The 50461-nt window shown below is 42.0% G+C and carries 37 protein-coding genes (1 of these 37 running past the window's edge); 36 read left to right on the forward strand and 1 reads right to left on the reverse strand.

The genetic code is table 11. The annotated features are described in order from the left end of the window. The 19 genes from RDN79_RS08490 to RDN79_RS08580 all read left to right on the forward strand — a co-directional run. On the forward strand, positions 1–65 hold the 3' end of the coding sequence (locus RDN79_RS08490) for an RNA polymerase sigma-70 factor (protein WP_298548179.1). Its footprint begins 523 nt before the window's first position; the window shows 65 of its 588 coding nt (coding positions 524–588); its start codon lies off the left edge, out of view; its stop codon occupies positions 63–65. Positions 66–138: 73 nt separating this feature from the next. Continuing rightward, positions 139–1116 (forward strand): FecR family protein, encoded by a 978-nt coding sequence (locus RDN79_RS08495; RefSeq protein ID WP_298548181.1) that lies wholly within the window; start codon positions 139–141, stop codon positions 1114–1116. A 285-nt stretch (positions 1117–1401) separates the two neighbouring features. Further along, on the forward strand, positions 1402–4818 hold the full coding sequence (locus RDN79_RS08500; protein ID WP_298548184.1) for a TonB-dependent receptor: 3417 nt from the start codon (positions 1402–1404) through the stop codon (positions 4816–4818). Between the two features lie 31 nt (positions 4819–4849). Beyond that, complete coding sequence (locus RDN79_RS08505; protein ID WP_298548187.1) at positions 4850–6742, forward strand: RagB/SusD family nutrient uptake outer membrane protein; 1893 nt, start codon at positions 4850–4852, stop codon at positions 6740–6742. Positions 6743–6847: 105 nt separating this feature from the next. Beyond that, complete coding sequence (locus RDN79_RS08510) at positions 6848–7981, forward strand: metallophosphoesterase (RefSeq protein ID WP_298548190.1); 1134 nt, start codon at positions 6848–6850, stop codon at positions 7979–7981. Between the two features lie 89 nt (positions 7982–8070). Next, complete coding sequence (locus tag RDN79_RS08515) at positions 8071–9093, forward strand: MBL fold metallo-hydrolase (RefSeq protein WP_298548193.1); 1023 nt, start codon at positions 8071–8073, stop codon at positions 9091–9093. A 346-nt stretch (positions 9094–9439) separates the two neighbouring features. After that, complete coding sequence (locus tag RDN79_RS08520) at positions 9440–9583, forward strand: hypothetical protein (RefSeq protein ID WP_298548195.1); 144 nt, start codon at positions 9440–9442, stop codon at positions 9581–9583. Between the two features lie 268 nt (positions 9584–9851). Next, positions 9852–10403, forward strand: a complete 552-nt coding sequence (locus RDN79_RS08525) for an RNA polymerase sigma-70 factor (RefSeq protein WP_298548198.1) — start codon at positions 9852–9854, stop codon at positions 10401–10403. A 56-nt stretch (positions 10404–10459) separates the two neighbouring features. Further along, entirely contained in the window at positions 10460–11509 is a 1050-nt protein-coding gene (locus tag RDN79_RS08530) for a FecR family protein (RefSeq protein ID WP_298548200.1), read from the forward strand. Positions 11510–11692: 183 nt separating this feature from the next. Beyond that, positions 11693–14944: a TonB-dependent receptor gene (locus RDN79_RS08535; RefSeq protein WP_298548203.1), complete on the forward strand. Its 3252-nt coding sequence runs from the start codon at positions 11693–11695 to the stop codon at positions 14942–14944. Positions 14945–14962: 18 nt separating this feature from the next. Continuing rightward, positions 14963–16651 carry a RagB/SusD family nutrient uptake outer membrane protein gene (locus tag RDN79_RS08540; protein WP_298548205.1) on the forward strand — a complete coding sequence of 563 codons (1689 nt, stop codon included), beginning with the start codon at positions 14963–14965 and terminating at the stop codon, positions 16649–16651. 70 nt (positions 16652–16721) lie between these two features. Next, the gene (locus tag RDN79_RS08545; RefSeq protein ID WP_298548207.1) at positions 16722–18545 is read left to right on the forward strand and encodes an FAD-dependent oxidoreductase; all 1824 of its coding nucleotides are present in this window, start codon (positions 16722–16724) and stop codon (positions 18543–18545) included. A 203-nt stretch (positions 18546–18748) separates the two neighbouring features. Next, on the forward strand, positions 18749–19561 hold the full coding sequence (locus tag RDN79_RS08550) for an alpha/beta hydrolase (RefSeq protein ID WP_298548210.1): 813 nt from the start codon (positions 18749–18751) through the stop codon (positions 19559–19561). A 12-nt stretch (positions 19562–19573) separates the two neighbouring features. Next, positions 19574–21349: a hypothetical protein gene (locus RDN79_RS08555; protein WP_298548213.1), complete on the forward strand. Its 1776-nt coding sequence runs from the start codon at positions 19574–19576 to the stop codon at positions 21347–21349. Between the two features lie 34 nt (positions 21350–21383). Then, entirely contained in the window at positions 21384–22268 is an 885-nt protein-coding gene (locus RDN79_RS08560; RefSeq protein ID WP_298548215.1) for a hydroxypyruvate isomerase family protein, read from the forward strand. 10 nt (positions 22269–22278) lie between these two features. After that, positions 22279–23415, forward strand: coding sequence for a glycoside hydrolase family 43 protein (locus tag RDN79_RS08565; protein WP_298548217.1), 1137 nt, complete (start codon positions 22279–22281; stop codon positions 23413–23415). A 56-nt stretch (positions 23416–23471) separates the two neighbouring features. Then, positions 23472–24371, forward strand: a complete 900-nt coding sequence (locus tag RDN79_RS08570) for a YitT family protein (protein ID WP_298548219.1) — start codon at positions 23472–23474, stop codon at positions 24369–24371. 595 nt (positions 24372–24966) lie between these two features. Then, positions 24967–25446, forward strand: coding sequence for an META domain-containing protein (locus RDN79_RS08575; RefSeq protein WP_298548221.1), 480 nt, complete (start codon positions 24967–24969; stop codon positions 25444–25446). After that, positions 25443–27446: a hypothetical protein gene (locus RDN79_RS08580; RefSeq protein ID WP_298548223.1), complete on the forward strand. Its 2004-nt coding sequence runs from the start codon at positions 25443–25445 to the stop codon at positions 27444–27446. The genes RDN79_RS08575 and RDN79_RS08580 overlap by 4 nt, the downstream gene beginning before the upstream one ends. Positions 27447–27597: 151 nt before the next feature. Here RDN79_RS08580 and RDN79_RS08585 read toward each other — a convergent pair whose 3' ends face one another. Continuing rightward, complete coding sequence (locus tag RDN79_RS08585) at positions 27598–30414, reverse strand: pitrilysin family protein (RefSeq protein ID WP_298548225.1); 2817 nt, start codon at positions 30412–30414, stop codon at positions 27598–27600. A gap of 186 nt (positions 30415–30600) precedes the next feature. Between RDN79_RS08585 and RDN79_RS08590 the strand changes: the two genes are divergently transcribed. The 17 genes from RDN79_RS08590 (at position 30601) to RDN79_RS08670 (ending at position 50230) form a co-directional block, all read left to right on the forward strand. Next, positions 30601–32037 carry a Gfo/Idh/MocA family oxidoreductase gene (locus tag RDN79_RS08590; protein ID WP_298548228.1) on the forward strand — a complete coding sequence of 479 codons (1437 nt, stop codon included), beginning with the start codon at positions 30601–30603 and terminating at the stop codon, positions 32035–32037. Positions 32038–32149: 112 nt separating this feature from the next. After that, complete coding sequence (locus RDN79_RS08595; protein WP_298548231.1) at positions 32150–32878, forward strand: DUF4271 domain-containing protein; 729 nt, start codon at positions 32150–32152, stop codon at positions 32876–32878. Beyond that, a complete protein-coding gene (locus RDN79_RS08600) occupies positions 32875–33642 on the forward strand; it encodes a uroporphyrinogen-III synthase (RefSeq protein ID WP_298548267.1) in 768 nt (255 codons plus the stop codon). The genes RDN79_RS08595 and RDN79_RS08600 overlap by 4 nt, the downstream gene beginning before the upstream one ends. Next, the gene (gene rnpA, locus RDN79_RS08605) at positions 33632–34018 is read left to right on the forward strand and encodes a ribonuclease P protein component (protein ID WP_298548234.1); all 387 of its coding nucleotides are present in this window, start codon (positions 33632–33634) and stop codon (positions 34016–34018) included. Before RDN79_RS08600 ends, rnpA begins: the two co-directional genes overlap by 11 nt. Continuing rightward, positions 34018–34239, forward strand: a complete 222-nt coding sequence (gene yidD / locus RDN79_RS08610; protein WP_036723952.1) for a membrane protein insertion efficiency factor YidD — start codon at positions 34018–34020, stop codon at positions 34237–34239. The genes rnpA and yidD overlap by 1 nt, the downstream gene beginning before the upstream one ends. After that, entirely contained in the window at positions 34240–34872 is a 633-nt protein-coding gene (locus RDN79_RS08615; RefSeq protein ID WP_298548236.1) for a TatD family hydrolase, read from the forward strand. Between the two features lie 97 nt (positions 34873–34969). Continuing rightward, on the forward strand, positions 34970–36262 hold the full coding sequence (gene tyrS / locus RDN79_RS08620) for a tyrosine--tRNA ligase (protein WP_298548238.1): 1293 nt from the start codon (positions 34970–34972) through the stop codon (positions 36260–36262). A 377-nt stretch (positions 36263–36639) separates the two neighbouring features. Then, on the forward strand, positions 36640–39039 hold the full coding sequence (locus RDN79_RS08625; RefSeq protein ID WP_298548241.1) for a family 78 glycoside hydrolase catalytic domain: 2400 nt from the start codon (positions 36640–36642) through the stop codon (positions 39037–39039). Between the two features lie 975 nt (positions 39040–40014). Then, positions 40015–42204, forward strand: coding sequence for a tetratricopeptide repeat protein (locus tag RDN79_RS08630; RefSeq protein ID WP_298548243.1), 2190 nt, complete (start codon positions 40015–40017; stop codon positions 42202–42204). A 179-nt stretch (positions 42205–42383) separates the two neighbouring features. Further along, positions 42384–42755: a DUF3244 domain-containing protein gene (locus RDN79_RS08635; protein ID WP_298548246.1), complete on the forward strand. Its 372-nt coding sequence runs from the start codon at positions 42384–42386 to the stop codon at positions 42753–42755. A 45-nt stretch (positions 42756–42800) separates the two neighbouring features. Beyond that, entirely contained in the window at positions 42801–43439 is a 639-nt protein-coding gene (locus tag RDN79_RS08640) for a hypothetical protein (RefSeq protein ID WP_298548248.1), read from the forward strand. A 2-nt stretch (positions 43440–43441) separates the two neighbouring features. Further along, complete coding sequence (locus tag RDN79_RS08645; protein ID WP_298548251.1) at positions 43442–44662, forward strand: glycosyltransferase; 1221 nt, start codon at positions 43442–43444, stop codon at positions 44660–44662. 171 nt (positions 44663–44833) lie between these two features. Next, on the forward strand, positions 44834–46123 hold the full coding sequence (locus RDN79_RS08650) for a 6-bladed beta-propeller (protein ID WP_298548253.1): 1290 nt from the start codon (positions 44834–44836) through the stop codon (positions 46121–46123). Between the two features lie 7 nt (positions 46124–46130). Next, positions 46131–47678 carry a vitamin K epoxide reductase family protein gene (locus tag RDN79_RS08655; protein ID WP_298548256.1) on the forward strand — a complete coding sequence of 516 codons (1548 nt, stop codon included), beginning with the start codon at positions 46131–46133 and terminating at the stop codon, positions 47676–47678. Positions 47679–47690: 12 nt separating this feature from the next. Beyond that, on the forward strand, positions 47691–49004 hold the full coding sequence (locus tag RDN79_RS08660; RefSeq protein WP_298548259.1) for a leucine-rich repeat domain-containing protein: 1314 nt from the start codon (positions 47691–47693) through the stop codon (positions 49002–49004). Between the two features lie 68 nt (positions 49005–49072). Continuing rightward, entirely contained in the window at positions 49073–49981 is a 909-nt protein-coding gene (locus RDN79_RS08665) for a glycosyltransferase family 2 protein (RefSeq protein WP_298548261.1), read from the forward strand. Positions 49982–50023: 42 nt separating this feature from the next. Further along, on the forward strand, positions 50024–50230 hold the full coding sequence (locus tag RDN79_RS08670) for a hypothetical protein (protein ID WP_298548263.1): 207 nt from the start codon (positions 50024–50026) through the stop codon (positions 50228–50230). Positions 50231–50461 lie beyond the last annotated feature (231 nt).

The raw sequence follows: 50461 nt of genomic DNA on the forward strand, positions 1-50461 counted from the left end.
CCTTCCTGCGGGAAGACTTGAAAGGCCTTTTCCTGCTTATTTTTCTGCTCTGCAACATAAATTGAATTTTTCTTTGTTTTTGACCACGTAGTACCTCCTGCCTCGATTGTCTTCTTTATATAAGCACAATAGAAGAAGATGGACGAACAATTACTCATACGATTCCTTACGCATACCTGTACTCCGGAAGACCTCCGCTCGGTCGACCAATGGATCGCATCCGGCAAGCCCAATGCAGACTGGCTGTTCGAAATGGAACGCATATGGAGTTTGAAGGATGAACTGCGATTCTCGGATAGGAGAGAGATAGAGGAGGCGTATAATCGTTTTACTCTTTCCCAGGGAAAGAGTAAAAATGCGAAACCGCATTTTTACATATATCCGATATTGAAATATGTGGCAGCTGTCCTCATCATCGGATTATTAGGATTAAATCTCTATGAAATGGTTCAACCGTCCACTGTAGGCGAGAATACGGTTGAAGTACCGAAAGGACAAAGGGCATCTTTAATGCTTTCCGATGGAACAAAGATCTGGTTGAATTCCCAAAGTAAACTTATTTACCCGACTCAATTCTCTGATAAGGAAAGGAATGTCCGGCTTGAAGGGGAGGCTTTTTTCGATGTGGCCCATAAGGAACATCTTCCTTTTGTCGTGCATTCACCTTTGCTGGCAATAAAGGTGTTGGGTACGAAATTTAATGTAAAAGCTTACTTCGACGAAAAATCCGTTGTCACATTGGCTGAGGGAAAGGTTGAAGTGGAAACAAACGACCGTAAAAACAGATTGACTCTTAGACCAAACGAACAGGTTTCCTATTCGGATAGTTCCGGTTTGGCATTGGAGAAAAATATCAATACGAATACGGTTAAATTATGGATGAAGGGAGAAGGCGCTTTCATCCAATGCCGGCTTGATCATATTGTCCGTGATTTGGAACGGAAATTTGATGTGAAAATAGTTATAACGGATCATTCTTTAAGTTCTGAAGTTTTTACTTGCCGCTTTAAGGATACAGCTACAATTGAACAGGTTTTACATTTACTGAAAGAAACCAGGAGATTGGATTATTCATTTGAAGGGGAACAAATACGGATTTTCAAACCATTAAAATAAAAAGCCTATGGGAAAGGATTGATAAAAACGAAGGCTGAAGATAGGCCAATATCTTCAGCCGGGATTAAGCGAGTAACGCTTTAGCGAACCTAAATTTATTACTAACTAATCATTTACAAATGTATGCATTATATTATGAAAAATACGCCATGCGGTGTATATAAATCGTCATGGCTGCGAAAAAGTCTAAATATTATGAGATGTGTTATATTATTCATACTATTGGGAACCTTACAGTCTTTTGCTAATTTAAGCTATTCACAGTCGGTGAAATTGTCATTGAATATGGAAAATACGACCGTACAGGAGGTTCTCGCTACTATTGAACAAAAAAGCGGTTTCTATTTCACGTATAATTTGGAACAGGTAAAAGTAACTCGTAAGGTTACTGTCAACTTTAAGGATAAGACAGTTCCCGAAGTATTGGATGAACTATTTGCCAAAGAGAATATCCATTATGTGATAAACGACAAGCATATTGCCTTATATAAAGGAAACGAAAGGCAAGTTGCTTTACAAGCAAAGAAAGATATAAAAGGTGTGGTAACGGATAAAAACGGAGAACCGATCCCCGGCGCCAATATCATTGAGAAAGGAAATCCTACCAATGGAACTATTACCGACGTCGATGGAAATTACACTTTGTCCGTATCCGGAAATTCCGTGTTGGTAGCTTCTTACATAGGATATAATAGAATTGAAATTCAGGTTAAGGACCGTTCTGTGGTCGATATTACATTATCGGAGGATACGCAAGCATTGGAAGAGGTTGTTGTCGTGGGTTATAGTACCCAGAAGAAAGTAAACCTGACCGGCTCGGTCTCCACTGTTAATTTCGAATCGATGTCATCGAGACCCGTTACCGATGCCTCTCAAGCTCTTAGCGGTGCTTCACCCGGCCTTCAGATCATGCAAAGTTCCGGGCAACCTAATGCAGAGAGTTTTTCCTATAACATTCGCGGTGTCGGGACATTGAATTCTTCCAGTCCTCTTATTCTTGTTGATGGAATGGAACAAAGCATCAGTATGGTCAATCCTTCTGATATAGCCAATGTCTCCATCCTTAAAGATGCCGCTTCTTGCGCCATATATGGAAATCGTGGTGCTAACGGTGTTATCCTTATCACGACCAAAAACGGTACGGAAGGTAAAATTAGTGTGACGTATGATGGTACAGTCTCCTATAATGAACCTTTCAAAATTGTTCATACAATTTCGGATTATGTACAGTATATGAAACTGATGAATGAATCATCTAATAACTTGGGAAACTCCGATATGTTTTCTCAGAGTTCTATTGATCTTTGGGAAGCCGCTAAGGCTGATCCTAACGGGATTTCCGCTTCGGGTTATCCGAACTATGTCGCTTATCCCAATACAGACTGGTGGGATGAGATTTATACGAAGCAATGGATGCAGAAACATACGATTTCACTCAATGGCAAGGAGAAGAAAACAGGTTATTCAATGAGTTTTTCCTATATAGATAATCCGGGTATCATGAAGAATACGGGATATAACCGCTATATGGGGCGTGTGAACTTGTACTCTGACATTACCGACTGGTTGCGGGTGGGAACTCGTACATCGGGCAATGTTACCGATCGGGAGATGAGTCTTACCAGCTATAGTGGGAACGGTTATATCAATTCGATGAATACGGAGAAAATGGTTCCTTGTGTATATCCGTATTATGAAGGGAAATATGGTGCGCCGGAAGGTCCGGAGGAAGATCCGCAGTCTCATAATATACTTTGGGACAACGTGCTGAATGGGTTTGACAAATATTCGCAACTTTATACGGAGTGGTATGCCCAAGTCAAGTTTCTGAAGTATTTTACATATAACTTTGATTTTTACTATCAGGATCTTCGCCGGGAGCGAAAAGTATCGGACGCTTCCGTCGGGAAGTTCAGTTTTTCTAAAGGTGCTTATTCAACAGGAGCCGATGACCCGTCGACTCTTTATACTCGTATGTATTATACGAGGACGAATCGCACGAAGTTGAATCATTTACTTAATTATAACCAGTCTTTTGGCGTTCACGATGTGTCGGCTATGATTGGCTATGAGGAAGAAACGTATGATTATAGGGAGACGAACGTGAGTAAATTAGGACTTACGGATGCCGCTGTAAATGACCTTGATGCCGCAACAACACCTTACTCGACGGCTGGTTACGGGACTGAATATGCTGCCCGCTCGGTGTTCGGACGTGCCAATTATGCTTATAAGAGCCGGTATTTGCTTGAGTTTAACTTGCGCTATGATGGTTCGTCGAGATTTGCTCCCGATTATCGTTGGGGCGCTTTCCCTTCTTTCTCGGCCGGTTGGCGTATGAATGAAGAGTCGTGGCTTAAACCGGTACAGTGGCTGACAAACTTAAAGCTTCGTGCTTCTTGGGGTAAACTGGGCAACAATGCAATCGGCAACTATGATTGGCAGTCTGTCTATTCGGCGGCAAATTATTCTACCGGTCAAGCTTTGACAAGTGGTATCGCCATCACTTCTATAGCCAATGCCGCTCTTACTTGGGAAGAGACAGCCGTTACCAATGCCGGTCTTGATTTTGGTTTCTTTGATAATAAATTGAACGGTAATATTGATGTTTATAATAAGTTGACGACCGGAATTCTGTACACTCCTGATATGTATATGGTAATGGGAAATGCGACTGCTCCGAAAGAAAATATTGCGGAAGTTACGAACAGAGGGGTTGAACTGGAGCTTGGATGGAGAGATAATATCGGCAAGGATTTCAGCTATAGCATTAAAGGCCAGTTCTCTTTTAATAAAAACTTTGTCAGCAAATATAAAGGTAAATTGGAAAGGGGATGGAATAAGGAACATACGGAATATTCCACCAATATAGGAGATGTTTCTACCGGTAGTACTACGAGAGTCATCGAAGGACGTCAGATTAATGAGTTTTATCTTCCTAATGTGTATAGCGGAAACGGCTCGTATTTCAATGCCGACGGTACGGTCAATATAAATGGCGGACCTAAAGATGGCATGATCCGTACGGAAAACGATATGCAATGGCTTCAGGCCATGCAAGCGGCAGGTTATACTTTCCAACCTTATAATAATATTGCTAAAAATGCACTTTGGTATGGCGAGTATATTTATGCGGATGCGAATGGGGATGGGATTTATGGCAATTCATATGATTCGGAATTTCAAGGAACTTCGACCACTCCTAAATATAATTTCGGTCTCCAGGCCAGTGCAAACTGGAAAGATTTCGATCTCTCTATGACCTGGGGCGGATCTGCCGGATTTAGCATTTACTACTATGGCAAGGCAAGGAATTCGAGTGAAACGACTTATGGCTACGCGATTCCGGATGCGGTAGCGGATGACCATTATTTCTATGATCCTGAAAATCCTTCGGATCCGAGAACCAATCTGTCTTCAAAACAACCTCGTTTGGTCAATGTGTCGGGGGCTCAGAGTTCGGCAAGTTCTTCGCTTCATCTGGAGAAAGGGAATTTCATTAAACTTAGAAATTTGACTTTAGGATATACAATGCCTAAAAGTATTTCTAAAAAGTTCTATGTTGAAAGGCTTCGCGTATATGCTTCGGGGGAGAATCTGTTTGCGATTACCGGCTTCTCCGGTATGGACCCGGAAATGCGTGTTAGCATGGGATATTCTACCATGCGTCAGTATGCCTTCGGTATTAATCTAACATTTTAATTATTTTGGAAACAGCTAATATATTGAGAATATGAAAAAATTATTTAGAAAAATAGCTATCATCGGAACTTTATCGGGTATGTTATTCGGTTTGGAAGGGTGTGCCGGCGATCTTCTTGATACATCTCCAAGTTATAGTTTCTCGAGTTCGAATGTATGGACCAGCCCTATCTTGGCCCGTGCGGCTGTGATGGGGGTTTATAATGAACTGTATGACAAATTCTCTAAAAATTACGATAGTCCTTCTATCGGTATTCCGTTTGATGCCTGGTCGTCCGTAATGGATATCGATATGAACTGGAAAAATAATTGTTTCGTGATTTCCGGTTCTTGTACGCCTTCGAATGGAAATGTCGGCAATCATTATAAATATTATTATACGATTGTGTATAGGGCTAATGATGTTATCAACAACATTGATAATGTCCCGGAAATGGATGACAGCGAGAAAGCGCGATTGAAAGCCGAATGTAAATTTCTGCGGGCTTGGGCATATTATCATTTGAATGTCTTGTGGAGAGGTGTTCCTATCTATACGGAAAATGTGGAGAGTTCGGAAGCAACCAAAGCACGTTCATCGGAAGCTGAGGTATGGGATCAGGTTCTTTCAGACCTTACGGATTGCATCGATGAACCTAATCTTCCTGGTAAATATGCTCAAGGTAATAGCAGTTATGGGCGTATCACTAAAGGTGCTGCTTATGCTTTCAGAGGTTACGCTTATCAGTTTATGGGAGATTATGCGAAGGCTCTTGCAGACTTTGAAGCGATAGAAGGGCTTGGATATGCACTTTACAGTCCGAGTAATGGCGTAAAAGGAAACAGAGATTTCTTTCAGCTCTTTAAACCGGCTAACGAGCAATGCGATGAGATGATTTTTTCAATACAATGTGTGGAAACAAGTGGTATGGGAAATCCGAGGGGTATCAATTATGGCAATCGTTGTACGGGCGGTTCTGCTTGGAACAATTATCTCCCGAATCCGGCTTTTGTGGAAATGTACGAGTGTGCGGACGGCTCCGAATTTGATTGGGAAAAATATTGCCCCGGATGGTATTCGATGACTCCCCAGGCAAGAGTCGCTTTCTTCCTGCGCGACGGACTTCAATCCGGTAAGGGAGTGTGGGGAACGACTGAAGCTACTTCTAATTATCAGGCTCTTTATAATAATATGGTTTCTTATGGTGCCGATATGAGCAAATATTTGGATCAAGGGAACGAGGCGAGAATACGCCAGGCATATGAAGATCGTGATCCGCGCCTGATGCAGTCGATTATAACTCCTTACTCGACTTACGACGGGAATCAGGCAGGTGTGGGAAATCATACTTGGACCCTTCGTTGGCCGTACATTCTGGATGCTGGAGAGCCTTATGACATCCGTACTGATACAAATTCTAAATTTTATTATCTTTGGAGGAAATATGTAACAGAGAATGATGAATGTACGACTCGTTGGGTCTATTCCGAAGATATTATACTCTGCCGTTATGCTGAAATTCTTCTTAGGCGGGCTGAATGCTTGAATGAGCTGGGCAGGACAAGCGAGGCTGTTGCTTTTGTAAATAGGGTAAGACAGCGTGTCGGGCATGTTCTTCTTAATGATCAGGCTTATCCTGCGACTATTGTGAGCGGGCAGGAGGATATGCGGCAACGCATTCGGAAAGAGTTTTATGTTGAACTTGGCGGTGAGGATTCTATGTTCTTTAACGAGCTTCGCTGGGGTACATGGTATGACAGGAAGTTTAAAGATCATTCTTCCGGACAGGTAGGAGAACTGAATACGAATGGTTTGATGCAGATTTGGGGTGAGACTACTTACAAGCATCTTAGCGTTGGTGAACAGATAAAGATTTGGCCGATCCCTGCAAAGGAAAGGGAGATGAACTCAAATCTTACGCAGAATCCGGGCTGGCAGGATTAGTCCGTAAAAAGTGAATAACGAAAATAAGGGGTATAAAATGAAAGGTTTTATACCTCTTATCTTAAATCAAGATTATATTTTTACATCATATAAAAGAACCATATCATGAAACGAAGAGCATTTCTAACAATCAGTGCAACATCGCTTGCAGGTTTGGCATTCGGAAACCGATTGTCTTTTTTATCTGAATCGAACCTGGAGAAAAAATATTCAATCGTATTGTTAGGCGATACACACTTTGATACGGAACCGGCCAGTGTGTATCATGCAGACTATAATGAACCGGTAGAATGGTTGAACCGGGTACAACGTGCTGAATTTGCCCGTAATGGGGAGATGTGGCGGGAGCGTTGCCCTTTGTTACTTAAACGGGCTGCCCAACTGATTGGCACTGACACCAAAATGGTATTTCAATTGGGCGACTTGATTCAAGGGGATTGCGGTAATCCGGAGGTCCACAAGAAAATGTTAGATGACGTGATGAACCGTTTCAAATCAGAACTTCATGGTTTGCCTTTTGTGACTGTGACGGGTAATCATGATATCCGCGGAACGAACGCAAAAGAGGCTTATCATGCCTATATGCCGGAACGGATGTCTGAGGAATTGGGAAAGTCCATTACGCATACGAACTTTTTTTTCACGATCGGCGATGATGCATATATTGTACTGGATTTCAATGATCCGGATGATACACTCATTGATCAGATGCTAAAAGAGTGTGAAGGAGCCCGACATACATTCGTATTGACCCACGGTCCGGTTCTGCCCTATGACGGAGGAAGTTGCCGATGGTTCTTCCACGGGGGAAAGTCGGCTGAAGAGACTGCTGCGCGTAGACATTTTCGTAAAGTATTTGCCCAGCGGAACGCCTTGTGTATCTGTGGACACATTCATACGACTGAATTGGCTGATTGGCATGGAGATGGTGGCCGCATTACACAAATGACGGTCAATAGCGTCTGGTCTAAACCGGAATTAGGAACCTATTCCTGTACGTCGGATCAGCCGCGGGATTACGGTAATATTCACGAAATGGCTAAATCCAAGAAAAAAGAGGATGGATCCAAATATGAGGATGACAGTGGGTTGTTGAATGAATATAAGCCAGGTTTGAAAACCTATATCCGTTCGACTTCGGCTGGCTCTTATAAAATGAATGTTTCTGACCGGCATGTGACTATCGATTTCTACGCTGGTAATTCACAGAAGATTAGTAAACATTTCGTGTTGAGGTGATAAACGCGTACTCATCCGGATACGGCTTTATTGAATGTGACGCGAAAGTGGGGTGAAATTTCACGAGCGAAAATTAAATAATTATTTAAATGAGAAAGAGTGTATTTTTATTGTCATTGTTTGTTTTGCCATTGTATATGTTGTTACAAGCGCAGGAAAAAACGACGCCTTTTTGGGGTAAGCAGGAAGTGTATCTGATGAATCAAACTGAAAAAACGTTTCATTTAGTAGATGCTCTCTTAAAAGAGAACCCTCCTTCCTCCGGTAATCCGGCATTGGCTCGTAAAGCAGCATTGCAATTATTGGACGGTATATTCCATGATACGCGTTTGGATGGTAGTGAAACGCTTTCGCGGTTTATGGAATCTCGTTTGAGCGGACTTTTGGAAGACATGCAGAAACCTTTGGAAGAGGGTATGAAAGTGTATAAACTCTATAATGACGGATTTATCGTAAAGACAAAAAGTGCCACTGTCGCTTTTGACTTGTACCGTGGGGGAGCGATGAAGGAATCTCCTTCTTTGATTTCGGATAAAACGATGCAGGCTATTGTTGCCCGGTGCGACATTATGTTCCTTTCTCATAATCATCCGGACCATATAGATCCGGTTGTCGTAAAGATGTTTACGGATATGGGAAAACAAGTGATTGCCCCGAACAATAGTTTGATAGGGAATGAATTGGTGACCCACATCCGTTCGGAGCAGATTATCGATAAGGAATTTAAAACAAAGGGGGGCAAGCTGGATGTAAAAATATTACCGGGGCATCAAAGTGAACTGATTAACAATATCCATGTAGTGACGACTCCTGAAGGCTTTACTTTCGCACAGACAGGTGACCAATATAATGAAGAGGACTTGACGTGGTTATTGGATGTGAAAACAAAAATTCCTGCATTGGATGTTTTGCTGATCAACTGTTGGGCGAACTGTTTGTCCGATACGATTGAAGGGTTCGATCCAAAACTCGTGATTACGGGGCATGAAAATGAATTAGGACATACGATTGATCATCGTGAGTCCTATTGGACTTCATTTATTAAATTGGAAGACGTTAAAAAACCCGGTTGCTTAATGACGTGGGGAGAGGTCTATTGGTATAAACGATAGCCCGATCTTCTATTAAATATCATCCGGATTTCTGAATACGCAGGAATCCGGATAAGGTGCAACTTGCTATATGACAAATTACAATAACCCCTTTTTGTCTCCTTTTTCTATTTTACTTGAAATTTCTGTTTGTTTTCATCTTACTTTTTGCTCTGATTCCGATACTCAGGGTTGACGGCAAAGGGTATGAAGTTGGCATATTGTCCGAATATAGACTCAGTATTGTTAGTCAAAACAGATAAAAAGTAACAATGTGATAAACCTCAACTCCCGGAGAATCGAATATTTGCGGGCAAGATCGAGGTATGGAGCATTTGTGGGAAAAGTTTTTTCCCTTCTTCTCGCTATGAGGTGCGCAGAAATTTACCGCGACGACCGTCTTTGTTGCCGTGAGCTGCCTGGTTCATGGGTAACGACGACCGTCTTCGTGGCGATGAAGTCCCTTGTTATGGCGATGACGACCGTCTTTGTGGTGATAAACGGCAAATAGAAAGGGAAAACCTCGTCTTGTCCAAGAAGAAGCGATATCTGAATTTATTCTATCCTTAAATTATCCTAATGTTAAATAAACCTTTAATGACAATAAGGGGGGAAGAAAAGATGTCAATTGGGAGAGATTTCTTTATTCAACATAAGGTAAACCTTCTTCTCTCAATCGTTAAAAAGCTTCCTCTAAATGAAAATATAATCTTTCCGTAAGTAAATTTTCCGGGTAAATCGTCTATACTTGTAGAAACGTTTCTTTGTTAGCATGTGTTATGGATAGACCGAAGGAGGATGATCGAGAGTTGATTCAGTTCAAGGAGTTATATAAATCAATTGCTCCAATGCTGATTTTCTACGCTGGAAAGTATGTAAATGCTGTTACTGCAGAAGATTTGGTGCAGGATGTGTTTCTTAAAGTCTGGCAAAAGAGGACTTTTTTGTTTTTGAAAGAAGGGATTAAAACTTATTTGTATCGCTCCGTCCAGCATGCCTGTCTGGATTACCTGAAGCATCAGGAGGTAAAAGGTGATTATATTGATGCCGTTACTACCAAATTAAAAATAGAAGAGATCTATTACAATGACGATCCGCAATCCCTGTTTGCGGAAGACGAACGTCTGGAACTTATCTATAAAGAGATGGATAAGTTGCCGGAGAAGTGTCGTGAAATCTTTACAATGTCCTATCTGGAAGAGCGAAAAACTTCGGAAATAGCTGTACTGCTCAATATTTCTACCCGTACGGTAGAGGCACAACTTTATAAGGCATTGAAGATTTTACGGGGTCTTTTGCTTAGCTGTTTGATTTTTCTTTCAAATTATTGAGAATTGCGTAAGTAGATCTGAAGAGATAATCGTGTATAATATAAACGAACATCGGAATGTCTGAAAAATATAACATAGAAGAATTAATAATCCGTTTCCTGCAACAGGATATAAATGAAGAAGAACTTCGTTACCTGGAGTCCTGGCTGGAAGAAGATGCGGAACATAAATCTTATTTCTTTGGGCTGAAGGGTATCTCGGATTCCAGTCGACGTTCTTTTTTCTCGAAGGAAGAGGTGAATGAGGCCAGTTGGCAAAAAATGCTTGCTCGCATAGATAAAAACCAAGAGAAAAATCCTTCTCTTGGTAAATCACGAACACGTGATTTATGGATTTCATATGTAAAATATGCAGCTATTATAATTTTTGCAATTGGCGCCGGTTGGGGAATTCATGAGTTCCAGGGAAAGATACAGCAGGCTGATTTAGCGGCAAAGGACGTAGTGTATAATGAAATACATGTTCAAAAGGGCGGACGCGCCAATACTGTGCTTCTCTCGGATGGAAGTAAGGTTATTTTGAATGCAGCTACCACATTTCGCTATCCTACCAGTTTTAATGGAAAGAACCGTCAGGTTTATTTGGATGGAGAAGCCTATTTTGAAGTATCCAAGAACTCGGAAAAACCCTTTGTCGTTAAATTGAAAAAGCAAGAAATAACAGTATTGGGGACAACTTTTAATATTCAAGCTTATGGTCATGAATCTTATAGCGAAGTGACACTTTTGACAGGCCGGATTTTGTTGGAAGCTTTCAACGAAAGAGGAGAATCTATGAGCCGTATGTATTTAAAACCTGACCAGAAAGCGTTGTCTGATAATTCGACGGGATCGGTCTCTTTGCAAGAAGTCAATGCATCGTTGTCAAATGCCTGGATTAACGGAGAATATAAGTTCAAAGATGAACCATTGGCTTCTATCGTAAAACGTTTGGAAAATTACTACAACGTAAAGATACATCTGGATGATAAACGTTTGGAGAAAATCAGATATACGGGTACATTCTCATTGGATCAGGATATTTTGGATGTGTTCCGGATTATTGATTATGAAAAACAGTTCACTTTCAAACGAGTGAAAAAGGATATATTCATAACAAGTAAATAATTTGTCAAATCATTAAATCTGATAGCCTATGTACAAAGTTTCAGTTGTTTAAAAAAAGAATCGGAAAATGGTTGCGACATTTCCCGATTCAAAAATCATTTTTAATTAGTTAACCGTTCTCTTTCGCTCTTGTCTGGAAAACGCTGCGAACGAGACAATTTAATAATAAAAACATCCAAATGTATGAAAAAAGAACGAGATGACAGTCGATTGCTGTCACTAAAAATTACACGTATTATGAAAATCACGGCAATATTTATTTTGGCGGGTATTATTCAGGTGTCTGCAGTAACGTACGCACAGGAGCGTCGTATTTCTGTTGCAGTGGAAAACGGGACGTTTTATGATGTTGTTTCACAAATAGAAAAGCAATCTGAATTTATGTTTTTCTATAAAAGCGAGGAAATTGATAATAATCAACGAATCAATTTGAAGGTTAAGGATAAGTTAGTTTCAGAGATACTTAGTGAAATTACAAAAAATAATAATCTGACTTACAAGATTACAGGTAAACACATTATTATAACGAAGGCTACAGCAAGTTCCCAGGCACCTCGCAAGATTACAGGAGTAATTACGGATGAAAACGGGGAACCGATTATCGGGGCAAATATTGTGGAAAAAGGAACCACTAATGGAACCATTACAGATATTGGCGGACGTTTCTCTTTGGATGTTGCGGATAAAGCTGTATTGGTTGTATCTTATATCGGCTATGATACACAAACCATTTCTGTAACTTCAAAAGACTCATACAATATCAAGCTGGCAGAGGATACAAAAGCATTGGAAGAAGTTGTCGTGATCGGCTACGGTTCTGCGCGTAAAAAGGATGTAACAGGAGCTTTAACTCGTGTAAATGTTACGGAAAAAGAGACTATTCCTAATGTTAACCCTGTACAGGCTTTGAGAGGAAGTGTAGCAGGTTTAAGAGTTATTGATACAGGTCTGGCTGGTGCTGATGGAAATATTCAGATTAGAGGTACTGCCTCTATTACAGCAAGTAACGAACCTTTGATTGTTTTAGATGGTGTTCCTTTCTCTGGAGGAAAACTTTCAGATATAAATACCAATGATATTGAATCTATGGATGTGTTGAAAGATGCAAGTTCTACAGCAATTTATGGTTCTCGGGGTGCGAATGGAGTTATTATGATTACGACTAAAAAAGGGACAACTTCCAAACCAAGATTAAATTATAATGGTTATGTTGGTTTTTCTGATTTTGCCCATATGCCTAAAATGATGGCGCCTGATCGTTATTTGCAATTGAGAAAAGATGCAGAGGCTTATATGGATCAACCTTGGCCATTCCCAACTCTTGAAGAAGAAAATATTAAAGCTGGACGTACAATCGATACGTGGGATGTTATTAAGCAGAGTGCTCCGATGACAGAACACGAACTTAGTGTTTCAGGTAAAGGAGAGCAAATGACTTATTATTTGTCCGGAGCTTATACAAATCAGAAGTCTGCTTTGGCTGGTGATAAATTTGAACGTTTGTCTGTCCGGGCGAATTTTGATATCGATATTACAAAATGGCTAAAGATTGGAACAAACTCAAGTTTTGCCATGAAGGACTATTCAGGAAATAAAGCAGACTGGGGTATTGCTGGTTGGCTGAGTCCTTTTTCTTCTTTACGGTATGACGATGGTAGTTTGCGTAAATTACCGTCAGGAGATGGTATGATTACTAATCCATTATGGAAAGTGGAAATGGAGGATAATAAAGAAGTTAGTTATAGTTTGACTAATAATAATTATATAACTGTTCAATTGCCTCTTAAAGGACTAAGTTATCAGATGAATATTGCTAATAATCTGCGTTTTAAAGAACTTGATAATTATGTTCCGTCATATGATCGTGACGGATTTTCGTGGCTTGGAAGTGGTAATAAAGAACATTCTTTTAGGCATGATTTGATTTTTGAAAATATATTAAAGTATAATAATACGTTTGCGGAAGCCCATAATGTGGATGTAACGCTTATGTATGGGTATGAACAAAGTAAATGGAGTTCATCTACTTTGGGGAGTAGTAATATTTTTAATGATGCACTTGGCTATAATAGTTTGGGGATTGGTGAAAACCAAACTGCAAAATCTGGAGCTGGCAAATCTGCAGCTGTATCCAGTATGGCTCGTATCGGTTATCGTTTTTCAGATAGATATATGATTAACTTAACTGTCCGTAATGATGGTTTTTCTGCTTTTGGTGCAGATAAAAAATACGGAACTTTTCCTTCTGTGGGATTAGGATGGGCTGTTTCACAGGAAAAGTTTATGAAAGATATTTCATGGATTAATTATCTGAAATTACGTTTATCATGGGGTAAGAATGGTAATCGCGGTATTGATAGCTATACATCTCTTAGTAATATGGATTTAACGCAGTTTGTATATGGTGACGGAGGAAGTTCTTCTATTGGTCTATATCCAACCTCGATGGCAAATCCGGATTTAGGGTGGGAAACGTCTTCATCATATAATCTGGGAGTTGATTTCAGTGTATTAAGTGGTCGAATCAGTGGTGCTTTAGATGTTTATACTACAAAGACTACGGATTTATTATTAAAGGTTCGTATCCCGAATATGTCTGGTTATGAGACTTTTCTTTCAAATATCGGAGAAACATCGAATAAGGGTATTGAAGTAACTATCAATACGGAAAACATTAAGACAAAGGACTTTTCATGGAATTCTACTCTGGTTTTCTCTTCTAATTTTAATAAAATACTTCATCTTACCGGTGAAGATTTGAATGGAGATGGAAAGGAAGATGATGACTTAGCTTCTAAATGGTTTATAGGTTATTCTTTGGGGTCTAATTATGATTATGTTTTTGATGGTATCTGGCAGGAAGGTGATGACTTTTCTATTGATAAATCGGCTAAACCTGGAGATATAAAGTTTAAAGATCTTAGTGGAAACGGTTCGATTGGTCCGGAAGATCGTATGGTATTGCACAATAATCGTCCCAAAGCGATGATTTCATTGAATAACAGTTTTAGGTATAAGGACTTTTCTTTATCATTTCTACTGGATGCTCGTTTGGGAGGATATGCTCCAAATACTTGGACAAACCCTGGAACGAATCAATATAACAGGACAAATCAGTTAGATTTACCATATTGGACTCCGGAAAATCCGAGAAATGATCGTCCGAGTGTTGGATATTCAAATCCAAGAAGCTATGGATTTTATGAAAAACTCAGTTATTTGAGATTTCAAGATATTTCATTGTCATATGACTTGCCAAAAAATCTTATCCAGAAGATATCATTAAGTAATCTGAAAGTCTATATCAGTGGAAAGAATATAGCAACTTGGACGGATTGGAATGGCTGGGACCCCGAACATGCGACTGGAGGGCGTAGCGCGAAGAATGGTCCTTTATTAAGATCGTGGATATTCGGAGTACAAATTAGTTTATAACATTAAATTTCAGGAAATATGAAAAATATAATAAATAAAGGTTCAATTTTTGCATTTATTTTGATACTTGTTTGCTCTGTTTCTTGTAACGATAGTTACCTCGAAGAAAAGCCTATGGATAAATTTAGTCCGGAAAATTTATTAACATCAAAGGCTGGTTTTGAAACAGTTATTGTTTCTCTTCATTCTTATGCAAGAGATGAGGCCAATCTGTCAACAAATGATGAACCGATGAATCAAGGTACGGATGTTGGTTATTCAGGTGTCCCGGATGGGCGGTTCTTCAATGATTACAGTATTATTTTGCCTGAGCATGCTGCCCCTAAAAATATGTGGGATTGGGCATATACTAAAATGCTCAAGAATGCAAATTTAATTATTTCCAGAGCTGATAATCCTAATGTTGCATGGACTGAAGAGGAAAAAAATGAAATTTTGGCGGAAGCTAAATTTTTTAGAGGGTATACATATAATGCATTGATAAACCTATTTGGAGGTGTACCTATTGTCGATAAAGAAGAGTCAAGTCCCCGTTTTGATTATAAACGAGCTTCCAGAAAAGAAGTTTTAGAATTTATTCAATCGGATTTGGAATTTGCTGCGACTTATTTACCGGTAGTATCTTCAGATGCAAGTAAGGATGGAAGAATTTTTAAGGCAGCTGCAAATCATTTATTATCAGAGGTTTATATTAGTTTGGGATTGGAGACTGGTGATCGGAATTTTTTTGATAAATCAATAAATGCCGCTTCTAAAGTAATCAATGGAGATTGTGGGAGATATGAACTTGTGTCAAAACGATTTGGTGATATGAGCCGCCCTGGTGATTATTATTCAGATTTGTTTTGGACTAACCAACAGAATAGAGCATCAGGTAATTTGGAAGGTATTTGGGTTATGCAATATGATTATTTGACACCTGGTGCGGGAGATAAAAAAAATATTGATCTTCGTTTATGGGGACCTAGTCTTGATTTTGTTACATTCCCTGATGGGAAAAAGATGTTGGTATGCGATTCATTAGGGCGTATGTCTGGCGGTATTGTGCGTCCAACGAATCATGCTAATTATGAGATTTGGTCTGATCCGAATGACATACGTCATTCCGTTCATAATTTTAAAAGTCGATTTTGGATGAATAATCCAGATTCAGAATACTTTGGAATGGAGGTTGTTTTGACGAAGAAAGAGGATGGAAAGATGTATATCACTCTACCTGATGGAAGTGTTACAAATTCAGTTGTAGATACAACGAGAAATTTTTATCCTTATTTTCGTAAAATAGAGGGACTTATGCCTTGGGGGAATATGGAAGGTCGAACCATGAATGATAGATATAAGATGCGCCTTTCCGAGACTTATTTACTTAGAGCGGAGGCTTATCTTCATAAGGGAGATAAAGTAAATGCCGCTGCTGATATTAATGTTGTTCGAAAGAGAGCGCAAGCCTTTCCGGTTGATCCTGCCGATGTAGACATTGATTATATTTTGGATGAACGAATGAGAGAGTTGATCATTGAAGAGCCGAGACGAAGGACATTGGTTAGACTTCATAAAATGTATGAAAGAACTATGAAGTATAATTATAGAGTGAAAAATAATATGCAGCCCTATCATGAATTATGGCCGATACCTCAAAAAGCAATTGATGCTAACACGGCTATAAAAATTGAGCAAAATCCCGGTTATCCCGGCGCAGCCGAGTAAATAACACAAATGAGGGAGCGGGAGTTTTTCTGCTTCCTCGTAGTTCGTAACACGATTAATAATAATAGGTATGCAAAAAATATTTCGAGTTGTTTATATAATGCTTATGTGCCAGGCTTTTATTTCTTTTTCGCTTCTTGCGCAGAAAAAGAACTTTGTACTGGTTGAAGCAGAGAGTTTTAATGAAAAAGGTGGATGGGTATTGGACCAACAGTTCATGGATCAGATGGGATCTCCTTTCCTGTTGGCTCACGGTATAGGAAAACCGGTACAAGATGCTTCAACGGAAGTAATGATTCCGAGGAAAGGAACTTGGCATGTATATGCCCGTACTTGGAATTGGTGCTCTCCCTGGAAGACGAAAGAGTCTCCAGGGAGGTTTAAAATTGCTGTAAACGGAGCGGTTCTTGATAATGAATTGGGAATGGGAACACAATGGGATTGGGAATATGCCGGAAGTATCGAGATAAAAGATAAGAGCAATATTGTTACATTAAAAGACTTGACCGGATTTGAGGGACGATGTGATGCGATCCTTTTTACAAAGAACAAAACTTCTATTATTCCTAACCGGAAAGAGGATTTGTCGGCGTTCAGAAAAGAACTGCTGAATATCTCAACTAAACCAGAAGATGGAGGACATTATGATCTCGTTGTAGTTGGAGCTGGTACAGCGGGGTTGAGTGCTGCTATCAAAGGAGCACGAGAAGGCTTGAAAGTAGCATTGATTAATAACCGTCCTGTTCCAGGAGGAAACAACAGTACCGAGATAAGGGTAGTTGCCAGTGGGGGGATGAATGTAAAACCGTATACTGCTTTAGGAAATGTAATCAGAGAAATACGGAATGTATATAGTAAGGAAGATCAGGTTATTGAAATGATACAAGCGGAGAAAATGCTGTCCTATTTCCCAAATATGCATGTGTTTGCAGCTTCCAAGGTAGGTAAGCAGATAAAGTCTGTGACTGCTAAACATATTGAGAATGGAAAAGAGGTAGAGTTCTTTTCCCCATTGTTTGTCGATTGCTCCGGTGATGGCAACTTAGGTTATCTGGCGGGTGCTGAATATCGTGTGGGGCGCGAGATGAGGCAGGAAACAAGGGAAACATTGGCTCCGGACAGGCCGGATAATATCGTGCTGGGTGCGACAATTTCATGGAAAAGCAAAGTGATGCCGGATGAAGTATCATTTCCAAGATGCGCGTGGGCAATACAGTTTAATGATGAATCTTGTGAAAAGGTTCTTTCCGGCAGTAACTGGTGGGAAAGCGGTTTCCGTTATGACCAGGTAAATGATGCAGAATATATCCGGGATTATCTGTTCCGTGCTATTTATGGAAACTGGGCTTTCCTGAAAAACGACAGTAAGTTTAAGAAAGAATATGCAAACCGGGAACTGGACATGATGACTTACATTGCCGGAAAGCGGGAATCACGTCGTCTGGTAGGAGATGTATTCTTTGTACAACAAGATATAGAGAAGGAGTATGTAAGGTATGATGACGCTGTTGTAATAGGAACCTATTCGATTGACCAACATTTCCCGACTCCTAAAAATACATTCTTTTTCCCGGGGGAGGAATTTATTTCAACAATGAAACATTATTTTAATGATTTGGGAACTCCCCGTCGTTATCTGCGTGACGATCAGGTCCCCCCTCCTTATCGTATTCCTTATCGCTGTCTATATTCGGTTAATGTAGACAATCTGTTTATGGCTGGAAGAAATATAAGCGTCTCGCATATAGCATTGTCTTCTACCCGTGTGCAGAATACGACCGGTATGATGGGGGAAGTCGTCGCAGTAGCAGCAACGCTTTGCAAAAAATATAGTTGTTTGCCACGTGAAGTATATACCAGGCATTTGAATGAATTGTTGGACTCATTGAAATAAAATTATCATGAATCCATACCTATTGGTCGTTTCTGGTTGGCAGGATGTGAATATCGGGGATATTGCTCATACGCCGGTTTGCTGCATATCCTGAATGGGAGATATTATTTCTTTTTGTCCCTCTTTATAGGTGGATTTGTTTTTTTTCGTTACATTAGCACCTGTTTTTAAGAACTCAGTTAATGATTAAGAATTAATACCTTATGAAACACATTCTTTTACTTCTCTTATCGCTCTTTGCGCCCGTGGTATGGGGGCAGCAGGTAGAACAGTTCAAGCTCTGGCCGGATAAGCCGGAAGCGGGCGAGGCGGAAATCTTCGTCTATCATCCGGCGAAGAGCGGGAAAGCGGCGCCGGCGGTGCTGATATGTCCGGGTGGCGGATATAGAGGGCTGGCGATGGACCATGAAGGGCATGATATGGCGAAATGGTACGCTTCGAACGGGTTTGTGGGAGTCGTTCTGAAATACAGGATGCCGAAAGGCGTGCATACGATTCCGCTGAGCGATGCGGAGAAAGCGATGTCCGTTATCCGGGGCAATGCCGCCAAATGGAACCTGGATGTGAATAAAGTCGGAGTGATCGGCTCGTCGGCAGGCGGACATCTGGCAGCCTCACTCAGTACGCTTGCGGCAGATGCCAACCGGCCGGACTTTGCGATCCTTTATTATCCGGTGATCAGCTTCGATAATATGACGACACATGGCGGTTCCAAGAAAAATCTTTTAGGAAAAGATATCGAGAATAAGGAGTTGATCGACCGCTATTCCTTGCAGAAACAGGTGGATGATAAGACACCGAAGACTTTGCTTTTGCTGAGCGATGACGATCAGTCTGTACCGCCGTTGAACTCCATCCTTTATTATACGGCGCTGAATGAACACCATATCCCGGCTTCCCTCTATATGTTCCCGAACGGAGGACACGGTTGGGGATTCCGGCATGATTTCACCTACTATCAGGAAGTGAAAGATCTGATACGGAAATGGCTTGCCTACATAAAAATAACCGATTAATCACCAGATATCATGAAACCGATTACACTATTACTGGCCGCAGGCTCCCTGCTGCTGAGCGCACAAGGACTTTCCGCACAGACGGACGGTTCCGGGAAAAAGGAATATTGGAATGCAAATACCCTCTTGATCCCTTATCGGCTGCCGCCTGCTCCCGCAGGGTACAAGCCTACCTATATAGACTTGGACGGTGACGGTGATCCGGATATCCTGCGTACGGTGACGGCCAACGGCATTCCGGTGCAATGGATCGATGATGACGACGATATGCAGTACGGCGACCTGGAAGGCGATACCGATAACGACTGCCTGATGATAGACCGTAATAAGGACGGTGTCTACGGCGGTTACGGCGACCTTATCATCGACTGGGTGGGCGAAGATGAAGACGGTAATCCGGCCATGCAGGTCGTAGTCGACAATATCCCCGAAGCAGACCGGATGAAGACCGGCAACGGACATTATATGTGGGTGGTGGATACGGACAAGGACGACGTGTTCAACTATATCGACTGGAACACGTTCACCCTCCGCTGCTGGATACATAACGGCCTGTCGGATTTCTACGAAGACTATAACGGGAAGAGCACTTTCATGAAGATACACAGCACGACCGAACGCGTGAACGATGTCCGTATGAACTGGGAAAACCCCTTCTTGTTCTATGATCCCGACAATGACGGGTTGACAGAGATGGCGATCCGATTCTGCGATTCTCCCAAGATCGTGAAAGAGAGCGGACAGGCCAATTCCGTTCTTTCCGGTAATATCGACTGGGTTTCCGTTTCGATGGATACGGATAACGACAATGCGCCGGGCAATGAGTTCGACTTCGATATGACCATCCATTTTACAGGCCCCGGCTTCAACTACGAAAACCAGAAACATATCAACAAGAACCTGCGCGGACTTCCCGAAGCCGATACGTTTTTCCTCGATGCCCGTTGGCGCAAGCTTCCGGAACTGTTATATCCGGATCATGATGCCGCCTGGGATCTGACATTCAAGGAAGGTAAATGGGATAAAGTCTGGTTTACCTACGACGAGGACGACGATTGCAACCGTTGGGAACGCGTGGAGTTGTATCAGCCGCGGGATCCGTTCAAGGTAGGAAAGAACCAAGGCGGAATAGACAATAACGGACAGGCCGATCCGGCGGGTGACCGGGGTGAATGGGATGAGGATAATTCCGGCCACGGGCAGTTGTATGTCAGCCCGATAGACGGCAAGATCCACCTGTACGGAGCCGAATGGGGTTGCTGGCGCATCGACCAGAATGCCCGTTACTATCAGGGAATGGGTGGAATCTATGACGGTTACGGTCCGAAACGCATCGAGACCGAGCCGACCGTGTTTCCGACTGTCAAATATACGGATACGGACAATAACGGCTTCTTCGACCTGATGGAGTTCGACTTGGATGGCGACAAGGTGTTCGAACAACGCCTTTCCATGAAAGAGTTGGGGCTGGACGACCGTTGCCAGGTGATCAATACCGCTTCCATGAAGTACGAAGATTTTGTCGATCTCGAATCGAAAGTCTCCGACGCCATGTGGAAGAATGCCGAGAAAGCGGTCGAAGTGGCAAAAGCCAAAGAACTGAATACCAAATGGTATGCTTTGATGTTGCAGCCTAAATCCACTCGCGAACGTTATCACTATGGCTTCTGGTTGCAGTTCTATCTGTACAATGACCTGAAAGATCTGGCCGGGCGGACAAACGACAAGGCGTTGGCAAGCGTAATTGACAAGGCTTATTTGCAAGGCAAATGGGAGCTGATTAAATAATTTATTAACTTAAGAACAAGAGAACAAGAATAGTATGAAAAACATTTCGAGAAGAACCGCCATTAAGACGGTGTTGGCAGGAAGCGCAGCGATGGCTGTGTCCGGTATGGAAGCAGCAGCTCCCGCAAAGAAGAAGAAAGTAGAGAAACCTGAACCGCTGAAAGGCAATATCCGCCATTCCGTGAGCAAATGGTGTTTCGGCAGTTATCCGTTGGATGAATTTTGTGAGATTTGTAAAAACATAGGAATCGAATCGATCGAACTGCTCGACCCGAAAGACTGGCCTGTCGTGCAGAAACATGGTTTGACCGTTGCGATGGCGCAGGGTGCGGGCTTAGGCATCGACCGGGGGTTCAACGATCCCAAGTTGCATGACGAGCTGGTAGCCAGTTATGAACAAGTCATTCCGATGGTGGCCGAGGCCGGGCTGACGAACCTGATCTGTTTCGCCGGACGCCGGAACGGTGTGACCGACTTGCAGGGGTGGGAGAACTGCGAGAAAGGGCTGAAGCGTCTGATGCCGATAGCCGAAAAATATAATGTCGTTCTCACAATGGAGCTTCTGAACAGCATCGGGCATAAGGATTACTTGTGCGACCATACCGTTTGGGGAGCGGAACTGTGCCGCCGTATCGGTTCGCCGAACTTCAAGTTGCTGTATGATATCTACCATATGCAGATCATGGAAGGAAACGTGATCGATCATATCCGGAAATATCACCAGTATTTCTCTCATATCCATACCGGAGGCGTTCCCGGCCGTGCGGAGATCGACGAAACGCAGGAGCTCTACTATCCGGCTATCATGAAAGCGATTGTGGAAACCGGCTATAAAGGTTTTGTCGGACAGGAATTTGTCCCGAAGCAGGAAGACAAGATCGCTTCGCTTGAGAAATGTATCCGTATCTGCGATGTATAAACAGCCAAGTATGAAACGAATTGCTATTTATCCTCTGCTGTTGCTCTTCGCTTTGTGCGGATGTAAAGGGAAAAATGAGGCTTCACAGGTCGGGAATGTTTTTAAACCCGGTGAAATCTGGCCGGACAAAAACGGCGTGCACATCAATGCTCATGGCGGCGGTATGTTGCAGCAGGGCGATACCTATTATTGGTTCGGCGAGCACAAGACGGAAGGTGAAGGGGGGAATGTAGCCCAGGTCGGCGTCCATTGCTATTCTTCCAAAGACTTATATAACTGGAAAGACGAAGGAATCGCCTTGTCTGTTTCGGACGACGAGTCGAGTCCGATCGTAAGAGGTTGCATTCTGGAACGGCCGAAGGTTATTTTCAATAAAAAGACGGGTAAGTATGTGATGTGGTTCCATCTCGAACCGAAAGGCGCCGGTTATACGGGGGCCAAAAGCGGTGTGGCTGTCAGCGAAAAGGTTACAGGACCGTACAAGCTGCTGTCTGCCGATCGTCCGAACGCCGGTTGCTGGCCGAAGAATGTGTTGGATATCCATAAAGGTCCGGTTCCCGAAGAATCGAAGAAAGGTTTCGGTGGCGGCGGCCTGCCTGCGCATCCCGACACGCTGAACCTGTTAGGTCGCGATTTCGAGAGCGGGCAGATGGCACGTGACATGAACCTGTTTGTCGACGACGATGGGAAGGCTTACCATATCTACGCTTCGGAGGATAACAGCACGTTGCATATTTCCGAGCTGACGGACGATTATACGGCTTGCTCCGGCAATTACGCCCGTTTCTTCGTCGGTCGTTTTATGGAAGCGCCTGCCATGTTCAAGAAAGACGGCAAGTATTACCTGATCATGTCCGGCTGCACCGGCTGGGCGCCGAATCCGGGCCGTTCCGCTGTCGCATCCTCTATCTGGGGGCCTTGGAAAGAGTTGGCGAACCCGTTTGTGGGAGCCGATTCGGAAACCTCTTTCCACTCGCAGAGCACTTATGTGCTGCCTGTTCCCGGCAAGCCCGGACAGTTCATCTACATGGGAGACCGCTGGACACCGAAAAATGCCATAGACGGCCGTTATATCTGGTTGCCTATCCGTTTCGAGGGAGAGCAGCCGGTTATCGAATGGAAAGACGAGTGGGGAATTGGCAATTGACAATGGATAATTGATAATTGTTTAGTACTTTTGCAGCCGCATAAAACAAACAAAGAATGAATTCAACATTGTCGATTAAGTCTAACCTTTTTAAGATTAGAGAATTAAAGGATTACTTGGGGATTGCCTTAGGTATGATTTTGTACGGTATAGGATGGACCGTTTTCCTGTTGCCGAACGATTTGCCTTCGGGGGCTGTTCCGGGTATCGCTTCTATTGTTTATTGGGGGACAGGCTTGCCTGTGCAGTACACTTACTTTGCCATTAACGGCCTCTTGTTGTTGCTTTCGTTGAAAGTCTTGGGTTGGAAGTTCAGTATGAAGACAGTGTATGCGGTTTTCGTCCTGACGTTTTTCCTATCCGTGATACAGCGGTTGACTGCCGGACTTCAACTGTTGCAGGACCAGCCTTTTATGGCTTGTATTTTGGGTGCTATTTTTTGTGGCGGCGGTATCGGTATCGCGTTTGCATCGAACGGCAGTACGGGCGGAACGGATATTATTGCGGCTATAGTCAACAAATACCGGGATGTCAGCCTGGGGCGTATGATTATGTTCTGTGATATGATCATCATCGCGTCCAGTTATTTTGTGTTGCACGATTTGGAGAAAGTCGTTTACGGGTATGTGACGTTGTTCGTTACCGGTTATATGATCGACCAGGTTGTCAACAGTTCCCGGCAGTCGGTGCAGTTCTTCATCATTTCCGGTAAATACGAAGAGATCGGCAGGGAGATTAATGCTTTGCACAGGGGCGTGACTGTAATCGACGGGACCGGACTTTATACGGGAAAGCAAGTGAAGATGATGTTTGTTTTGGCAAAAAAGAGCCAATCCAATACGATCTTCCAAATCATCAACGACATCGATCCGAGAGCTTTCGTTTCGCAGAGTGCCGTTATCGGTGTGTATGGTGAAGGATTCGACCATTTCAAAGTGAAGAAGAAAACTAATTGATTTTAACACGTATATCCGGTAAAGGGTTGCTTAATAGCTTAACCAGGTCTACAAATATAAAGCATATTTTAAGAAGTTGTTGATTTTTCAATCATTTTCAATATTCAGTATAAAAAAACGAATTATGGAATGATGATTTATAGGTTTGGAATCCGCTCCTACTTATTGGTTTCCTAAAATCCCCATTGATCATTTATATGTTACAATTTGCCAGGACGTTTCTCTTCGCTGCCTCCGCCTTTACCTGTGTCCATGTCTGTATATCCGTTGTATTTTAGGTTTGTATACTTGTGTCTGATTAATTTTATCGATTTTGATATTATATTTTGTTATATCGTGATAATTAATTACTTTTGAAAAGTGTTGGCCTTGGAGCTAAACCGAAGTTCGAGATCTTTTAACTATGTATTTGCCCCGTTCCTAACGAATACAAATGAGAGTGTATGTATTTGTACTTGATGCCTTGCTTTTATGCAGGATATGGATTTAAATTTTGTAATCCGACATGTAAAACAGCAATAAATGAAAGGAGTTGATCTATTGTTGCCTTTTGACTTTTCTATTTGATTTATTAACTTGTAATTATAATAAAACGATGGCAAATATAAGTTTGAAATTACTGATAAAAATATCTCTGTTATTTTGTTTGGCTCTCTGTATCGCTTGTGACAGCGATTCGGAAACTCCTCCTCAAAAGGAGATTCCGATTGAAACAGAACTGCAATGGCAATTGAGTGCAATCATTGAAAATGGAGAAAAACTGGCAACTCCCGGGAATTACATGTCCGCATATTTGATTTTTGAAGATAATAAAAAATTTGAAGGCCGTGTCGGTGCAAATCAAATAAAGGGTACATTCAAGATAAATCCTTCAACTGGTAAAATCTCTATGGAATACTCCATGACTCAGGTAGCAAGTTTGGAACCTAATGTTATGGAATTCGAGGAGATGTATATGAAGCTGTTCCATAAAATTACATCCTATATATATACAGATTTGGACAATGACTTGAAATTGTATTATGGGGATAATAGCTATTTACAATATCAATCAAAAAAAGTTGAAATAAAATGAAAGTATTAAAATATATTATTATATTAATCATTTGTCTGAGTTTCATATCCGTAAATGCGCAACTTAGCACAAATGAGCTACCTTATTCATTTAGGAGTGAAAACCAGTATCTTCTACAACAAAGGAATATTGTTACTATAGAATCGTATGAAGTATTACTCCCAAAAACAGAATTAGAACTAAGTATAGAAGATTCTATTGATAATAAAAATGGCTTAGCACCACGTTTTGCCTATCCAATACCTGTTAATAGGGATATGAATAATTCCGGTAACTGGAGAATATTGGAAAATGGTGACAAGTTGTGGCAAATGGAAATATATTCTCCAGGAGCACTATCCATTCATTTGTTGTATGATAAATTTTGGATTCCCGAAGGGGCAAGCCTATTTTTGTATAGCAAAGATAGAAAGCAATACATGGGTGCTTTTACTTCCATAAACAACAAAGGGGATTCTATTAATGTCAGAGGATTTATAACTGATTTAATAAATAGTGATCGGATTATTTTAGAATATTACCAGCCAGCAGAAGTAGTAGAATCTGCAATAATTTCAATTGAAGCAGTTTTACATGGTTACAAAAATGTAACACTAAACACTCCACAAAATGCAGGTTTTGGCCAATCCGGAAACTGTGAAGTTAATATTAATTGTTCAGAAGGTGCAAATTGGCAAACGGAAAAAAGAGCTGTTACTATGATTTTGGCAGATGGTCGTTCGGGATGTTCTGGTGCGTTAATAAATACTATGGCACGTGACGGTCGTCCATTATTATTGACTGCAAATCATTGTTTAACAATCGACAGAAGAACAGGTGATGGCTATTATAAAGTGTATGATGCTGTTTCTTCTCCTAACTTAGATCAGTATATTTTTTATTGGAACTATGAAAGTTCCTCATGTAGCGGTGGTAATGAACCTGTGAAAAGGTCAACAGTTGGAGCAACTGTTCTGGCTAATAACTCGAATACAGACTTTGCGTTGTTATTATTAGCGGAAGACCCAAAGTTATTATCTGGGTATGATACCTATTATTTAGGTTGGGATAGGACTTCTAATCCAGGAAGTGGAGGTGTATGCATACATCATCCAATGTTTGATATAAAAAAAATATCAACGCATAATATGATTCCTGAATCTTATAATAGTTCTTTTTGGGGTGTTTATTGGCAGCAAACATCCAATGGTTACGGTGTTACAGAATTCGGTTCTTCAGGTTCTCCGCTTTTAACATCAAATGGACATAGAATCATTGGACAGTTATTTGGAATGCCATATTATGCAGATTGTAATTCACCTGATAATGTATATTCTGAATATGGAAAATTCCATGTTTCATGGGATAACGGCAACATTGCTGAACGTCGTCTTAAAGATTGGCTTGATCCCGAAAATACGGGGGTAATGAACATTGAAGGATTGTCTGCAAGTGCTAACAGTTTTAATGTTAACGGAACAATATATCAATCAAATTGTCAGCAAGTTGGATATTCTGGAATAAAGTTTTACAGTTGGGGTGGTGCGTATAAGGTATGTCGGAATCAAGAAGTACTTATACGGTTTAAATCAAATAAGACTAATTTAAGTTGCACTGTATGGTCGGGGCAAGGTCCATGTATCATGAGGACACTTTCGGATGGAAGTTATGAAGTGACTTGCACGCCGGAAAGTGAAATATTCGAACTTTGTTTTACAAGTGGTTCTATAAATGAATATATTTCACTTGAATCGAACAGTAATTCTTATACAATGACGTATGATAACGCTTCCGGACTGATCCTGATAGAATTAAAAGAGGATGTTATAAACACAAGGATGAAAAACTTGTATAATATTTTCATTTACGATCAAATGGGAGCAATAAAGAAAAAAGTCAAGATGGATAGTAATATGATTTCCATTAGTACTTTAAACTTAACCAATGGTATATATTTCATTCATATAATGGATAATACTGGACAAAAAATCGGCTCGAAAAAAATTTCTGTAAGTCGTTAGTTACATATAGATAAGAAAACAATCATACTCATAATTAGAAAATTGAATATGATTGTTTTCTTTATTTGCACTACTAAAGTGATATTGGAATACCCGATATTTCATATCAATCGGGATAACAACGACAAAATGCTCATGTCACTTGTAGACGTCATGGCTCCATCACCACCTCGATCCGGTTGCCCTGCCCTAACAATTTCTTGGCGAATGCTTGTATTTTGGCTGGTGTGATGCCTTTTATCGTTTCTTCGTATGTCGTCTCGCCGTTGAACCCGCGGAAGTAATAATTATCCAAAGTCGTCAGCCAGTAAGCATTCTCCTGCAGGTTCTCTGCGTGGCGTTTCAGGATATTGTCCCGGCTCTTCTTGAAATCTTCTTCGCGCGGTCCGGATTGGACGATGTTATCCAGTTCCGTGCGGACGATAGCGTTCATCTTTTCCCGTTTGGCAGGGTCCGTATCGAAATAGGCCTGCAGGAATGTTTGTCCTTCCGGGAAGGAAGATATCTGTGCGGAAGTCTGCACGCCATAAGTTCCGCCTTCGTCCTCGCGTACCTTTTCCATGTAGATCAGATCCAGAATCTGCTTCAACATAGTGGCGGTGAGGATGTTTTCGAGGTTATATTCCATCTTGCCGGACCAGAAGTCGACAACCGACGCCTTCGGTGTTTCCAGGGCGCGTTTGAAGATATTCGTGTATTCGCCCTTGCGGATAGCCGGTACTTCGGCGGGGTTGGCTTTCTCGACGCGTCCTTTGGACGGGAGCGTCGCCAGGTATTGTTCCACAAAAGGACGGATGCTGTCTGTGTCGATATTTCCGACGAACGTAAAGACAAAGTCCGAAGCGTCGGCAAACCGTTCTTTGTACATCTCCATGATGCGCGGGTAGCTGATCTGCTTGAAATCGCCGGCCGTGATGCGGGCGGCACGCGGGTTATTGTTGTAAATCGCCTTTGTCAGCGTGTCGCTGAACGCCACCATCGGGTTCAGTTCCAGGTTTTTCAACTGCGCGATCATACGGTTTTCAAAGGAAGCATAAGCCTCTTCATCCATACGCGGCGCCGTGAAATAGAGATAAACCAGTTCGAACAAGGTCTTCAGGTCGGTAGGAGCGGCATAACCGTTTACATTTTCCGTATTCAGGCCGATGGAAGGAGAGCAGGAGACTTTCTTCCCTGCCAATACCTTGTTCAGATCGGTTGCCGGGAAATTGCCGACTCCGCCAAGCGTAATGACATCGTTGAATACTTTCAGATTGTCGATATCTTTCGCTCCGAACAAGGTGCTGCCGCCGGGACTGGTGGCCGTCATCAGGATTTCGTCTTTCTTGAAGTCCGTATGTTTCAGTACTACCTTGATGCCGTTGCCGAGTGTCAGGACTGTCGCACCGAACAGCGGATCCGTCTTCATCTCCCTGATCTTTCCCGGAGCGGGCAGCTGCGGGATCAGCGGTTCGTTGGAAACTGTTTCTTGATAGGGTTCGACCGGTAATTGCTGCGCCTTGATGAAGTCTTCCAGTAATTGGGCCTCGGTCGGATATTTCATGCCTGTCTTGTCAGGGCCGGTGAGGCCGATTACGATGTTCTTGTCGCCGATCAAGCTCTGGGCGTATTGGTTCACTTGTTCGACCGGTATTTGCGGTGCGATCTGGCTGATCAGCTGGTATTCCGTTTCGATACCCGGAATATAGCCGCCGTCCGTAAAGTGGCGGACATATTCGTTTGTATAGGAGCGGTTCTTTTGTTTGTCGCGGTCGTTGAAGAGCGATTCGTATTGTTTCAGGACATTGATACGGGCACGGTCGTATTCGGATGCCGTGAATCCGTACCGTTTCACCCGTTCCGTCTCCGTCACAAGCGCGTCGAGCGCCTTGTTTATCTCGCCTTCCTTTACCAGGGCGGCAACCGTGAAAGCGCCTTTTGTCTTGGCGATCATGAAATCGCCGTCCGAAGCCTGGGCGGCGACAAAAGGAGGATCCGCTTTTTGCATCATCTCGGCAAAGCGTTCGTTTATCATCGTTTCGACGACATTTTCCATGTAGTCCTTCATCAACCCCGCGGCGGTGGCATACAGCTCTTTCGGCATCTTGTCGTGCTTATAGAATATGGAAAGGATCATATTGGAAGCCTCCTTGTCCGTGGCGATGGAAACAAGCGGTTTGTCATTGTCCGCCACCTCCGTATATTCCCGCGCGGCCGGATTTGCCGGAGCCGGGATATCGGCAAAGATACGTTTTACGGCCGCTTCCACCTTGTCTACCTCTATATCCCCTACAATGATAATAGCCTGCAGGTCGGGACGATACCATTTCTTATAATAAGCCCGGAGCTCCTCCGGCTTGAAATTATTGATCACGTCGATCGTTCCGATCGGCATCCGGTGTGCATATTTGTTGTCCGGGAACATTTTCGGCAGCTGCTGTTCCCAGATACGCGCCTGGGCATCCTGCCGCGTACGCCATTCCTCCCGGATCACGCCCCGTTCCTTTTCGATGGCCGTATCTGCGAGCGTGATGAAGCCCGACCAGTCGTGCAGGATCAGCAGGCAGGAGTCGACGACGCTCTCGCGGGTGACCGGAGCGTTCATGATCATGTAAACCGTTTCGTCGAAACTTGTATAAGCGTTGAAGTTCTCGCCTCCGCGCATCCCGATGCTCTCGGTAAATTCATCCATGCCGTGTCCGGGGAAGTTCTTGGTCCCGTCGAACGCCATGTGTTCGAGGAAATGGGCCAGTCCGCGCTGGTTCTCCTCTTCCAGGATCGACCCGACATTCTGGGCGATAAAGAAATCCGCGCGGTCTTTCGGTTGTGCGTTGTGGCGGATGTAATAGGTTAACCCGTTGTCGAGCTGTCCGTATCTCACTTTCGGGTCTATGGGCAGGGGTTGTATCTCCGGTTGCTGCGCTGCCAAGCGGAAGGCGGCAAGTATCCAAAGGAGGTATCCGATGGATAGAATCTGTCTGATCTTCATATCTTTTTTGTTTTCATTTTTAATAGAACAAATGTATATAGTTTTTGTTACAAAATGACAAACGTGCCTTTCTTTCTTTTTGCTTGTAAAAATCCTTGAGAAAGTTTTTGTGTAAGAAAAAAATATCTACTTTTGTGAAGTTGTTATGTGCACGCAAACATTAATAATTTATCTAATATATTTACCATGAAATCTGAAGATATTTCACGTCGCTCGTTCCTGAAACGGGCAGCCGCCCTTTCAGCTGCGGCAGCAATTCCTTCTTTCTGGATTCCGTCCAAGGCCAATGCCATGCCGGGTGTTCCTTTTGTCAGTGCCAATGAAAAAGTGAGAATCGCTTTTATCGGTATCGGTAACCGTGGAGGCGAGATCGCGCAGGAACTGTACAAAACCGGTTTGTGCGAAGTCGTTGCACTTTGTGATGTAGATATGGGGGCTCCTCATACTCAGAAACTTATTTCCATGTTCCCGAAAGTTCCGCGTTTCCAGGATTTCCGTCAGATGTTCGACCAGATGGCTGACAAGATCGACGCCGTAACAGTCGGTGTGCCTGACCACGCGCATTTCCCGATCACGATCGAGGCGATGGCTCATGGAAAACACGTATATGTAGAAAAACCGATGGCCCGCACCTTCCAGGAAATCGAAGTGATGATGCGTGCCGAAAAGAAATTCGGTGTCGTTACCCAGATGGGTAACCAAGGGCACTCCGAAGCCAACTACTTCCAGTTCAAGGCATGGAAAGAAGCCGGCCTGATCAAAGACGTTACCGCTATCACGGCTCACATGAACTCTCCGCGCCGCTGGCATAACTGGAACCCGAACATCACGCACATGCCGATGGGCGAACCGGTTCCTGAAACATTGGATTGGGACACTTGGTTGGGCGTTCGTCCGTTCCACGAATATAATCACGATTACCATTTGGGACAGTGGCGTTGCTGGTACGATTTCGGTATGGGCGCGTTGGGCGACTGGGGAGCCCACATCATCGACACTGCCCACGAATTCCTGGATCTCGGCCTGCCGACGGAAGTAAACCCGTTGTATCTGAAAGATCACAATCCGTTCTTCTTCCCGATGTCTTCCCGCATCCTGTTCAGATTCCCGGAAAGAAAAGAGATGCCGGCTGTCGATATTACCTGGTATGACGGTTTGGATAATATTCCTCCTGTTCCTGAAAACTACGGTTCTTCCGATGTCGATCCGAATATCCCGACGGTTGCCGGTGGCAAACTTCAGTTGGCTAAACTGAACCCGGGTAAGGAAATCTATACGAAGACTCTGACATTCAAAGGCGGTTCTCATGGCAGCACTTTGTCAGTGATCCCTGATCAGGTAGCTAAGGATATGAATCCGAAATTGCCGGAATACCAGAAGAGCCCGTCCAACCACTATGCAAACTTCCTGTTGGCTTGCCAAGGCAAGGAAAAGACCCGTTCTCCGTTCTCTATCGCAGGTCCGTTGAGCCAGGTATTCTGCCTCGGCGTATTGGCGCAGCGCATGAACCGCAAGATCGTGTTCGACCGCGATACGAAGCAGATCGTGAACGATCCGGTTATGAACCAGATGCTGGTCGGCGAAATGCCGCGTAAAGGCTGGGAACAGTATTATAATATTTAAGATAGTTTCTAAGATCGTTATTCATAACGGTTGATTGTTTGAGAAGGCAAGCTTGTCGGGTAAGCTTGCCTTTCTTTTTTGATTATCTTTGCACCTGTAATACGCAGGGAACATGAATATATTTGAAGGATATGTGGGCATTCGCTTGTGGGACGGACAGTTGGTGGATGATGTGATCTTCTCCCTGCTGTTGTTCCTGTTTATTGTCTTTTCCTTTGTGTTCAGAGCCAATTTCCAGTTGTTTGTGAAAATGTTGAAAGATGCTTTCCTGTTGAAGGAGAGGCAGAACCTTTTTGACGATGTGGTGGGGAAGAGCGTTTTCTTCTTCCGCAATTTTATGACATTCCAGGCATTATTCCTTTCAAGTATCGCCTTGATTGCGATCGGCAGGATATACGGATTTCTGAATTATGTGGAGTGGCAGGCGGTTTTATCGGCGATCGGAACGGTTTTCTGCGTCTTATTCCTGTTTTATCAGTTTAAACAATGTGGCTATTACCTCTTGGGCGGCGTGTTTGCCGACCCCGATAAATATAAATTATGGAAGACGAGTTATAATGCCATTATGGGGATTTGGGGAGTCTCTTTATACGTCCCGGTGTTGTGGTTGGTGTTTGTCGGGACACACGTAACTATACCGATAACAATGTTTTGTATTCTCTATATTTTGTGTCGTTTTGTAATAATTTATAAGACAATACGGATATTTCACAAGAAAAGCACTGGTTTATTGTATATAAGTTTGTACCTTTGCGGCCAAGAAATTTTACCTCTGGTATTTTTGTACGAAGGTATGGTTTATTTGTATAACTTTATCGAGACAAGTACTCTATGGCATTGAACATCAAAAAGTTGCTGGTATCACAACCGAAGCCTGCATCCGAGAAGTCCCCGTATTTCGACATTGCAGAGAAGTATGGAGTTGAGATTGACTTCCGCCCATTCATTAAAGTAGAACCTCTTACATCTAAGGAGTTCAGACAGCAGAAAATTTCTATTTTGGATCATACGGCTGTTGTTTTTACGGCTCGTACGGCGATCGATCATTTCTTCCACCTGTGTGAGGAACTGCGTGTTGCCATTCCCGAAACGATGAAGTATTTCTGTATGACTGAAGCCATTGCTGTATATTTGCAAAAATATATTGTGTATAGAAAGCGTAAGATCTTTTTTGGACAGACCGGGAAGCTGGATGATCTGGTTACCGTTATCGGCAAGCATGCAAAAGAAAAATATCTTGTGCCCGTTTCCGACGTGCATAAAGATGATTTGTTGACTATGTTGGAAGCGAAGAAGATTTCTTTTTCGAAAGCTGTTATGTACCGCACCGTAAGCAATGATTTCTCGAAAGACGAGAAGTTCGACTATGATATGCTGGTATTTTTCAGCCCTTCGGGAATTTCTTCTCTGCTGAAGAACTTCCCGAATTTCAAACAGGAAGATATAAAGATCGGATGTTTCGGCCCGACAACGGCCAAGGCGGTGAAAGAAGCCGGTTTGCGCCTGGATGTGGAAGCACCGACTCCCGAAGCTCCGTCCATGACGGCTGCCCTGGAATTATATCTGAAAAAAGAGATGGGTAGTAATAAAAAGAATGGTAAATAGAAGGTACACCCTTTCAAAAGAAGAGCGCCTGTCGTGGAAACGTTACATTGACCTGCTGTTTGCAAAAGGGCAATCGTTTGTGGCGTTTCCACTGCGGGTCGTTTATTTGCCGGTGGAAGAGGAGACATTGGCTCCGGTATCTATCCTGGTGAGTGTCCCCAAAAAGAAATTCAGACGTGCCGTAAAACGGAATCTGATCAAACGTCAGGTCCGTGAAGCCTACCGGGTACGTAAATATGACCTGATCGATCCGCTGACGGAAAAAAACAAACGTATGTTGGTTGCTTTCCTCTATTTGGACAAGGAAATCCATCCTTTTGCCGATATGGAAAAAGCTATGACAAAAGCATTGAACCTACTTCGCGACAAAGCATGATAAAGCGTTTTTTCACTTTCCTTCTGTTGTTGCCGGTCTATTTCTATAAATATTGCATCTCTCCTATGACGCCGGCATCATGCAGGTACACGCCTACTTGTTCCGAATATGCCGTGCAGGCTCTCAAAAAACATGGTCCGGTGAAAGGATTGTATTTAGCTGTCAAACGTATTCTTCGCTGCCATCCCTGGGGAGGAAGCGGATATGATCCTGTACCGTAAATGGTCTATTACGACATACATACCCACCATTTGCCCGTTCATCCCGAAGATGTTGCGGTCGTCAACCGTATCGTCCCGGCGCCAGACACGGGAACAGGCCGGTACCGTTCTGTCGGCATACATCCCTGGTATATATATAGTGTAGAAGAACAGCTTGCCGAACTGGAACGGCAGGCGTCATTTCCGAATGTAGTGGCCATTGGCGAAACGGGCCTGGATAAAGGTGCGGAAGCTCCGATGGACCGTCAGCAGGAAATCTTCAAGGCGTCGGTATCTCTTGCCGAAAACGCCGGTATCTTTTTGATCATTCATTGCGTGAAAGCCTGGGACGAGCTGATCGCCTTGAAAAAGGGACTAAAGCCCCGTGTGCCCTGGATTATACACGGTTTTCGTGGTAATGCCACATTAGCCGGACAACTTATCCGGCAGGGCTTTTATCTCTCTTTTGGCGAGCGCTTCAATCCCGATGCCGTACGCGAGGCATGGCCCGGCCGTTTATTTGCCGAAACGGACGACCGTGAAATCGATATCCGCACCGTTTACCGGAACCTTTCGGCCTCCCTGGATCTTCCGTTGGAGCAGTTCGCCACTCAGATCGCCCGAAACGCCCACGACATCCTCCATCTCCCTTAAATCACTGTTATACCCTAATTTTCAATTCTCAATTCTCCATTTTCAATTATAAAGTCGTACCTTTGCCGACATTCAATTAATACTATAATCTAAAACGATGAATTTTGTTGAAGAATTAACATGGAGGGGCATGATTGCTGATATGATGCCCGGAACAGAAGAACAGTTGCAAAAAGAGATGACTTCTGCTTATGTAGGTATTGACCCGACGGCTGACTCATTACATATCGGTCACCTGGTATCGGTTATGATGCTGAAACATCTCCAACGTGCAGGACACCGTCCTATTGCTCTGGTCGGCGGAGCTACCGGTATGATCGGAGACCCTTCAATGAAGTCGGCGGAACGTAACCTGCTCGATGAAGCGACGCTTCGTCATAACCAGGATAGCATTAAGAAGCAGTTGTCCAAGTTCTTGGATTTCGATTCGGACGCGCCTAATGCTGCCAAGTTGGTAAACAATTACGACTGGATGAAGGATTATTCTTTCCTGAATTTTATCCGTGATATCGGCAAGCATATCACTGTTAACTATATGATGGCTAAAGAATCCGTTAAAAAACGCCTGAGCCGCGAATCTTCCGTCGGCATGTCGTTTACGGAATTCTCTTACCAGTTGCTCCAGGGATACGATTATATGTATCTGTATGAACACGAAGGTTGCCGCCTGCAGATGGGGGGAACCGACCAGTGGGGGAACATCACGACCGGAACGGAACTGATCCGCCGCAAGTTGGGCGGTGAGGCTTTTGCTTTGACCTGCCCGTTGATCACGAAGGCCGACGGTGGCAAGTTCGGCAAGACCGAGTCCGGCAACGTCTGGTTGGATCGCCGCTATACCTCCCCTTACAAGTTCTACCAGTTCTGGCTGAATGTGAGCGATGCCGATGCTGCCAAATATATCAAGATCTTTACCGATCTGCCTAAGGATGAAATCGATGCCCTGATCAAGGAACAGGAAGAAGCGCCGCATCTCCGTCCGTTGCAGAAACGTTTGGCAAAGGAAGTGACGGTCATGGTCCATTCCCAGGAAGATTACGATGCAGCCGTCGAGGCTTCCAACATCCTGTTCGGAAACTCTACGTCGGAAGCATTGAGACATTTGGACGAACAGACATTGTTGGATGTGTTCAACGGTGTTCCCCAGTTCGAAGTTTCCCGCGAAGAGTTGAGTGGCGGTGTCAAGGCTATCGACCTGTTCACTGAAAAAGCCGCTATTTTCCCGTCAAAAGGTGAAATGCGCAAACTGGTACAGAGTGGCGGCATCAGTGTGAACAAGGAAAAACTGACGGATCAGGATATGGTTATCGACTGTTCTTCCCTGTTGGATGAGAAATATTTGTTGGTTCAGAGAGGTAAGAAGAACTACTATTTACTGATCGTAAAATAAGAATTTCATACAAAAATGCTTGCAAGGTAAGATTTTATTCTTACCTTTGCATCGCTTTAGATAAAGCGCCGGATTGTCTCATGGTGTAATGGTAGCACTACAGTTTTTGGTTCTGTCTGTCGAGGTTCGAATCCCCGTGAGACAACTTACAGAACGAAAGGGTCGGAATGAAAGTTCCGGCCCTTTTTGATTTTATGGCGGGAAATCTTTCTTCTTGTATCATTTCTGCATGATTAATTCCCAAATTTGTAAATGGCGGACGATGGTATATCCATATATTTGTGCATTGGATATCATGGAAACTCAGTTGATCTTAATGTTATGAAGTATTATTGTCTCTTACTCTCTATTCTTTTGGAACTTTAATAATTAACAATATGAAATACTACTATTTATTAGCAATCGTTTTCTGGTGTACAGCTTTATGTTCTGCCGTAGAAAACAAGAGTGTGCGACAAGTTGTTCCTGCTCCCTCGTTATTGACCGGCAAATGGGATGCCGACTGGATTTCCTGTCCGGATGTTTCTCTTTATGATTATGGCGTTTATCATTTCCGTAAGAATTTCAAACTGGACAGGCAACCGGAATCGTTCGTGGTTAATGTTTCGGCGGATAACCGCTACAGGCTTTTTGTGAATGGAACGCCTGTCTGCTACGGTCCGGCACGCGGGGACTTGAATCATTGGTATTTTGAGACAGTGGATATTGCATCTTTACTGAAAGCAGGCGAGAATACGCTTGCCGCTATTGTCTGGAATGCCGGTCCCTATACCCCCGGAGCGCAGATGACATTGAAAACCGGGCTGATCGTACAAGGGAATACAGCCCTGGAAGCCCTTGTGAATACCGGGCCGGACTGGAAAGTTTACCGGAATCCCGCCTATGAGCCGTCTGTCGAGAACCGTCAGGATGTCGGGTGTGCCGACATCGTAAACGCCTCTTTATATCCGTGGGGATGGGAAACGGAGGGATATGACGACGGTTCATGGAAAAACGCCGTCCGGTTGGGACGCGGACAGCCTTATGGAGCCGGGACAGGCTATGACTGGGTGTTGTGCCGGCGCGATATTCCTTTGATGGAAGATACGTTGCTCCGGATGAAAACGATCCGGCGTTCGGAAGGAATGCCCGCATCGTCCGCTTTCCTGGAGGGGAATGCCCCGCTGGTGGTCCCGGCGAACCGGAAAGTGACGTTGCTGATCGACCAGTCTTATCTGACAAATGCTTATCCCGAACTGAGAGTGTCGGGAGGGAAAGGCAGCGAGATCAGGATGCGCTACGGTGAGGCGCTCTACAAGGATGGACAGAAAGGTAACCGGAACGAGATAGAAGGGCGCGAAATAGGAGGCTTCACGGATAAGTTTTATCCGGACGGCGGAAGCAACCGGCTGTTCCGCCCGCTATGGTTCCGGACGTACCGGTATCTGCAAATGGAGATCGAGACGAAGGAGGAACCGCTAACTTTGTCGGACCTCTATGGCATGTACACCGCCTATCCGTTTAAAGAGAACGGCAGTTTCAGCAGCAATCTCCCGGAACTGCAAAAGATATGGGAAGCCGGTTGGCGTACAGCCCGGCTGTGTGCCAATGAAACCTATTACGATTGTCCCTATTACGAACAGCTCCAATATGTGGGAGATACGCGTATCCAGGCATTGATTTCCCTGTATGTGGACGGTGACGACCGGTTGATGCGCAAGGCGATCAGGATGTTCGACTATTCCCGTTCGTATGAAGGAATTACGACCAGCCGTTATCCGAGCCGGGTTCCGCAATACATCCCGCCTTTCTCCTTATATTGGATCAATATGGTGCACGATTACTGGATGTACAGGGATGAGCCTGCATTTGTAAAGGCATGTATGCCGGGCGTAAAGAGTGTCTTGGAGTGGTTTGCAGGCAAGATCGATCCGAAAACCGGCCTGCTGGGACCGGTCCCTCACTGGAACTTTATCGACTGGCCGAAACAGTGGCCCTGGAACAATAACCAGCCTTTGGGCGGAACACATAAGGCGGCTATCAGCGGAGGTTCTTCGATCCTCTCCCTTCAATTGGCCTATACACTGAAAGATGCCGTCGAGTTGTTGAAAACGTTTGGAGAAGCGGATCTGGCCGCCCGTTATGAAGCAGTCTATCGCTCGTTGTGCCGCAATACCTGGGATAAATGCTGGGACGAAGGAAAACAGTTGCTTGCGGATGATTTGGAAGGTACGAGCTACAGCCAACATGCCAATATCATGGGAATCCTTTCGGATGCCGTCCCGCATGAGAAGCAGCAGGCGTTGTTCGATAAACTGAATACGGATCCTTCTCTGATCCAGGCTACCTTCTACTATCGCTTTTACCTGTTCCGTGCCTTGAAAAAGGTCGGTTTGGCCGATCGATACACGGAGATGCTCAAACCCTGGCAGGATATGCTGGCAATGGGCTTGACCACCTTTGCCGAGAACCCCGAACCGACCCGTTCGGACTGCCATGCCTGGAGTGCAAGCCCTGTCTATGACTTCCTGGCAACGGTCTGTGGCGTGGAGCCGGCAGAACCGGGATTCCGTTCGGTCCGCATCGCCCCTCATTTAGGATCGTTGAACCAGATAGAAGGAAAGATCCCTCACCCGGCAGGGCTTATCGAGGTCAGTTTGAAGAAAAACGGCAAAGGACTTTCCGGCCATATCGTTTTACCGGCTTCGCTGAGCGGAACGTTTGTCTGGGGCGGGCAGCAGTTGAATCTTGTTGGTGGCAGGAACACGATCGCTCGTCTTTTTCCGTTGGCAAATTAGCATATCTGTAAATAGCGGACCTACGATTGACAATTTGTTAGAGTTGCCACTCGTAGGTCCGCTTATATCCGTACGTTTATCCTGATGATTACAAATAGGGGAAGGAAGAGCAGTTTGGAATTGACATTTTGCTCTTCTTTTCTCCGGAAATCTCTTTTTTTGTTCCCGAAAGGGTGAAGTTGTGCGGTGCGATTGGTGGAAGGTGTCGGGTGGAAGGATGAAAATACGGTCAAACCGTCAACCGTCAACCGATCTTTCCAACAGGGCTTTTAGCTGTTAAAATTGCTTTTTGGAGGCTTTTTGCAGTCTCTTGACGACCGTTTTATGCCTTGTCCCGCACCCTTCCCTAAAATCATCTAAATGATTTTCTATTTTTATCCTGATCGTTTGTTCCGATTGTCTGAATAGTTTTCCAAAACCATTCAGATCATTTGAAAAATCATTTAGATGATTTCGGGAAGGCCCTGCGGAATCGTGTCGTTTTAAGGCTGAAAGGAGGAAAGCAAGCAAAGCGTGTGTTAGGAAAATAGCTTGAAATGAATTAAAATGACAGGAAATATGTTTTTTTCATGACAAATGATATTGTTTATGGTTTACAGGAGATGGCTCTAAGGTTGTACTAAAAATTGACAATATCCCCTCCTGAAATAGAGTCATTTCGTAAATCTGTGATTATTATGTATATATGGAATATGTTGTTTGTTAAAAAATATTATCCTTGCGTGTAATTTGGATTATATGGGGTATAAAATCAAATTGGATGCGGTAGTAGTTTCGATTTGAACCAATGGCTTTTTCGGAGATTTTGACAATAAGGAGGCATGGAAGTTGCCATTACGATTTGAACCGTTTGGAGCAGGAAGAGATCCGTAATATCGAGAGGTGTGTAGTTGCGGGTTGATATTGTCGGCAAAATAAGAAGGGAATGCGGGCAAATATTAGTAATATTGCAATATGTAAAACAAACTCAGTCTGATGAAAAAACTTATATCGCCTATATTCCTATTGTTGATCTTAGTTCAGGGCGCGTGCCGGCAGCCTCACTATGTCGACTCTCTTTTGCAGAAGGCGGAAACGCTCATGCCGAATCGTCCGGACAGTTCGTTGATCTTGTTGGAATCCGTCCGCTCTCTGGAAAAGCTTTCCGCGGAAGACTATGCCACCTGGTGTTTGCTGGTCACGCAAGCGCGGGATAAGAATTATGTGGAACATACGTCGGATTCGGTGATCAATGTGGCGGTGCGGTATTTTGAGAAACGGAAGGACCCGCATCGGAAGGCGCAGGCTTATTATTGCCAGGGGCGGGTGCTGTCGGATCTTGATTTGGAAGGAGAGGCCTTGGAAGCCTATCTGAGGGCGAAGGAACAAGTGACTCAAACGATTGATTATGATTTACGTGCCCGTATAAATAACCATTTGGGCGGTTTATATTGGAGAAATATGAATCATCGGGAAAGTCTTGTTTATTATAAAGAAGCCCATCAGGCATATGTATATAGTTCTGATACGGCAGGTATGGTCAATACATTATGTAATGTCGGAAAATGTTTGCAGGGGATGAATTTGCTTGACAGTGCGTCAATCTATTATGAGAAAGCATTGAAATTGGCTGACGAGGGGCATGTCCAAACGCAAAAAGGAATGATTCTTACTTCTCTTGGTAATATTAGTGAAGTTCGGGGAGAATATGTCACGGCATTGGAATATTATCAAGGTGCATTTCGTAATGCCGATAATCCGAAATTTTTGGATACAGAGTATTATAATCTGGGGGATATCTATCATGCGTTGGGACAGACCGATTCCGCTCTGTTTTATGTTGGAAAGATATTGGAGAGTGGAAATTTATTTACTCAATGCAATGCCAACCGTTTGTTATATCAATTGGCAAAAGAAAATCGGGAGTATGATTCCGCCTTTGTGTATAATGAAACCTATTTGCAGTTAAGGGATTCCATTGAGCATCTTTATCGTCCTCACGAATTGGAACGGGTGAAAGCACTCTACAACAAAGAGCGGATGCAGAACCGGCATGACAGGCAAATGCAGGAGGCTGAGATCCGGCAGTTGATGTGGGTGGTCCTGTTTTTGGCGAGTCTGGTTGTCGGAATATTTATCTATTTCTATTTTAACAAGAAGTTGTCTTTGCAGAAACTGCGTAATCAGGAGACAATGAAAATGTTAAATGAAAACAAGAGGCAACTATCGATTAAAAACAAAGAACTGAGCGAGAATAATGTGAGATTGGAAACAGCTCAGCAATCGCTTAGTCAAATCCAGGAGGAAAAAGACCGTTTAGTGCGGGAGAGAAATGAACAAGTCCGTGTACTGGAGGAAGACAACCGGAAACAACAAGCTGAATATGAACAGCAGTTGGAAGAGATCGAAACCCGAAGTAAGAGAACCGTTGAAGAAAAAGAAAAAATATTGCGTGAAAAAGACTATTTGGCGCGAGAAAGAAATGAACGAGTCCGTATGCTGGAAGAAGATAATCGCAAAAGACAAGCTGAATATGAACGGCAGTTGGAAGAGATCGAGACCCGAAGCAAGAGAACCGTTGAAGAAAAAGAACAAATACTGCGTGAAAAAGACATTTTAATCAATCAAAAGAATTTATTGCTTAGTCAGTTAAGTTCGATGTCGAAAGATGAAAAGTTATATAAAGAGCAGATAGGCATCCTGACGAGCGAGCAACAGAAAACAACACAGGAAATGATAATGTTACGTTCGGAAATAGATACATTACGTTCGGAAAGTGAAGCAAAATTGCAGCAGGAATTGGAAAACCTGAAAGACTATAGCTCTCTGTGTAAAATGTATGAAGCTTGGCAGAAGGAATTGATCAGTCAAAATAGTTGTTTATCCCGTATTCAAAACCGGTTAGTATTGGACATTTGGAAAGAGCGGGATTGGAAAGTCTTTATGGAAAATTTCAACCAGGTATATCCAGGTTTTCTCACACATCTGACCGGCAGTTTTGATTTGGCCGAACGTGAAATCCGGATTGTCTGCCTGACCAAATTGGGATTGAAGACCGCAAAAGTTTCTACTGTTTTCAATTTGGGAGAAGATATGATCCGGCGGATAAAGTCGGATATCCGGAAACGGTGTTTTCCGACATCTACAGCTTACTCTTTGGACGAAATCCTGAAAAAATGGTATTAGCGATTCCTGCTTTTATCTCTGAAAGCAGGAATCAGGACCTTTTGAATGAGCAAAAATGATGTTTAATAGATTGAATATAATGCTATTAATGAAAAGAATAGAAAAACATATTTATTCCTGTTATCTAATAGGAGGAGAGCTTTAAGTTTGTAGTAGAAATTCTAAGAACAGACTGCTTTATGAAAAAGAACTATTTCCTTTTTTTGATTATTGTATGGGGATTGACATTTGTCTCTCCTGTTATGTTGTCTGCTAAAGTGACGGATACACGTGATATAGAATTGCGGACGAAAACTGATAATGGTAATGAATTGCGGAGTTTGTTACCTGTCCGTGCTTGGTTGGATAATCGTGTAGTCTATGTGTCTTTTTTTGAATTATCGGCAGAAACAACTGTATCCATATTGGATGCGGAAGGGAATCTTGTTAACGTATGCCAGTATCAATCGCCTGAAGTGATTTCATTTCCTATAGTGGAAGGAGAAGGTACATTCAGGATAGAGATTAAATATGATTCGAATATTTTTATAGGAGAATTTGAGTTGAAGTAATATGGTTTGTTAGTGGTTGATAATTCTAATTTTTTTAGATGACTTATGGATGAGTTTAGTTTAGAACAAAAAATGGTTCATCGTTTGATATTGCAAAGTCCTTTTGTTTCGGATATAGGGCTTTTGTATGGGAAGATGGGAATTGCCTTGTTTTTCTATGAATATGCGCGATATACATCTTCTGACATATATAATGATATGGGAGAAGAATTATTAGATGATGTGTTGAATCAAATTCATACAGGGATGCCAATTCGTTTTGATATTGGTTTGAGTGGTATAGGATGGGGAATAAAATATTTATTGCAAAATCGTTTTGTCGAGGGAGATGAAAAGGAAATTTGTGAAGAAATCGATCGTGAAATTATGCGTACAAATTTATTACGAGTGGATGATTCTTCGTTGGAAAGTGGCTCGGAAGGATTGTTTTATTATATATCGGCGAGATTGAATAGAAACGGTTTGCAGAAAGATGATTTCCCGTTTGATACTTGTTATCTAAAAGATTTGTCTTGTATAAATCCCTTTTTCAAAATGGAGGATGTTTCTGAATTTTGTGTTCGATATCCTCTTTCTATGAAAAAAATATTGAATGGAACTATCATTGGTGAATCCTCATATATGAGAGAACCTTTAGGTTTAAAAGATGGGATTAGTGGTTGTTTATTGAGTAAAATATTGTGAGTATGAAGAATCTGTTTATAATAAATGAAGCAATGAGTTCTTCAATAAATGGTATAGGTACTTATATCGAACAACTGGTTGCTTGTATGTCTGAAATGAATGTCCGAATCACATTATTAATGTTTAATTCAGAGGAAGAATCCTTTTGTATTAATGAAAAAGATGGAATAAAATATTTTAAATTCCCGGATTTTCCTGATAAACATATTCAAAGACATTCTTCTGTCATTTGTAAAATACTTCGTTTATATATATCAGACTCGTCTGATAATTTGTTTTTAATGAATTATAGTCCGGGATCTATGTTAATGAAAATGATTCGGAAATATTATCCTTTATCTAAACAGATTTATGTTATTCATGATATGGTATGGACAATGAGTTTGTTTGGGGATGTTGACAAGTATATTCGAATATTGGGACAAAAAGAAAATAAGAGCATTATAGAAAAATATTCTTATTTGATCAAAGCGTTTGAAGAGGAAGTAGAAATGTGTAAATATGCAGATAAAATAATCTGTTTATCTGAAGATACATATGAGCTTTTAGAAAAACATTATCCTATAGATAAAAGAAAGTTGACATTAATTCATAATTTTATATTTTATCAGGAAACTCTTTGTTCTGAAGTGGATAAAAAAAGATTTAGGAAGAAGAAGTTTTTTAAGAAAGATGAAAAAATAATACTTTATGTAGGACGTGTGATTGAACAAAAAGGTATTATGGTATATATTGAGGCCTTTAAAGAAATATTAAAAAAATATCCGACGTGCATGTTGGTTATAATCGGAGCTGTTCCTAATTGGAACTATGTTTTGGAAAAATGTTATCCGATTATAACGAAAATACATTTAACTGGTTATATTTCACGTGATGAGTTAAAAGAATGGTACCAAATAGTAGATATCGGTATTTTGCCTTCTTACACGGAGCAGTGTAGTTACGTTGGGTTGGAAATGATGGCTTACAAACTACCGGTTGTGGCTTCTGATGGATTTGGTATTCGATGTATGTTTAACCATAAAAATGCGGAGATAGCAGCAATCGGAAAACGAGATTCGATAGTTCAATTTAAAAAAGGATTAATTGACTCAACCCTGAAACTTTTAGATGATATGTCTAAGAATGAAAAATTTAATGAATCCATTGAATATATGGAATGTGACAGGTACTCTCCGAAAATAAACAGGAGATTGTATCAAAGCTGCTTTCATATATTTTAATGTCAATATATTCTATCTTGTATCTGATTACGCAAGGCTGGTACAGAGATAGCTCAATAATAATCTTGCGATTAAAATAATAATAAATTATTATGAAGAAGTTGGTTAAAATTCGTCTAAGTAAGCAAAACGTTCTGAATCCTTGTGAAATGAAGGATATAAAAGGTGGACGTGGCAGTTGGTGTAATGTCAATGGAGAATGGGTATTTACTTCTTGTTCTAGCAGTAGCGATTGTGAACATTGGTATGGAAGTGGTGCAACGTGTGAATAATTATCCATTTGTATTGTATAGGATGCCAGGGGAGTTTCCCCTGGCATCGTTTAAGTTTAAAAAGTGTATTATGAAAAACAGTATTTTAGGAATATGTGTAGTGATTTTATTAATGATGAGTGGTTGTCAATTAATCATGGATAAACAAACTATATTACCAGTCCTTGATTTAGGTGCAACCATTGGATATTTTGTACCTGACACTTTTGTTTGGAATAATGTCGCAAAGCGAGTGAGTTATCTTCCTGTTTCAACAACAGATAATGTTTTGTTGGCATTGGCCAGACCAGTGTATATAGGTAAAGATTTCCATTACATGGTAGATCATAAGACGAGTACTGTTTTTCGGGTGGATAAGAAAGGAAAGATTATATCTTCTTTTTCCAAGAAAGGGCAAGGTCCTGGGGAATATGTTGATTTAACATATGTACACGTTGAACCGGAAAACCGTATGGTGTGTGTGTATGACCAAAAACGTAATAAATATATCATGTATGATTTGGATGGAAATTTCATCCAGGAGATTTCATTTGCGGAAAAGAAAATTAATACACCGCTTTTGATCACTTCGGATTATGCTTTAGTCAAAGGGGTTGATGGTGGATCTGAATGTAAATTATATCTGACAGACAAAACATTCAATATCGAGAAAGGGATATTTCCACTTGATATGTCTTTGACGGATATGGAACGGCTATGTTTGATTTGGCGAATTAATTATTGCCGGAATCGTGATCAGGCCATTGTTCATTATGCAGATGAAGATACAGTATTTACTGTGACAAAAGGAGGGATATCCCCCATTTGCATATTGGAAAAAGGGGCATATAAACTTCCACCGGAAAAAGCAAAAGAGTTGCTCGCCGGAGATTCTCCTTATCTCCAGGCAATGGGTTTGTCTTTGATTTCGAACTATTATGTAGTCTCTTATCTGTTTAAAAATAAATCATATGATGAAATATGGGACAAAGCCAACAATCGGATTCTATCGCGTTTTTCAAATGAAGGAGGAAAATTCGGGATCCCATTCCGTTTACCTAATGGTAAAAAAACATGGATAAATACGAGATCCTTATATATTGACAGCAACGCGGTCGCTTTTTCAATAGGTGCAGATGTTGCATCGGAAGGTGGCGTTCCCGGAGTCGATGAGGACGGTAATCCAGTTTTGGTGATTATGGAATTATGATAAGGTCATGAAAGATACTAATATTTTAATAGAGCTGTTGAGAAGTTTGAAAGTGAAGTACACTTCATCTAATGCTATGAATTTGTACATGGGACATCCACATCGAAACAATTTATATGGTTTGTCTGAGATGTTAACGTTGTATGGGGTTGAGAATATTGCCATCCGGCTTGAAGACAAAAAACAAATTTGTGATATAGAAACGCCATTTATAGCACATGCAGGTAATGATTTTGTGTTGGTAAAAAAGATTTATAATGGTGTTGTTGATTATTTGTGGCATGATAAGAATATAACAGTAGACTTTGAACGATTTAAAGAAATTTGGTCTGGCATATTGCTTGTCGCGGAAGCTAATGAAAATTCTATTGAACCTGACTATCTTGAAAATAGGAAAAAGGAAATTTCTGATAGCATTTTATCTGTATTATTGTATGTGCTGTTGTTTTCAGGAGGTTTGCTTGCTTTTATAAATGCAGATTTATTCAATAATTTAAAGGGTGTCATTGTTAGTTTGCTATTGGTTGGCATATGTGTTTGCTTTTTATTGTTGCAAAAGCAAATGAAGATACAAAGTAATTATGCTGATAAATTGTGCTCATTGTTTAAAAAAAGTGATTGCAATAATGTTTTGGAATCAGAGGCTGCAAAATTTTTAGGAGTTTTTAGTTGGAGTGAAATAGGTTTTGGATATTTTGTATCAACATTGTTAATATATTTGTTTTTTCCTCAATGGATACCTTATAGTGCATGGATACATGTTTTTACACTGCCTTATACATTATGGAGTGTCTGGTTTCAAAGCTACAGAGTGAAACAGTGGTGTCCAATGTGCCTGATTGTGATGTGTATTTTTTGGTTGGTTTTTATTCTTAATCTATTTTCGGGAAGTTTGTATGGTTTACCTGTTATTTCAATTTCTTCTTTGTGGATAATTTTGTTGTATGGAGTACCATTTTTGATTACTCGTCAATTAGTCGGTCTTTTAACAGAGTCTTATTCCAAGCAAAAGGTCGTGTATGAGATGAATGCAATCAAATTGAATGAAGATGTTTTTATGTCTTTGTTAAGACAAAACCAACATTATGAGGTTGTACGTTCTACTTCCCGAATTTTATTTGGAAATGTTCATGCTGAAAATTTAATAACAGTTTTGACAAATCCGCATTGTGAACCTTGTGCACGCATGCATATAAAAATAGGAAAATTATTACATCAAGCAGGAGATAAGTTTTGTGTACAGTATGTTTTTTCTTCTTTTAAAGAGTCTTTGAACATAAGTAACAAGATGTTGATATCTGCTTTTATGAAGGGAGATAAAGAAGGCTGTAAAGTAATTTATGATGATTGGTTTAAGGATGGGAAAAATCATAAGGAAAATTTTTTTAAGGAATATGATTTACAGATAAATGATATTGTAGAGGAAGAGTTTAATAATCATCAGAATTGGATAAAGCAATGTAAATTAAGAGCTACTCCCACTGTTTTGATAAATGGATATATATTTCCGGAACAGTATAAAATCGAAGATTTGATATTGTTAAACTTAAAATGATTTGTTGGGATTATGGGAAGAAGCACAGTTACAAATTTGTTGATCTATTTGTCCACGGTCTTTTTGTTGTGGATGCCTAAGGGTTTGTCAAGGGCGGAAGAAAGAGGGTATGTATTGGCAGATGGGAAATTGACGATTCTGACAACTGAAGGGTTTGGAAAGTGGAAAGATGTAAACCTTAAGACGAAGTTGTCTGTGACGAAAATAGAAATAGCAGAGGGAATACGGAATATCCCGACTTATTCATTTCGAGAGCTGGTACGTCTTCAATCGGTTGAACTTCCGGTTTCTTTAGAAACAATTGGAGGTGCTGCATTTTTTAGATGCCAGCGTTTGTCGCGTGTTCGCTTTCCGGCTAATTCCAATTTGAAGGTGATTGGAGCACACGCTTTTAGAGAGACAGGATTGGAGTCCGTATCTATTCCTGTATCTGTGAAAGAGATCAGGAACTCAGCATTTAGAGAATGTGGGCGTTTGTCATCTGTAATATTCCCGGAAAAAGGAGTTTTGGAGATCATCGGAGAGTGGGGGTTCTCTCAAACTCCGCTTGGTTCTGTTTCCATACCGGCTTCGGTCAGGAATATTAAGAAGGCTGCTTTTTTGGAATGCCGACACCTTTCATCGCTGAAATTTTCTCAAGGGATTGGCCTTAAAAGAATAAATGCAGGAGTTTTTTCCCTTACGGCTCTTGACTCTGTAGAAATACCGGAATCGGTCAGGGTGATAGAAGAACGTGCTTTTAGTTATTGCAGGCGATTACAATCGGTAACGTTTTCCGGATTTGAATTAGAGGAGATCGGGAGTTTTGCTTTTGCCGAGGCGGCGCTCCGGTCTGTATTTATACCGGCTTCTGTACAAAAGATAGGTAGTCTCGCCTTTTTGGATTGTAAAAGATTAAGGTCTCTCTCCTTCGCGGAAGACGCAAATTTGGGAAGTATGGGCAAGGCCGCTTTTTATGGGACGGGTGTTCGTTTTGTACAGATTCCATCTTCGTTGGCAGTGATTGATGCAGGTGTTTTCTCGCATAGCCGGGTTCGGTTCGTTTATATTCCGGAATCTGTTGTGGCAATAGAAAAGAGTGCTTTCTCTTATACAAGATTGGAGTCTGTCCTTATCCCGAAATCAGTAAAGTTGATTGGTGATAAGGCTTTTTCTAATTGCTCTCGATTGAAAAAAGTAGAGTTCGCTTCTTTTAATGCTCCTGAAAAATTTGGTAAGGATGTATTTGATATGTGCCTTTCTTTAACTGCTATTTACATCCCGAAGGAAGGAAAAGGCTATAGAAGTTCTAACTGGGAAAAATATGAACGGTTTATAAAAGAGTAATTTTGGATTTGTAGTCATTGATAAATTATTTGTTTGCTGATTCAAAATAAAACATTCTGAAAATGTGTATGAAAGAAAACAATAGCATATCGGTTATTCTGCCTTTTTACAATAATTGTCATACGATTGAAAGGGCGGTGTTTTCTGTATTGTCCCAATCGTATTCCAATTTGGAACTCATCATAGTAGATGATGGATCGGAAGATGATGGATTAGCATTGGTTGGGAGAATCGAGGATTCGCGTATACGATGTTATCGTTTGCCGCATAAAAATGCCAATACCGCGCGAAATTATGGTATTGCTCATAGCTATGGAGCTTATATAGCCATGTTGGATGCGGATGATGAATGGATAGAAAATCATTTGGCTTGTTCGTTGGACGTATTGCAGAAAGAAAAAGCGGATGGAATATATGGAAGTCTTATTTTGCGTGGAAAAACCGATAATGTAGTGACAACACGTGCGTTGCAACCAGATGAAAGTTGGGCTGATTTTTTGTTATCTAATGGATATGCGGCTCAGACATCGACATTGTTTATGACCGCGGTGAGTGCTAAAGCCGTTTTATGGGATGAAACATTATTGCGGCATCAGGATTATGATTTTGTTGTTCGTTATTGTAAAAAGTACCGGATGTGTCCCAAAATGGAAGCTACCACTATCTATCATTATTCACAAGTTCCCAAAACAATAGACTTTGATTCTTGCATTCGTTTTATCAGTAGCGTGGAACATGAAATCAGTGATCATGTGTATATGAACTACCATTTACAAATGTTGCACCAAGCAGTAGCTTGTTCTGCTGATGAAGCGATTATACAGTACTATAGAAAAGCGGCTACACGTTGTGAATATTTGCTTTCACTGTCTGATTATTTGATTTTGCAAAAACCTCAAAACAGAATAGAGGCCTTGAAAATTAAAATGAAGTACTTGTGGAATATACTTTGTACTCCTATGTTAATTCAAGATTAATATTTTCGATTATGAGGCCTTTGTTCCCTTTTTTCCACCAACTTGAATCTACCGACAGTGTTCCCTCATGCCAACGTATGGTCACGAAGTATTTCGGGCGTAGTTATTTGGTGCAGTATCTTTGTGGACAGGCGTTCATCATGCGTGAAGGTGTGCCCGTTGGGAATCAGCGATATTGCCGAGCGTATCGGGTTCTGGATGATGGGTGGGAAAGTTCTACTGGAACAATTGTGGACAGGAGTTCCTTAGCCTTGAAAATGAATAAAATTCCGGAATACCGGACGTCTTGGATCGAAAATGTGTGTTTTAGTTATGACGATGCGCACAGGTATTATATGGTTGAGCATATTTGTAAAGAGAAAACAGCTTATATATAGGTACAAATGGAAAAGAATCGAATGGAAGAGTATACTTTGGATGATGTAACAGTGATTCTTACCGTTTGGAAACGTAACCATCTGGAAGAACAGTTGCAGGCTT

Source organism: uncultured Parabacteroides sp., from assembly GCF_902493135.1.
In the GTDB taxonomy this organism is placed as follows: Bacteria; Bacteroidota; Bacteroidia; order Bacteroidales; family Tannerellaceae; genus Parabacteroides.

What these genes read in the sequence shown, in the direction of transcription:
- RDN79_RS08545 (WP_298548207.1), top strand. Translation starts at nt 16,722, where the DNA reads ATGCAAAAAATATTTCGAGTTGTTTATATAATGCTTATGTGCCAGGCT.
- RDN79_RS08505 (WP_298548187.1), top strand. Translation starts at nt 4,850, where the DNA reads ATGAAAAAATTATTTAGAAAAATAGCTATCATCGGAACTTTATCGGGT.
- RDN79_RS08660 (WP_298548259.1), top strand. Translation starts at nt 47,691, where the DNA reads ATGGGAAGAAGCACAGTTACAAATTTGTTGATCTATTTGTCCACGGTC.
- RDN79_RS08525 (WP_298548198.1), top strand. Translation starts at nt 9,852, where the DNA reads ATGGATAGACCGAAGGAGGATGATCGAGAGTTGATTCAGTTCAAGGAG.
- RDN79_RS08595 (WP_298548231.1), top strand. Translation starts at nt 32,150, where the DNA reads ATGAATATATTTGAAGGATATGTGGGCATTCGCTTGTGGGACGGACAG.
- RDN79_RS08520 (WP_298548195.1), top strand. Translation starts at nt 9,440, where the DNA reads ATGAGGTGCGCAGAAATTTACCGCGACGACCGTCTTTGTTGCCGTGAG.
- RDN79_RS08615 (WP_298548236.1), top strand. Translation starts at nt 34,240, where the DNA reads ATGGTCTATTACGACATACATACCCACCATTTGCCCGTTCATCCCGAA.
- RDN79_RS08550 (WP_298548210.1), top strand. Translation starts at nt 18,749, where the DNA reads ATGAAACACATTCTTTTACTTCTCTTATCGCTCTTTGCGCCCGTGGTA.
- RDN79_RS08665 (WP_298548261.1), top strand. Translation starts at nt 49,073, where the DNA reads ATGAAAGAAAACAATAGCATATCGGTTATTCTGCCTTTTTACAATAAT.
- RDN79_RS08510 (WP_298548190.1), top strand. Translation starts at nt 6,848, where the DNA reads ATGAAACGAAGAGCATTTCTAACAATCAGTGCAACATCGCTTGCAGGT.
- RDN79_RS08585 (WP_298548225.1), bottom strand. Translation starts at nt 30,414, where the DNA reads ATGAAGATCAGACAGATTCTATCCATCGGATACCTCCTTTGGATACTT.
- RDN79_RS08655 (WP_298548256.1), top strand. Translation starts at nt 46,131, where the DNA reads ATGAAAGATACTAATATTTTAATAGAGCTGTTGAGAAGTTTGAAAGTG.
- RDN79_RS08640 (WP_298548248.1), top strand. Translation starts at nt 42,801, where the DNA reads ATGGATGAGTTTAGTTTAGAACAAAAAATGGTTCATCGTTTGATATTG.
- RDN79_RS08590 (WP_298548228.1), top strand. Translation starts at nt 30,601, where the DNA reads ATGAAATCTGAAGATATTTCACGTCGCTCGTTCCTGAAACGGGCAGCC.
- RDN79_RS08515 (WP_298548193.1), top strand. Translation starts at nt 8,071, where the DNA reads ATGAGAAAGAGTGTATTTTTATTGTCATTGTTTGTTTTGCCATTGTAT.
- RDN79_RS08530 (WP_298548200.1), top strand. Translation starts at nt 10,460, where the DNA reads ATGTCTGAAAAATATAACATAGAAGAATTAATAATCCGTTTCCTGCAA.
- RDN79_RS08555 (WP_298548213.1), top strand. Translation starts at nt 19,574, where the DNA reads ATGAAACCGATTACACTATTACTGGCCGCAGGCTCCCTGCTGCTGAGC.
- RDN79_RS08560 (WP_298548215.1), top strand. Translation starts at nt 21,384, where the DNA reads ATGAAAAACATTTCGAGAAGAACCGCCATTAAGACGGTGTTGGCAGGA.
- RDN79_RS08580 (WP_298548223.1), top strand. Translation starts at nt 25,443, where the DNA reads ATGAAAGTATTAAAATATATTATTATATTAATCATTTGTCTGAGTTTC.
- RDN79_RS08540 (WP_298548205.1), top strand. Translation starts at nt 14,963, where the DNA reads ATGAAAAATATAATAAATAAAGGTTCAATTTTTGCATTTATTTTGATA.
- tyrS (WP_298548238.1), top strand. Translation starts at nt 34,970, where the DNA reads ATGAATTTTGTTGAAGAATTAACATGGAGGGGCATGATTGCTGATATG.
- RDN79_RS08535 (WP_298548203.1), top strand. Translation starts at nt 11,693, where the DNA reads ATGAAAAAAGAACGAGATGACAGTCGATTGCTGTCACTAAAAATTACA.
- RDN79_RS08565 (WP_298548217.1), top strand. Translation starts at nt 22,279, where the DNA reads ATGAAACGAATTGCTATTTATCCTCTGCTGTTGCTCTTCGCTTTGTGC.
- rnpA (WP_298548234.1), top strand. Translation starts at nt 33,632, where the DNA reads ATGGTAAATAGAAGGTACACCCTTTCAAAAGAAGAGCGCCTGTCGTGG.
- RDN79_RS08495 (WP_298548181.1), top strand. Translation starts at nt 139, where the DNA reads ATGGACGAACAATTACTCATACGATTCCTTACGCATACCTGTACTCCG.
- RDN79_RS08570 (WP_298548219.1), top strand. Translation starts at nt 23,472, where the DNA reads ATGAATTCAACATTGTCGATTAAGTCTAACCTTTTTAAGATTAGAGAA.
- RDN79_RS08645 (WP_298548251.1), top strand. Translation starts at nt 43,442, where the DNA reads ATGAAGAATCTGTTTATAATAAATGAAGCAATGAGTTCTTCAATAAAT.
- RDN79_RS08630 (WP_298548243.1), top strand. Translation starts at nt 40,015, where the DNA reads ATGAAAAAACTTATATCGCCTATATTCCTATTGTTGATCTTAGTTCAG.
- RDN79_RS08575 (WP_298548221.1), top strand. Translation starts at nt 24,967, where the DNA reads ATGGCAAATATAAGTTTGAAATTACTGATAAAAATATCTCTGTTATTT.
- RDN79_RS08635 (WP_298548246.1), top strand. Translation starts at nt 42,384, where the DNA reads ATGAAAAAGAACTATTTCCTTTTTTTGATTATTGTATGGGGATTGACA.
- RDN79_RS08500 (WP_298548184.1), top strand. Translation starts at nt 1,402, where the DNA reads ATGGAAAATACGACCGTACAGGAGGTTCTCGCTACTATTGAACAAAAA.
- RDN79_RS08625 (WP_298548241.1), top strand. Translation starts at nt 36,640, where the DNA reads ATGAAATACTACTATTTATTAGCAATCGTTTTCTGGTGTACAGCTTTA.